The sequence below is a fragment of the Stenotrophomonas sp. GD03794 genome, from assembly GCF_029842145.1.
Classification (GTDB): domain Bacteria; phylum Pseudomonadota; class Gammaproteobacteria; order Xanthomonadales; family Xanthomonadaceae; genus Stenotrophomonas; species Stenotrophomonas riyadhensis.
The window spans coordinates 1-54,848 of record NZ_JAOCFV010000031.1; the positions used below are offsets into that span (position 1 = coordinate 1).

The 54,848-nt window shown below is 66.4% G+C and carries 50 protein-coding genes and 1 pseudogene; 30 read left to right on the top strand and 21 right to left on the bottom strand.

What is annotated here, in order from left to right; genetic code table 11:
* Positions 1–241 precede the first annotated feature (241 nt).
* Positions 242–1,153: a hydroxymethylbilane synthase gene (hemC, locus tag N5D91_RS15725; protein ID WP_153854580.1), complete on the top strand. Its 912-nt coding sequence runs from the start codon at positions 242–244 to the stop codon at positions 1,151–1,153.
* A 115-nt stretch (positions 1,154–1,268) separates the two neighbouring features.
* Here hemC and N5D91_RS15730 read toward each other — a convergent pair whose 3' ends face one another.
* Together N5D91_RS15730 and N5D91_RS15735 are read right to left on the bottom strand one after the other, a co-directional pair.
* Positions 1,269–2,045 (bottom strand): DUF481 domain-containing protein, encoded by a 777-nt coding sequence (locus N5D91_RS15730; protein ID WP_049448000.1) that lies wholly within the window; start codon positions 2,043–2,045, stop codon positions 1,269–1,271.
* 106 nt (positions 2,046–2,151) lie between these two features.
* A complete protein-coding gene (locus N5D91_RS15735; RefSeq protein ID WP_110713818.1) occupies positions 2,152–2,754 on the bottom strand; it encodes a hypothetical protein in 603 nt (200 codons plus the stop codon).
* A gap of 81 nt (positions 2,755–2,835) precedes the next feature.
* Here N5D91_RS15735 and N5D91_RS15740 point away from each other — a divergent pair, with 81 nt between their 5' ends.
* Positions 2,836–3,807: a YafY family protein gene (locus tag N5D91_RS15740; protein WP_126930096.1), complete on the top strand. Its 972-nt coding sequence runs from the start codon at positions 2,836–2,838 to the stop codon at positions 3,805–3,807.
* Between the two features lie 26 nt (positions 3,808–3,833).
* Positions 3,834–4,628, top strand: coding sequence for a MetQ/NlpA family ABC transporter substrate-binding protein (locus tag N5D91_RS15745; protein WP_032129055.1), 795 nt, complete (start codon positions 3,834–3,836; stop codon positions 4,626–4,628).
* A 12-nt stretch (positions 4,629–4,640) separates the two neighbouring features.
* On the opposite strand, the gene glpK is transcribed toward N5D91_RS15745, so the two are convergent.
* From glpK to N5D91_RS15760, 3 genes are all read right to left on the bottom strand, one after another.
* The gene (glpK, locus tag N5D91_RS15750; RefSeq protein WP_110713814.1) at positions 4,641–6,140 is read right to left on the bottom strand and encodes a glycerol kinase GlpK; all 1,500 of its coding nucleotides are present in this window, start codon (positions 6,138–6,140) and stop codon (positions 4,641–4,643) included.
* Positions 6,141–6,245: 105 nt separating this feature from the next.
* On the bottom strand, positions 6,246–7,748 hold the full coding sequence (glpD, locus tag N5D91_RS15755; RefSeq protein ID WP_180855309.1) for a glycerol-3-phosphate dehydrogenase: 1,503 nt from the start codon (positions 7,746–7,748) through the stop codon (positions 6,246–6,248).
* 186 nt (positions 7,749–7,934) lie between these two features.
* A complete protein-coding gene (locus N5D91_RS15760) occupies positions 7,935–8,570 on the bottom strand; it encodes an OmpW family outer membrane protein (protein WP_110713810.1) in 636 nt (211 codons plus the stop codon).
* A gap of 186 nt (positions 8,571–8,756) precedes the next feature.
* Here N5D91_RS15760 and N5D91_RS15765 point away from each other — a divergent pair, with 186 nt between their 5' ends.
* The 3 genes from N5D91_RS15765 (at position 8,757) to lpdA (ending at position 13,059) form a co-directional block, all read left to right on the top strand.
* On the top strand, positions 8,757–9,326 hold the full coding sequence (locus N5D91_RS15765; protein WP_180855308.1) for a DNA-deoxyinosine glycosylase: 570 nt from the start codon (positions 8,757–8,759) through the stop codon (positions 9,324–9,326).
* Positions 9,327–9,439: 113 nt separating this feature from the next.
* Positions 9,440–11,143 (top strand): dihydrolipoyllysine-residue acetyltransferase, encoded by a 1,704-nt coding sequence (aceF, locus tag N5D91_RS15770; RefSeq protein ID WP_180855306.1) that lies wholly within the window; start codon positions 9,440–9,442, stop codon positions 11,141–11,143.
* A gap of 107 nt (positions 11,144–11,250) precedes the next feature.
* Positions 11,251–13,059 carry a dihydrolipoyl dehydrogenase gene (lpdA, locus tag N5D91_RS15775; RefSeq protein ID WP_180855303.1) on the top strand — a complete coding sequence of 603 codons (1,809 nt, stop codon included), beginning with the start codon at positions 11,251–11,253 and terminating at the stop codon, positions 13,057–13,059.
* A gap of 459 nt (positions 13,060–13,518) precedes the next feature.
* Here lpdA and N5D91_RS15780 read toward each other — a convergent pair whose 3' ends face one another.
* The gene (locus N5D91_RS15780) at positions 13,519–14,337 is read right to left on the bottom strand and encodes a hypothetical protein (protein ID WP_110713804.1); all 819 of its coding nucleotides are present in this window, start codon (positions 14,335–14,337) and stop codon (positions 13,519–13,521) included.
* A 459-nt stretch (positions 14,338–14,796) separates the two neighbouring features.
* Between N5D91_RS15780 and N5D91_RS15785 the strand changes: the two genes are divergently transcribed.
* The 10 genes from N5D91_RS15785 to N5D91_RS15830 all read left to right on the top strand — a co-directional run bounded on the left by N5D91_RS15785 (position 14,797) and on the right by N5D91_RS15830 (position 24,333).
* A complete protein-coding gene (locus tag N5D91_RS15785) occupies positions 14,797–15,162 on the top strand; it encodes a hypothetical protein (RefSeq protein ID WP_006394654.1) in 366 nt (121 codons plus the stop codon).
* A 31-nt stretch (positions 15,163–15,193) separates the two neighbouring features.
* Positions 15,194–15,994, top strand: a complete 801-nt coding sequence (gene atpB, locus N5D91_RS15790; RefSeq protein WP_049466592.1) for a F0F1 ATP synthase subunit A — start codon at positions 15,194–15,196, stop codon at positions 15,992–15,994.
* A 73-nt stretch (positions 15,995–16,067) separates the two neighbouring features.
* Complete coding sequence (gene atpE / locus N5D91_RS15795) at positions 16,068–16,373, top strand: F0F1 ATP synthase subunit C (RefSeq protein WP_005411133.1); 306 nt, start codon at positions 16,068–16,070, stop codon at positions 16,371–16,373.
* A gap of 106 nt (positions 16,374–16,479) precedes the next feature.
* Positions 16,480–16,950: a F0F1 ATP synthase subunit B gene (locus N5D91_RS15800; RefSeq protein ID WP_005419512.1), complete on the top strand. Its 471-nt coding sequence runs from the start codon at positions 16,480–16,482 to the stop codon at positions 16,948–16,950.
* Positions 16,951–16,952: 2 nt separating this feature from the next.
* Positions 16,953–17,480, top strand: coding sequence for a F0F1 ATP synthase subunit delta (locus tag N5D91_RS15805; protein WP_110713802.1), 528 nt, complete (start codon positions 16,953–16,955; stop codon positions 17,478–17,480).
* Between the two features lie 44 nt (positions 17,481–17,524).
* A complete protein-coding gene (gene atpA / locus N5D91_RS15810) occupies positions 17,525–19,072 on the top strand; it encodes a F0F1 ATP synthase subunit alpha (protein WP_008266965.1) in 1,548 nt (515 codons plus the stop codon).
* A 97-nt stretch (positions 19,073–19,169) separates the two neighbouring features.
* On the top strand, positions 19,170–20,033 hold the full coding sequence (gene atpG / locus N5D91_RS15815; protein ID WP_006471334.1) for a F0F1 ATP synthase subunit gamma: 864 nt from the start codon (positions 19,170–19,172) through the stop codon (positions 20,031–20,033).
* Positions 20,034–20,071: 38 nt separating this feature from the next.
* Positions 20,072–21,478 carry a F0F1 ATP synthase subunit beta gene (gene atpD, locus N5D91_RS15820; protein ID WP_010481327.1) on the top strand — a complete coding sequence of 469 codons (1,407 nt, stop codon included), beginning with the start codon at positions 20,072–20,074 and terminating at the stop codon, positions 21,476–21,478.
* A 113-nt stretch (positions 21,479–21,591) separates the two neighbouring features.
* Positions 21,592–22,014 carry a F0F1 ATP synthase subunit epsilon gene (locus N5D91_RS15825; protein WP_005411127.1) on the top strand — a complete coding sequence of 141 codons (423 nt, stop codon included), beginning with the start codon at positions 21,592–21,594 and terminating at the stop codon, positions 22,012–22,014.
* 90 nt (positions 22,015–22,104) lie between these two features.
* The gene (locus N5D91_RS15830; protein ID WP_228756288.1) at positions 22,105–24,333 is read left to right on the top strand and encodes a hypothetical protein; all 2,229 of its coding nucleotides are present in this window, start codon (positions 22,105–22,107) and stop codon (positions 24,331–24,333) included.
* Between the two features lie 3 nt (positions 24,334–24,336).
* On the opposite strand, the gene N5D91_RS15835 is transcribed toward N5D91_RS15830, so the two are convergent.
* Positions 24,337–24,720, bottom strand: coding sequence for a GtrA family protein (locus N5D91_RS15835; RefSeq protein ID WP_110713798.1), 384 nt, complete (start codon positions 24,718–24,720; stop codon positions 24,337–24,339).
* Between the two features lie 83 nt (positions 24,721–24,803).
* Here N5D91_RS15835 and glmU point away from each other — a divergent pair, with 83 nt between their 5' ends.
* Together glmU and N5D91_RS15845 are read left to right on the top strand one after the other, a co-directional pair.
* Positions 24,804–26,171: a bifunctional UDP-N-acetylglucosamine diphosphorylase/glucosamine-1-phosphate N-acetyltransferase GlmU gene (glmU, locus tag N5D91_RS15840; protein WP_180855301.1), complete on the top strand. Its 1,368-nt coding sequence runs from the start codon at positions 24,804–24,806 to the stop codon at positions 26,169–26,171.
* Positions 26,140–26,673 (top strand): GNAT family N-acetyltransferase, encoded by a 534-nt coding sequence (locus N5D91_RS15845; RefSeq protein WP_110713795.1) that lies wholly within the window; start codon positions 26,140–26,142, stop codon positions 26,671–26,673. The genes glmU and N5D91_RS15845 overlap by 32 nt, the downstream gene beginning before the upstream one ends.
* 55 nt (positions 26,674–26,728) lie before the next feature.
* Here N5D91_RS15845 and N5D91_RS15850 read toward each other — a convergent pair.
* The 7 genes and pseudogenes from N5D91_RS15850 to N5D91_RS15880 form a co-directional block, all read right to left on the bottom strand.
* A pseudogene (locus tag N5D91_RS15850) lies at positions 26,729–28,153 on the bottom strand (HAMP domain-containing sensor histidine kinase); the annotation flags it as partial.
* The gene (locus N5D91_RS15855) at positions 28,078–29,424 is read right to left on the bottom strand and encodes a sigma-54 dependent transcriptional regulator (protein ID WP_110714381.1); all 1,347 of its coding nucleotides are present in this window, start codon (positions 29,422–29,424) and stop codon (positions 28,078–28,080) included. The pseudogene N5D91_RS15850 and the gene N5D91_RS15855, both read right to left, overlap by 76 nt.
* Before the next feature lie 123 nt (positions 29,425–29,547).
* On the bottom strand, positions 29,548–29,934 hold the full coding sequence (locus N5D91_RS15860) for a PDZ domain-containing protein (protein ID WP_180855300.1): 387 nt from the start codon (positions 29,932–29,934) through the stop codon (positions 29,548–29,550).
* 1 nt (position 29,935) lies between these two features.
* Entirely contained in the window at positions 29,936–31,153 is a 1,218-nt protein-coding gene (locus N5D91_RS15865; protein WP_164161490.1) for an FtsX-like permease family protein, read from the bottom strand.
* A 20-nt stretch (positions 31,154–31,173) separates the two neighbouring features.
* The gene (locus N5D91_RS15870) at positions 31,174–32,475 is read right to left on the bottom strand and encodes an ABC transporter permease (protein ID WP_110713787.1); all 1,302 of its coding nucleotides are present in this window, start codon (positions 32,473–32,475) and stop codon (positions 31,174–31,176) included.
* Positions 32,476–32,485: 10 nt separating this feature from the next.
* Positions 32,486–33,211 (bottom strand): ABC transporter ATP-binding protein, encoded by a 726-nt coding sequence (locus N5D91_RS15875; protein ID WP_014038558.1) that lies wholly within the window; start codon positions 33,209–33,211, stop codon positions 32,486–32,488.
* Positions 33,212–33,246: 35 nt separating this feature from the next.
* The gene (locus N5D91_RS15880) at positions 33,247–34,524 is read right to left on the bottom strand and encodes an efflux RND transporter periplasmic adaptor subunit (protein WP_110713786.1); all 1,278 of its coding nucleotides are present in this window, start codon (positions 34,522–34,524) and stop codon (positions 33,247–33,249) included.
* 203 nt (positions 34,525–34,727) lie between these two features.
* Here N5D91_RS15880 and glmS point away from each other — a divergent pair, with 203 nt between their 5' ends.
* Positions 34,728–36,566, top strand: a complete 1,839-nt coding sequence (gene glmS, locus N5D91_RS15885; RefSeq protein ID WP_110713784.1) for a glutamine--fructose-6-phosphate transaminase (isomerizing) — start codon at positions 34,728–34,730, stop codon at positions 36,564–36,566.
* 443 nt (positions 36,567–37,009) lie between these two features.
* Positions 37,010–37,441: a CBS domain-containing protein gene (locus N5D91_RS15890; protein ID WP_099551136.1), complete on the top strand. Its 432-nt coding sequence runs from the start codon at positions 37,010–37,012 to the stop codon at positions 37,439–37,441.
* A 67-nt stretch (positions 37,442–37,508) separates the two neighbouring features.
* Here the strand turns inward: N5D91_RS15890 and N5D91_RS15895 are convergent, their stop codons facing one another.
* Both N5D91_RS15895 and gloA read right to left on the bottom strand, forming a co-directional pair.
* A complete protein-coding gene (locus N5D91_RS15895) occupies positions 37,509–37,937 on the bottom strand; it encodes a VOC family protein (RefSeq protein WP_110713782.1) in 429 nt (142 codons plus the stop codon).
* Positions 37,938–38,029: 92 nt separating this feature from the next.
* Positions 38,030–38,548 (bottom strand): lactoylglutathione lyase, encoded by a 519-nt coding sequence (gene gloA / locus N5D91_RS15900; protein WP_180855298.1) that lies wholly within the window; start codon positions 38,546–38,548, stop codon positions 38,030–38,032.
* A gap of 125 nt (positions 38,549–38,673) precedes the next feature.
* Between gloA and N5D91_RS15905 the strand changes: the two genes are divergently transcribed.
* Complete coding sequence (locus tag N5D91_RS15905) at positions 38,674–39,786, top strand: PLP-dependent cysteine synthase family protein (RefSeq protein WP_153854565.1); 1,113 nt, start codon at positions 38,674–38,676, stop codon at positions 39,784–39,786.
* A gap of 71 nt (positions 39,787–39,857) precedes the next feature.
* Here the strand turns inward: N5D91_RS15905 and N5D91_RS15910 are convergent, their stop codons facing one another.
* Complete coding sequence (locus N5D91_RS15910) at positions 39,858–40,262, bottom strand: hypothetical protein (RefSeq protein ID WP_110713776.1); 405 nt, start codon at positions 40,260–40,262, stop codon at positions 39,858–39,860.
* Between the two features lie 165 nt (positions 40,263–40,427).
* On the opposite strand from N5D91_RS15910, the gene N5D91_RS15915 reads away from it, so the two are divergent.
* A complete protein-coding gene (locus N5D91_RS15915; RefSeq protein WP_110713774.1) occupies positions 40,428–42,458 on the top strand; it encodes a M3 family metallopeptidase in 2,031 nt (676 codons plus the stop codon).
* 82 nt (positions 42,459–42,540) lie between these two features.
* Here N5D91_RS15915 and N5D91_RS15920 read toward each other — a convergent pair whose 3' ends face one another.
* Together N5D91_RS15920 and N5D91_RS15925 are read right to left on the bottom strand one after the other, a co-directional pair.
* The gene (locus N5D91_RS15920) at positions 42,541–43,344 is read right to left on the bottom strand and encodes an SDR family oxidoreductase (RefSeq protein WP_180855296.1); all 804 of its coding nucleotides are present in this window, start codon (positions 43,342–43,344) and stop codon (positions 42,541–42,543) included.
* A complete protein-coding gene (locus N5D91_RS15925) occupies positions 43,341–43,907 on the bottom strand; it encodes a DUF1415 domain-containing protein (protein ID WP_032129027.1) in 567 nt (188 codons plus the stop codon). The genes N5D91_RS15920 and N5D91_RS15925 overlap by 4 nt, the downstream gene beginning before the upstream one ends.
* A 193-nt stretch (positions 43,908–44,100) precedes the next feature.
* Here N5D91_RS15925 and N5D91_RS15930 point away from each other — a divergent pair, with 193 nt between their 5' ends.
* The 3 genes from N5D91_RS15930 (at position 44,101) to N5D91_RS15940 (ending at position 47,968) form a co-directional block, all read left to right on the top strand.
* Positions 44,101–45,567, top strand: a complete 1,467-nt coding sequence (locus N5D91_RS15930; RefSeq protein WP_110713771.1) for a benzaldehyde dehydrogenase — start codon at positions 44,101–44,103, stop codon at positions 45,565–45,567.
* Between the two features lie 17 nt (positions 45,568–45,584).
* Positions 45,585–46,712, top strand: a complete 1,128-nt coding sequence (locus N5D91_RS15935; RefSeq protein WP_180855295.1) for an NAD(P)-dependent alcohol dehydrogenase — start codon at positions 45,585–45,587, stop codon at positions 46,710–46,712.
* Positions 46,713–46,873: 161 nt separating this feature from the next.
* The gene (locus N5D91_RS15940; protein ID WP_258011627.1) at positions 46,874–47,968 is read left to right on the top strand and encodes a helix-turn-helix domain-containing protein; all 1,095 of its coding nucleotides are present in this window, start codon (positions 46,874–46,876) and stop codon (positions 47,966–47,968) included.
* Between the two features lie 35 nt (positions 47,969–48,003).
* On the opposite strand, the gene N5D91_RS15945 is transcribed toward N5D91_RS15940, so the two are convergent.
* Positions 48,004–48,486: a YajQ family cyclic di-GMP-binding protein gene (locus N5D91_RS15945; protein ID WP_006471121.1), complete on the bottom strand. Its 483-nt coding sequence runs from the start codon at positions 48,484–48,486 to the stop codon at positions 48,004–48,006.
* 185 nt (positions 48,487–48,671) lie between these two features.
* On the opposite strand from N5D91_RS15945, the gene N5D91_RS15950 reads away from it, so the two are divergent.
* The 3 genes from N5D91_RS15950 to N5D91_RS15960 all read left to right on the top strand — a co-directional run bounded on the left by N5D91_RS15950 (position 48,672) and on the right by N5D91_RS15960 (position 51,472).
* Positions 48,672–49,568 carry a DMT family transporter gene (locus N5D91_RS15950; protein WP_110713766.1) on the top strand — a complete coding sequence of 299 codons (897 nt, stop codon included), beginning with the start codon at positions 48,672–48,674 and terminating at the stop codon, positions 49,566–49,568.
* 210 nt (positions 49,569–49,778) lie between these two features.
* Positions 49,779–50,786 (top strand): methionine ABC transporter ATP-binding protein, encoded by a 1,008-nt coding sequence (locus tag N5D91_RS15955; protein WP_180855291.1) that lies wholly within the window; start codon positions 49,779–49,781, stop codon positions 50,784–50,786.
* Positions 50,783–51,472 carry a methionine ABC transporter permease gene (locus tag N5D91_RS15960; RefSeq protein ID WP_014038544.1) on the top strand — a complete coding sequence of 230 codons (690 nt, stop codon included), beginning with the start codon at positions 50,783–50,785 and terminating at the stop codon, positions 51,470–51,472. Before N5D91_RS15955 ends, N5D91_RS15960 begins: the two co-directional genes overlap by 4 nt.
* 121 nt (positions 51,473–51,593) lie before the next feature.
* Here the strand turns inward: N5D91_RS15960 and N5D91_RS15965 are convergent, their stop codons facing one another.
* The gene (locus tag N5D91_RS15965; RefSeq protein WP_180855289.1) at positions 51,594–52,196 is read right to left on the bottom strand and encodes a lipocalin family protein; all 603 of its coding nucleotides are present in this window, start codon (positions 52,194–52,196) and stop codon (positions 51,594–51,596) included.
* 127 nt (positions 52,197–52,323) lie between these two features.
* Between N5D91_RS15965 and N5D91_RS15970 the strand changes: the two genes are divergently transcribed.
* Both N5D91_RS15970 and N5D91_RS15975 read left to right on the top strand, forming a co-directional pair.
* On the top strand, positions 52,324–52,650 hold the full coding sequence (locus tag N5D91_RS15970; protein WP_110713762.1) for a hypothetical protein: 327 nt from the start codon (positions 52,324–52,326) through the stop codon (positions 52,648–52,650).
* Positions 52,651–52,719: 69 nt separating this feature from the next.
* Positions 52,720–54,816 (top strand): prolyl oligopeptidase family serine peptidase, encoded by a 2,097-nt coding sequence (locus tag N5D91_RS15975; protein WP_180855288.1) that lies wholly within the window; start codon positions 52,720–52,722, stop codon positions 54,814–54,816.
* Positions 54,817–54,848 lie beyond the last annotated feature (32 nt).

The window sequence follows — 54,848 nt, forward strand, 5'->3', positions numbered from 1 at the left end:
TGCTTTTTTTTTCTTTTGATCTTCCGTGGCTGACGCGCACGGAAACTGTCAGAGGCCGGGGCGGTGGGGGCAGGCGGGGTGTCCGCGGCATGGATGCCGCGGCCAAGCCCCCAAGGACGGGTTTACGGCGCCCCCGCATGACCCCACCGCCCCGGCCAAGCGCCATAGATTCAGCCGATGCAGCAGCCACGAGGGGCTCCGCCGTTGGCCGTATCCGCGCCGAAGGCGCGATAATGACGGGATGGAAACCGTCCGCATCGCCACCCGCAAGAGCCCGCTCGCCCTCTGGCAGAGCGAACACGTCGCCGACCGCCTGCGCCAGGCCCATCCCGGCCTGCATGTGGAACTGGTGCCGATGAGCACCCGCGGCGACGAGGTGCTGGACCGCTCGCTGGCCGCCATCGGTGGCAAGGGCCTGTTCCTGAAGGAGCTGGAGTTGGCCATGCTGCGTGGCGAGGCCGACTGCGCCGTGCACTCGCTGAAGGATGTGCCGATGGAGCTGGACGCACCGTTCGCGTTGCCGGCAATGCTGACCCGCCACGATCCGGCCGATGGTTTCGTCTCCAACCTGTACGCCTCGCTGGACGCGCTGCCGATCGGTGCGCGGGTCGGTACCTCGTCGCTGCGCCGCCAGGCCCAGCTGCGCGCGCTGCGCCCGGACCTGGAACTGCTGGACCTGCGTGGCAACGTCAACACCCGCTTGGCCAAACTCGACAACGGTGGCTACGACGCCATCGTGCTGGCCGTGGCCGGCCTGGAGCGTCTGGGCCTGGGCGAGCGCATCGTCGCGCGCCTGCAACCACCGCAGTGGCTGCCGGCTCCGGCGCAGGGCGCGGTGGCGGTGGAGTGCGATGGTGGCAACGCGCGCTTGATGGCGCTGTTCGCCGGCCTGGATGACGCGGAAACCCGTGCCTGCGTGGAAGCCGAGCGGGCGATGAACCGTGCGTTGCATGGCAGCTGCCACGTGCCGGTGGCGGCGATCGCGCAGTGGCAGGGCACCGACCTGCACCTGCAGGGCCTGGTCGGTAGTGCCAGTGATGGTCGTGCGGTGCGTGCCGAGGCCGTAGGGCCGGCCAGCGACCCGGAAGCACTGGGCCAGCGCGTGGCGACGATGCTGCTGGATGCCGGTGCCGGCGAACTGCTGAACGTCTGAGCATTGCAGGTAGTGCCGGCCGCTGGCCGGCAACCTCGCGCCCCCGGTTGAATGCAGTTGCCGGCCAGCGGCCGGCACTACCGGAAGAAGAACGGGCGCCTTTGGCGCCCGTTTCTTACTTGAACTTGTAGACCACGTTCATCGTGGTCAGCGTATCGGTCTTGCGCTTGTCCTCGGCCACGTCACTGTTGTAACGCGCCTGCCAGCCGGCCTTCAGCGCCAGGTGTTCGTTCATGCTCACCGAAACGCCGAAGTCGTTCTGGCCGAAGGTGTTGTACGAACCGGATTCGACCAGCAGCGTGTTGACCAGGTCGGTGTTGTCGGTCAGCGAGTACTTCATGTCGAACAGGCCGCGGCCGATCATGCCGGTACGGGTGCGGTCGTCCTCGGTGCTGTGGGTACGACGCACACCGGGGCCGATCTGCGCGTCGAACGAGAAGCGCTCGGTGTTCCACAGGCGGGTGCCGTAACCCAGACCGAACGAACTCTGGCGGTCGTAGGTGGCGAAGTCATCGCGTTCGGTACGTACCGTCGCGGTCAGCTGGCGGTGCTCGCCCAGCTGCAGCGCGCTGCCGGCACTGCCGGTGTAGCGGTTGGCGGTGGTGTTGTTGCGGCGGGTGGTGGTGCCGTCGTCGTTGGTCTCGGTCACCTTGGAGCTGGAGCGCAGGCCGAACAGGTCCATGCTGTGCACCCAGTCGCCGTCGGTGTAACGCAGGCGGAGGCGACCGTTGAAGCTCTCGGTGCTGCTGTTGCCACGTGCCGAGGCGAAACCGAGCTCGCCGCCACTGCCGCTCCACGGCGAGGACATCGCCGCCAGCTCGGAGGCATCCTGCGCATACGCGAGAGGCGCGCACAGCAGCAGGGGGATCAGCAGGGACACGCGCAGGGACATCGGGGCTTCTCCGAAGCGATTGACAGCCGGTGATGATACTGGAAGCGTGATGGCGGTCCGAATCGATCCAATGCGCGCTTCAGCGAACGTTGCCACGATCGCCTATTCAGGGCAGATCGACGCGCAATGCCGGGTCGTTGAAGCGCGAATAGCGCAGGCGCAGCTGGAAGCTGCGGCCATTGCTGCTGCCGCTGCGCACGATCTGCCGCGGCAGGCCCTGCGCATCCACCCAGTATTCCAGGCGTTCGCCGGGCTGGGCGCCGCGCAGCCGATAGTGACGGGTTTCGACCCCATCCAGCGACTGGCTGCCCAGATCCTCGGCCTGCAGGTCGGCGGGCAGGGCGTCGGCCGGCAACGGGTTGCGCCACTGCTCGAGCAGGCCCGGCGGGGTTGGCACCTGGCGGACCGCACCGTCGGCCTGCAGGAACATGGTGTCACCGATGATGGTCTGCGGCCCAGCCGGTGTCTGCACCCGGAAACGATCGGGGGCGACGAAGTCCATGGCGCTGCGCACCGGCTGTGGCGCGCCCAGCACCTCCAGCTCGGCGTGGAAGCTGCGCAGGGCTGCGAAGCGCTGGCTGGCGCCCAGTACCGCCTGCGCCGGATCCGCGGCCGGTACCGGGGCTTCGGTACTGGCCGGTGCCGGTGTGCGATCGCAGGCGGCCAGCAGCAGGCAGGCCAGCAGGGACAGGGCAGGCAACCGGCGCATCGGGTGTTCCAGAGGGGTGGGGGCGAACACGATAGCCCAAACGTCCCACACAAGACCCGCGACTCGGACATAATCGGGGGTATGGACCGATACGAACGCATCACCGCCCTGCATCGTCTGCTCAAGTCCGCGCGCTATCCGGTGACGGTGGCGACCCTGCAGGACAAGCTCGGTTGTTCCCGCGCCACCGTCTACCGCGACCTGGCCTTCCTGCGCGATGCGCTGATGGCACCGATCGAGGGCGACGGCGAGGCGGGCTTCCGCTACCAGGCTGACGAGAGCGACCGCTTCGAGCTGCCCGGCCTGTGGCTGAGTTCGGAGGAATTGCATGCCCTGCTGGCCTCGCAGCACCTGCTGGCGCGGACCGGCGGCGGCGTGCTGTCGTCGGTGCTGGCACCGCTGCAGCAGCGCATCGAGAGCCTGCTGGCGGCCCAGGCCGGCGTCTCCAGCTGGCCGGTCGACCGCGTGCGGGTGATTCCGCACCGTGGCCGCAAGTTCGACGAAGGCAGCTTCCGCAGCGTCGCCTCCGCCGTGCTTGAGCGCCGCCAGCTGGCGTTCGAGTACCGTGCGCGTTCCACCGATGAGCCGACCCGGCGCACGGTCTCGCCGCAGCGCCTGACCCACTACCGCGACAACTGGTACCTGGATGCCTGGGACCATGACCGCGAGGCCCTGCGCAGCTTTGCCGTGGATCGCATCCACAAGGCGCGGGTGATCGACAGTACCGCCCGTGACGTGGCCGACAGCGAGCTGGACGAGCAGCTGGGCGCCAGCTACGGCATCTTCTCCGGTGCGCCGAAGGGCTGGGCGACCATCCTGTTCAGCGCCAAGGCCGCGCGCTGGGTGGCCGACGAGCACTGGCATTCCAAGCAGCAGGGCCGCTTCCTGGCCGATGGCCGCTATGAACTGAAGGTGCCGTACAGCGTCTCGCGCGAGCTGCTGATGGACGTGCTGCACTACGGCTCGGATGCCGAGATCGTCGAGCCGGTGATGCTGCGTGAGCAGGCCAAGGCGCTGCTCGAGCTCGCCCTGAGCAACTACGACAACTCCTGACACTCCCCCCGAGAACCCTTCCGCCCATGAAAAAGACCCTGTTGCTGCCCCTGCTCGCCGCTGCGCTGGCCCTGACCGCCTGCGGCAAGTCCGGCGAGCCCTCGCAGAAGCTGGTGGTGGCCGCCACGGCTGTGCCGCATGCCGAGATCCTCGAGGTGGTCAAGCCGATCCTCAAGCAGGAAGGCGTGGACCTGGACGTGCGCGTGTTCAACGACTACGTGCAGCCCAACGACCAGCTGGTGCAGAAGCAGGTGGACGCCAACTACTTCCAGACCGAGCCGTACCTGGATGCCTACAACCGCGACCGCAAGACCGACCTGGTGAAGGTGATCGGCGTGCACATCGAGCCGTTCGGTGCGTATTCGCGCAAGATCAAGTCGCTGGCCGAACTGCGCGAAGGCGCCGACGTGGTGATCCCGAACGACCCGAGCAACAACAGCCGCGCGCTGATCCTGCTGCACAAGGCCGGTGTGATCGAGCTGAAGGATCCGACCAACGCGCTGTCGACCCAGCGCGACATCACTGCCAACCCGAAGAACCTGAAGTTCCGCGAGCTGGACTCGGCGATGCTGCCGCGCGTGCTGGACCAGGTCGACCTGGCCCTGATCAACACCAACTATGCGCTGGACGCTGGCCTCAACCCGACCAAGGACGCACTGGCGATCGAAAGCAAGGATTCGCCGTACGTGAACTTCCTGGTCGCGCGCCCGGACAACAAGGACGACGCCCGCGTGCAGAAGCTGGCCAAGGCCCTGACCAGCCCGCAGGTGAAGGCCTTCATCGAGACCAAGTACAAGGGCGCGGTGCTGCCGGCGTTCTGACCGGCACTACCGTCAGTCGACGTGGAAGGCGAGGGTGGCCGCCACGGCCTGTTGCCATCCCGCATACAGCTTCTCGCGCCGCGCCACCTCCATCTGTGGCTCGAAGCGCCGGTCCAGGCCCCATTGCGCGGCGATCTGTTCGCGGCTGGTCCAGAACCCCACCGCCAGGCCGGCCAGGTAGGCCGCACCCAGTGCGGTGGTCTCGGTCAGTCGCGGCCGCAGCAGCGGCACGCCGAGGATGTCGGCCTGGAAACCGGCCAGGAAGTCGTTGCCGATCGCACCGCCATCGGCGCGCAGCTCGGTCAGCGCGATACCAGCATCGGACTGCATCGCATCAAGCACGTCGCGGGTCTGGTAGGCCATCGCCTCCAGCGCGGCACGCACGAAGTGCGCCTTGCGGGTGCCACGGGTCAGGCCGAACATCGCGCCGCGCACATCACTGCGCCAATAGGGCGCACCGAGGCCGACAAATGCTGGTACCAGGTAAGCACCGCCACTGTCAGGCACCTGCGCGGCCAGCGCCTGGCTGTCGCTGGCGCGTTCGATCATCCGCAGACCGTCGCGCAGCCATTGCACCACCGAGCCGGCGATGAAGATCGAGCCTTCCAGCGCATATTCCACGCGCCCGTCCAGGCCCCAGGCGATGGTGGTCAGCAGGCCATTGCGCGAACGCACCGCCTGCGCGCCGGTGTGCATCAGCATGAAACAGCCGGTGCCATAGGTGTTCTTGACCATGCCCGGCTGGAAGCAGGCCTGGCCGAACAGCGCCGCCTGCTGGTCACCGGCAATGCCGGCGATCGGAATCGGGTGATCGAAGAAGAACTGCGGCCGGGTATGCGCGTACACCGCGCTGGAATCGCGCACCTGCGGCAGCATCGCGCGCGGGATGTCCAGCAGCGCCAGCAGGTCGTCATCCCAGTCCAGCGTGTGGATGTTGAACAGCAGCGTGCGCGCCGCGTTGCTGTAGTCGGTCACGTGCGCCTGGCCGCCGCTGAGGTTCCAGACCAGCCAGCTGTCGATGGTGCCGAACAGCAGCTCGCCACGTTCGGCGCGCTGCTGCGCGCCCTCCACGTGGTCGAGGATCCAGCGCACCTTGGTGGCGGAGAAATAGGCGTCGATCAGCAGGCCGGTGCGCTCGCGGATCAGCGCCTCATGCCCTTCGGACTTCAGCCGCTCGCAGATGGCGTGGCTCTGCCGCGACTGCCAGACGATGGCGTTGTGGATCGGCTGGCCGGTGGCACGGTCCCAGACCACGGTGGTTTCACGCTGGTTGGTGATGCCCAGTGCCGCAATATGGCGCGGGTCGATCTGCCCGCGGCTGAGCAGTTCGGTCAGCGTTGCATAGACGCTGGTGAGAATTTCGCGCGGGTCATGCTCGACCCAGCCGGGGTGCGGGAAGATCTGCGCGAATTCGCGCTGCGCGCTGCCGACGATGTCGCCGGCACGGTCAAACAGGATCGCGCGCGAACTGGTGGTGCCCTGGTCGATGGCCAGCACGTAGCGGGGCGTCATGCAGCGTCTCCGGTAGCGATGGGGAAATCCTAATGCATCGGTCGCGTCGCGCGCGGCCGCCCTGGTAGCTGCCAACCTTGGTTGGCACACGTGGAAACACCGGGGTCAGAGCCCTTTCCGCGGGAAAGGGATCCGCCCCCGCATCCACGCCTGCAGCCGCGCCACCTGCGCAGCATCCAGCCGCAACCCCAGCTTGCTCCGCCGCCACATCACGTCCTCGGCGTCCCAGGCCCATTCGTGGTCGCGCAGGAAAGCCACTTCACGCGCATGCAGGCCGCCGCCGAAGTCCTCTCCAAGATCGTCCATGCCCCGCACACCCTGCAGAAGGGCGGCGCTGCGGCTGCCGTAGGCTTCGGCCCAACGCCGTGCGATCTCCACGGGCAACCACGGTGCCAGTGCCTGCAGACGGGAGCGCGCCTGCGCGGCGTTGCCCCAGTCGCTGCCCGGCAGCGGGTCTCCGCCTGCGGTCCAGGCCGGCCCCATCTGTGGCAGGGCAGGGCGCAGCAGGTCCAGCGCTTCCTCGGCCAGCACGCGGTAGGTGGTCAGCTTGCCGCCCAGCACATGCAGCGCCGGCGCCGGATCGGACTGCAGCTGCAGGCGGTAGTCGCGGCTCAGCTTCGCCGCACGTGGGTCCGGGTCGGCCAGTAGGGGACGTACACCGGCGAACTGCCAGACCACGTCCTGCGGAGTGATCGGTTCGCGCAGATAGCGGTTGGCGGATGCGCACAGGTAGCTCACCTCGGAAGGCAGTACGCTGCAGCGTGCCGGGTCACCGCGGTAGTCGGTGTCGGTGGTGCCGACCAGCAGGTGATCGTGGGCGAACGGGAGCAGGAACACCACGCGGCCATCGGGCTGCTGCAGCAGGCAGGCACTGTCATCGGGCCAGGAACGGCGCAGCACGATGTGGCTGCCCTGCACCAGCCGCAGCGTGGGGCCGCCGCTGCGTGCCTCCATCTGCTCCAGCAGACCGCCGGCCCATGGGCCCGCCGCATTGGCGATGGCGCGCGCGGTCACATGCCGCTGGCCATCGGAGGATTCCAGCACGGCCTGCCAACGGCCCTGCACAGGGCGCAGTTCGATGCAGCGGCTGCGCACGTGGACCTGCGCGCCGCGCTGCGCGGCGTCCAATGCGTTGAGCACTACCAGGCGCGCATCATCGACCTGCGCATCGGCGTAGCTGAAGGCCTGCCGCAGATCCGGGGAGAGCCAGAGGCCAAGCGGATCCCGCTGCAGATCCAGCGCGCGAGATGCTGGAAAAGCAGGGCTGCGCCGGCCGAGGTGGTCGTACAACCACAGTCCCACGCGCAGCATCCAGCGTGGGCGCAGGTGGGGTTCCCACGGCAGCACGAAACGCAGCGGGCGGACCAGATAGGGCGCCTGCCGGCGTACCACCTCGCGTTCGCCCAAGGCCTTGCGTACCAGGCCGAACTCGCCCTGTTCCAGGTAGCGCAGGCCGCCATGGATCAGTTTGCTGCTGGCACTGGAGGTGTGCGCGGCCAGGTCGTGCTGTTCGCACAGCAGCACGCGCAGGCCGCGGCCGCTGGCGTCACGGGCGATGCCGGTGCCATTGATGCCGCCACCGATCACCAGCAGGTCGACGTCGTCCATCGTGCCTCCGCCTCCTGTGTGTGTAGAGTCGACTGTCAGTCGACTGCTTTTTCGATAGCCGAGCATGGGCTCGGCTCTACAAGAGCAGTCGACTGACAGTCGACTCTACAGACAGCAGGTGACGGAAACGACGACGGGCCCCGAAGGGCCCGTCGCGTTGCATCAGTGAAGCAGGTGCAGCCTGGATCAGAAGCGGGCGCCGATGCCGAAGCCGACGGTCCACGGGTCCATCTTGGCTTCGCCGATCTTCTCGCCGCCAACCTTCACGTCCGGGCGGGCGCGCATGTAGCGGGCGTCAGCACGGGCGAACCAGGTGGAGTTGATGTTCATGTCGACGCCGACGGTGCCGATCACGCCCTTGGCATCCTTGAAGCGGATGTCGGTGTCAGCGCCGTTGCCCAGCTTCTCGTTGCTGAAGCTCGACTGGTAGTAGCCCACGCCCACGAACGGACGGAACACGTTGTCAGCCTGGCCGAAGTGGTACTGGCCGCTCAGCGCGACCGGCTGCTGCTCGACCGAGCCCAGGCGGGCGTTGTTCGGGCCCTTGAACTTGTTGTCGAACTTGTCGGCGGCGCCCCACAGTTCAACGGCCCAGTTGTCGTTGATGTAGTAGCTGAAACTGACGGTCGGCGCCGGGCCGCCATCGGTCTTCTTCACGCCGGTGATCGGGTCGTTCTTCGGCTGCAGCAGCGAGATGCCGCCAACAACGGCAAAATGCTTGCCCGAAGCGGTGTCGGTGCTGCTGCTGTCCTGGGCGAAAGCGGCCGGTGCGAAGGCGGCGGAGGTCAGCAGGGCGAGACTCAGGATACGGATGGAGCGCATGGGGGTATCTCCTAATGTTTCTTGTTTTGGGCCCCCGGTTGCGGGGCGAGCACACCGTAGTCGCCCCAACATGAATCGAATCCGACGCACGTTAAAAAATAGTTTTCCTTGTTCAGCGATCAGCTCGAAAAGCCTGTATTCATGGGGTTTTCGGCCATCAGTGGCATTCATTCAGTTGGAGAAGATGTGAGCGCGGCGACGATGTGCATCGGCCTGCAAGCGCAGGTGAACGTGGATTGCAGGGTGCTGCTGCTGGGCTCGATGCCGGGCGTGGCGTCGCTGCAGGAGCAGCGCTACTACGCCCATCCGCGCAACCGCTTCTGGCCGCTGATGGCGGATATCTGCGGTTTCGATGCGGATCTGGCCTATGCACAGCGGCTGCAGGCGTTGAACGCCGCAGGTATCGGTCTGTGGGATGTGATCGGTCAGTGCGAGCGGCGTGGCAGCCTGGATGCGGACATCGTGCGTGGCACGGAAGTGACCAATGCGCTGCCCGAACTGATCGCCACCCTCCCTGAGCTGGAGCTGATCGGCTGCAATGGTGCTGCGTCACTGCAGGCGTTCCAGCGCTGGGTGCTGCCACGGCTGGAGGCCCCGTCCAGGCTGCTGGCACTGCCGTCCACCAGCCCGGCCAATGCGGCGTGGTCGCTGCCGCGCCTGCGCCAGGCCTGGCAGCCGGTGGCCGACGCACTGGCGACATCAAGCGGACATCGTCCGGACAATACGCTACCGACTGGTCACGGCCGCAACCCATGAGCAACAGCGTGTCCCGGCTGCGTGCGTACTGAAAACACCTGTAACGGTTGGCGCTGGACCCCGCTGGCCGCACAATAGACGTTTCCCTACACCAGATTGCCGGAGTTATCCCCATGGCCGAAATCAAGGAAGCACTTGTCCCCGATATCGGTGACTACAGCGATATCCCGGTAATCGAGGTGCTTGTCGCCGTCGGCGACACGGTCAAGAAGGACCAGGGCCTGGTGACGCTGGAAAGCGACAAGGCGACCATGGAAGTGCCGTCCTCGGTGGCGGGCGTGGTCAAGGAACTGAAGGTCAAGGTTGGCGACAGCCTGTCCGAAGGCAAGGTCGTGGCCCTGATCGAAGTGGCCGAAGGTGAAGCCGAAGCCGCCAAGCCGGCGGCTGCCGCCCCGGCACCGGCCAAGGCCGCTGCCCCGGCTGCCGCCACCCAGAGCGCGCCGGCCCCGGCCGCAGCTGCGCCGGCCGCTCCGGCTGCCAGCGGTGGTGCGGTTGAAGCGCTGGTGCCTGATATCGGCGACTATTCCGACATTCCGGTCATCGAAGTGCTGGTCGCCGTCGGCGACACGGTCAAGAAGGATCAGGGCCTGGTCACGCTGGAAAGCGACAAGGCCACCATGGAAGTGCCGTCTTCAGTGGCCGGTGTGGTCAAGGAGATCAAGGTCAAGGTCGGCGACAATCTGTCGCAGGGCAACGTGGTCGCCATCATCGAGGCCGAGGGCGCTGCTGCACCGGCACCGGCCAAGGCCGCTGCTCCGGCTCCGGCGGCTGCGCCGTCGGCTCCTCAGGTTGCCGCACCGGTTGCGGCACCTGCTCCGGCAGCCGCCGCACCGTCGGCCGGCGCTCCCTCCAGCCCGCCGGTGCAGTTCAATGCCGATGGCGTGCTGCCGGCCAAGGTGCCGTATGCCACCCCGGCGGTGCGTGTGTTCGCCCGCGAACTGGGCGTGGACCTGCTGCAGATCAACGGCACCGAGAAGGGTGGCCGCATCACCAAGGGTGACGTGCAGAAGTTCGTCAAGGCCGCACTCAGCGGTGGTGTGCCGGCTGCCGGCGGTGCTGCTGTCGCTGCCGGTGGTGGCCTGAACCTGCTGCCGTGGCCGAAGGTCGATTTCAGCAAGTTCGGCGAGACCGAAGTCCAGCCGCTGTCGCGCATCAAGAAGATCTCGGGTGCGAACCTGGCCCGCAACTGGGCCATGATCCCGCACGTCACCCAGTTCGAACAGGCCGACATCACCGACCTGGAAGGCCTGCGCGTGGCGCTGAACAAGGAGAACGAGAAGGCCGGCATCAAGCTGACCATGCTCGCCTTCCTGATCAAGGCCAGCGCCGCGGCGCTGAAGAAGTTCCCGGAATTCAACGCCTCGCTCGATGCCAGCGGTGAAAACCTGACCCTGAAGAAGTACTTCCACATCGGCTTTGCCGCCGACACGCCGAACGGCCTGGTCGTGCCGGTCATCCGCGACGTGGACAAGAAGGGCGTGGTGCAGATCGCGCAGGAAACCGGCGAACTGGCCAAGAAGGCGCGCGACGGCAAGCTCGGCCCGGCCGACATGAGCGGCGGCTGCTTCTCGATCAGCTCGCTGGGCGGCATCGGCGGCACCGCGTTCACCCCGATCGTCAATGCACCGGAAGTGGCCATCCTCGGCGTCTCCAAGTCGTCCATCCAGCCGGTCTGGAACGGCAAGGAGTTCGCACCGAAGCTGATGCTGCCGCTGTCGCTGAGCTACGACCACCGTGTCATCGATGGCGCCCTGGCCGCACGCTTCACCACGTACCTGTCGCAGGTACTGGCCGACATGCGCCGCGTGCTGCTGTAAGGCACCGCTTCGCCCCCACCGTGTGGCCGCCGCCCCTGGCGCGGCCGCGTGAACAGATGCAGTGACAGCCCGCCGGCACCGCCGCGCGGGCACGAGGAAAACCCACCATGGCCACGATTGAAGTCAAGGTTCCCGACATCGGCGATTACAGCGATGTGCCGGTGATCGAAGTGTTGGTCGCCGTCGGCGACACGGTGAAGAAGGATCAGGGTCTGGTGACCCTGGAGTCGGACAAGGCCACCCTGGAAGTGCCGTCCTCGGCAGCCGGTGTGGTCAAGGAAATCAAGGTCAAGCTGGGCGACACCCTGTCCGAAGGCGCTGTGGTCGTGGTGCTGGACGCCGAAGGCGCCGCCGAAGCCCCGGCCAAGGCCGCCGCGCCGGCCCCGGCAGCGGCCGCTCCGGCCAGCAAGCCGCCGGTGACCCCGTCGCACCGCGCCCCGGCCGAACCGGCTGCGCCGAAGCCGGCGCTGTCCAGCGGCAAGCAGGCCGACATCGAATGCGAAATGGTCGTGCTGGGCTCGGGCCCGGGCGGCTACACCGCCGCCTTCCGCGCCGCCGACGTCGGCCTGGATACGGTGCTGGTCGAGCGTTACGCCAGCCTCGGTGGCGTCTGCCTCAACGTGGGCTGCATTCCGTCCAAGGCGCTGCTGCACGCCGCAGCGGTGATCGACGAAGTGGCCCATGCCGGTGATTTCGGCGTCGAGTTCGGCAAGCCGACCATCACCCTGGACAAGCTGCGCGAGTACAAGGAAAAGGTCGTCAACCAGCTGACCAAGGGCCTGGCCGGCATGGCCAAGCAGCGCAAGGTCCGCAGCGTGCAGGGCGTCGGCAAATTCGTTTCGGCCAACGAGCTGGAAATCACCGCCGCTGATGGCAGCACCCAGCTGCTGCGCTTCCAGAAGTGCATCATCGCCGCCGGTTCGCAGGCGGTGAAGCTGCCGAACTTCCCGTGGGACGACAAGCGCGTGATGGACTCCACCGACGCGCTGGAGCTGGCCGAAGTGCCGGGCTCGCTGCTGGTCGTCGGCGGCGGCATCATCGGCCTGGAAATGGCCACCGTGTACAGCGCGCTGGGCAGCAAGGTCACCGTGGTCGAGTTCATGGACCAGCTGATGCCGGGCGCCGACAAGGACCTGGTCAAGCCGCTGGCCGACCGACTGAAGAAGCAGGGCATCGAAGTCCACCTGAAGACCAAGGCCTCCGGCGTCACCGCCGATGCCAAGGGCATCACCGTCACCTTCGAAGCGGCCGAGGAAGGCCAGGCGCCTGCGCTGGCGCAGGGCACCTTCGACCGCGTGCTGGTGGCCGTGGGTCGTTCGCCGAACGGCAAGAAGATCGATGCCGAGAAGGCCGGCGTGCAGGTCACCGACCGTGGCTTCATCCCGGTCGATCGCCAGATGCGCACCAACGTGCCGCACATCTTTGCCATCGGCGACATCGTCGGTAACCCGATGCTGGCCCACAAGGCCACGCATGAGGGCAAGCTTGCCGCCGAAGTGGCTGCTGGCCACAAGAAGGAGTGGGTGGCCCGCGTGATTCCGTCGGTGGCCTATACCAACCCGGAAATCGCCTGGGTCGGTGTGACCGAGACCGAAGCCAAGGCCAAGGGCCTGAAGGTCGGCGTGGCCAAGTTCCCGTGGGCCGCCAGTGGACGCGCGATCGGCATCGGCCGCACCGAGGGCTTCACCAAGTTGATCTTCGACGAAGAAACCCACCGCATCATCGGTGGTGCGATCGTCGGCGTGCACGCCGGTGACCTGCTGGCCGAGATCGGCCTGGCGATCGAGATGGGTGCGGAGGCGGAAGACATCGGCCACACCATCCATGCCCACCCGACGCTGAGCGAGTCGGTGGCGATGGCCTCGGAAATCTACGACGGCACGATCACCGATCTGTACATGCCGAAGAAGAAGTAGGGCGCCCGCGCCGTTCCGAACGAAAAGCCCCGGCCTCTGCCGGGGTTTTTTGTTGGCTGTGGGGACGCCTTCGGCAGCACATCGCGAGTGTCCGGGCCGCTGCGCGGGTGGCAGGCGTTTGGACAAATGTCCCCCGCCGTCCGCCTGCGGCGGTCGCCTCCTCCTTTACTTTGTCCAAACGCCTGCCACCCGCGCAGCGGCTCGGCTTGCGGACAGTCGAGAGCCACCGCCCAGGCCGTCTGGACGCCTGACACGCGGAGGGAGCGGGGGCTGGGTGCGAAGTAAAGGAGGAGGTGACGGCCGCAGGCCGGCGCCGGGGGACATTCGCACCCAGCCCCCGCTCCCTCAAGCGCTCGACCAATCCGCTTCTGCTTTTCTGACAGGAACCCACAAAAAAGCGCGGCCCCGATGTTCCGGAGGCCGCGCCAGGAGAGCGAGTGCCGTGGAAGGGGCGGGGGATCAGAACACGAAGCTGACGCCGGCCACCGGACCCTTGAATTCCTGCTTCAGGCCGACAGTGCCGTCGCTGCCCTTCTTGTCCACGTCCAGCTTGAACCAGTCGTAGCCGGCGAACACACCGAAGTTCTTCGTGAAGCGGTAATCGACGATGGCGTTGGCGCGGCTCAGGTCGCCCTTGTAGTCATCGAAGCTGCCCCAGCGCGTGTTGAGATACTGGCCCTGCAGCGTGATCATCCAGCGCTCGGACGGCGTGAAGGTCATGCGCGCACCCACCACCGGCGCGATGCCGTCAGCCTTCTCGTTGAGGAACTGGCCGTCGTACACGGTGCCCAGGTCGGCGTAGCCCTTGGTGCTGACCTTGGCGTACTCGCCACCGATCTGCAGGCCGAGGTCGAAGGTGTCGGTATCGACGACCGAGTAGTCGTAGACCAGGCTGGCCACCTGGTACTTCAGTTCACCCTTCACGAAGCTGCCGGCCGGCACGTTCTCACCGCCGAAGGAAATGCCCTGGTCGAGGGTCTCGCGGCGGTCCTTGTCGTACTTGAAGTAGTTGAACAGCAGGCGCTGGCGATTGCTGATGCGGAACATGCCATCGATGCGCGGTTCCCATTCCTTGCCCCCCAGCTTGAAGTCCTGGTTCAGGGAGACATCCTGGCCAGCCACGTTGGTCTTGCCGCGGATCGTGTTGTCCGAGTCGATGTTCATCGCACCCAGGCGGATGGCGAAGCGGTCATCGCCTTCGGCGGCATGGGCGGCAGTGGCGAACGAAGCACCGGCGGCGAGCAGGGAGAGGGCGAGCAGGGTGGGTACGGAGCGCATCGAAGAGTCCTTGCAGTGGTTCATCAGAATGAAAACCACTGTGCCGGACAGGCCCGTCCACCATCCGTGAACGTATGGTCCACGAGGTGTGCACGGTTCAGCGCTGTCGCGACGATGCAAAAAGATGGCCCCGGAGCCGGGCTTCGGGGCCATCGTGGGACCTGCGGGGCGGAGCGTCGACGAGGTTGCTGCAGGCAGGTCGAAAGATCGGACCAGCGCATTCGGCGAAAGTTCCGCAGCCTGCGACCAAAGTTCAATACTGCGCTGCAACATCATACGGACGTCATTGTCCCCAGGGTGGCACGCAAAAATGTAACCGTTACCGCAACTTGCGGCCTCCCGGGATGAACAGGGAGCGGTTGTCTCGCAAATTGTCCCATTGCTATAATTTGGCGGCTCGATGAGGCCCCCCTGCTTTAGCCGCCTCAGCCCTCCACTTGCAACCACGCGGGACGTCCTGTGCTGAACTCCGTTGATGCGGGTCGGCGACTGATGCTGCGCGCCGCGGTCTACCCGCTGGCCGCAGTGGCTGTCCTGGCCCTGGCCTTCCTGCTGGTAGGTCCGAAATATGCCCTCGGCGCGCTGGCGTCCGGTGTGGCCATTTCGGCCGGTGGCTGGGTGGCGGCACGGATGGCACTGGGCGGTGGGGCACTGGCCGCAGGATCGGCGATGGCTCGCCTGATCATTGCGATCGTGGCCAAGTGGGTGGTGGTTTTCGGCGTCCTGCTGGTGGGGTTCCTGGTCTTCAAGCTGCCTGCATTGGCGCTGTTGGCCGGTATCGCCGTCGGCTTGATGTTCCAGGTCCTGGCCATGGCCAGGCGTTGACAGAATTCAATTAACTGAAGGTTCCGGACACATGGCGGGCGAGGCTCTAACCCCTACCAGCTACATCCAGCATCACCTGCACAACCTGACCGCGCCGGTCGGCAAGGGTGAGGGTATGTTCTGGCATATCCACGTCGATACCTTCCTCACCGCGGTCCTGATGGGCCTGGTGATCGTGGTCGCGTTCTGGCTGGGGACCCGCAAGGCCACCGCCGGCGTGCCGGGCAAGTGGCAGGCCTTCGTCGAGATCTGCCTGGAGTTCGTCGACCGCCAGGCCAAGGATACCTACCACGGCAAGAGCAAGCTGGTCACGCCGATCGCCATCACGATCTTCTTCTGGATCCTGATGATGAACCTGATCAAGATGATCCCGGCCGATTTCATCGCCAAGCCGCTGGAATGGGCGGGCATCCACTACTGGAAGCCGGTGCCGACCGCCGACGTCAACGCCACCCTGGGCATGGCCATCAGCGTGTTCTTCCTGATGCTGTTCTTCGCGCTGAAGTCCAAGGGCCTGCTTGGCTTCATCAAGGAATTCCTGACGGCGCCGTTCGGCAAGTGGATGATGCCGTTCAACCTGATCCTCAACATCGTCGAGTGGCTGAGCAAGCCGATCTCGCTGGCGATGCGACTGTTCGGCAACATGTTCGGCGGCGAAATCGTGTTCCTGCTGATCTGGGTGCTGGGTGGTGCCGGTTTCTTCGGTGCCATTGCCGGTGGTGCGTTCGGCCTCGGCTGGATGCTGTTCCACCTGCTGGTGATCCCGCTGCAGGCCTTCATCTTCATGATGCTGTCGATCGTGTACCTGAGCCTGTCGGAAGACGCTCACTGAGTTTCAAGCTTCAACGCGTTTCAACCTTCATCCGTTTCATCACCCTTAGCAACTTAAGTTCCTGGAGATAACCATGTACTTCGCCGTCCTGACCAACTTCGCGCAGATTCAGAGCTCCACCGCCCTTGCCGTCGGCATCATGATCGGCCTGGCCGCGCTGGGCGCCGGTCTGGGTCTGGCCATCATGGCTGGTAAGTTCCTGGAGTCGGCCGCCCGCCAGCCGGAACTGATCCCGGTCCTGCAGGTCCGCATGTTCATCACCGCCGGCCTGATCGACGCCGCGTTCATCATCTCGGTCGCCGTTGGCCTGCTGCTGGCCTTCGCCAACCCGCTGTCGGCTGCCTTTGCTGGCGCCGTCACCAAGGCTCTGGCCGGCTGATACAGCGGTTTGAGACGACCGGGTGCTGATGCACCCGGTTTCGGATGAAGGCCGGATGCGCCGCTACGGCGGCGCGTCCACCCCGAAACCAGCGATCGAGCTAACCATGAATATCAATTTCACCCTTCTTGCGCAGGCGCTGGCCTTCGCTGGTCTGATCTGGATCATCGCGACCAAGATCTGGCCGCCGCTGATGAACGCGATCGAAGAGCGCCAGCAGAAGATTGCTGAAGGCCTCGCTGCTGCCGACCGCAGCCAGAAAGATCTGGCCCAGGCGCAGGAGAAGGTCAACGAAGCGCTGAAGGAAGCCCGCACCAAGGCCAACGAGATCATCGATCAGGCCCACGCGCGTGCCAACCAGATCGTTGATGCTGCCCGTAACGAAGCGATCACCGAAGCCACCCGTCAGAAGGAACTGGCCCAGGCTGAAATCGACGCCGCCGCCAACCGTGCCCGTGAAGATCTGCGCAAGCAGGTGTCCGCGCTGGCCGTGACCGGTGCCGAAAAGCTGCTCAAGCGCGAAATCGACGCCAACGCCCACAAGGCGCTGCTCGACGAGCTGGCCTCGGAGATCTAAGGATGAGCCAGGCCCTCACGCTTGCCCGCCCGTACGCCCGCGCCGCGTTCGCGACCGCGCGCGACGAAGGCGCGTTCGCGCCGTGGTCGGACGCCCTGGCGTTCTCCGCCCACGTCGCCGCCGACCCGCGCGTGGCGGCCCTGCTCGCCAACCCGGAGCTGGGTCGTGACGACGCCGTCGCCCTGCTGGCGCCGGTGTCCCACGGCGAGACCTACTCGCGCTTCCTGGCCATCCTGGCCGACTCGCATCGTCTGCCGCTGCTGCCGGAAATCTCCGGCATGTTCGACGCCCTGCGCGCCGAAGCCGAGCACGTGGTCAAGGCCACGGTGACCTCGGCGGCCGAACTGTCGGCCGGCGAGCTGGATGCGATCAAGGTCGCGCTGCGCAAGCGCTTCAACCGCGAGGTCGACGTGACCACCGCGGTGGATGCCTCGCTGATCGGCGGCGCCGTGATCGACGCCGGCGACGTGGTCATCGATGGTTCGCTGAAGGGCAAGCTGGCCCGTCTGCAGACCGCGCTCGCTAACTGAATTCATTTAACGTCCGGCCCCGCTGCCGGCACTAGGACTTGACGATGGCAACCACGCTCAACCCCTCCGAAATCAGCGAACTGATCAAGAACCGCATCGAGAAGGTCAAGCTGGCCGCGGAATCGCGCAACGAAGGCACCGTGACCAGCGTGTCCGACGGCATCGTGCGCATCTTCGGTCTGGCCGACGTGATGCAGGGCGAAATGATCGAACTGCCGAACAACACCTTCGCCCTGGCCCTGAACCTGGAGCGCGACTCGGTCGGCGCCGTGGTCCTGGGTGACTACGAGCACCTGCGCGAAGGCGACGTCGCCAAGACCACCGGCCGCATCCTGGAAGTGCCGGTCGGTCCGGAACTGCTGGGCCGCGTCGTGAACGCGCTGGGCGAGCCGATCGACGGCAAGGGCCCGCTGGGCACCGACCTGACCGCTCCGGTGGAGCGCGTTGCTCCGGGCGTGATCTGGCGCAAGTCGGTCGACCAGCCGGTGCAGACCGGTTACAAGTCGGTCGACGCCATGATCCCGATCGGCCGTGGCCAGCGCGAGCTGATCATCGGTGACCGCCAGACCGGCAAGACCGCGATGGCGATCGACGCGGTGATCAACCAGAAGGGCACCGGCATCAAGTGCGTGTATGTTGCGATCGGCCAGAAGGCTTCGACCATCGCCAACATCGTGCGCAAGCTGGAAGAGAACGGCGCGCTGGCCCACACCATCGTGGTGGCCGCGACCGCTTCCGAATCGGCTGCCATGCAGTACATCAGCGCCTACTCGGGCTGCACCATGGGTGAGTACTTCATGGACCGCGGCGAAGACGCGCTGATCGTGTACGACGATCTGTCCAAGCAGGCCGTTGCCTACCGCCAGATCTCGCTGCTGCTGAAGCGCCCGCCGGGCCGTGAAGCCTACCCGGGTGACGTGTTCTACCTGCACTCGCGCCTGCTGGAACGCGCTGCCCGCGTGTCCGAGGAATACGTCGAGAAGTTCACCGAAGGCAAGGTCACCGGCAAGACCGGTTCGCTGACCGCGCTGCCGATCATCGAAACCCAGGCCGGCGACGTGTCCGCCTTCGTTCCGACCAACGTGATCTCGATCACCGACGGCCAGATCTTCCTGGAAACCGACCTGTTCAACGCCGGCATCCGCCCGGCCGTGAACGCCGGTATCTCGGTCTCGCGCGTCGGTGGCTCGGCCCAGACCAAGATCATCAAGAAGCTGTCGGGCGGCATCCGTATCTCGCTGGCCCAGTACCGTGAGCTGGCTGCGTTCGCGCAGTTCGCCTCGGACCTGGACGAAGCGACCCGCAAGCAGCTGGAGCGCGGCCAGCGCGTCACCGAGCTGATGAAGCAGAAGCAGTACGCGCCGATGTCGATCGCCAACCAGGCGCTGTCGATCTACGCCGTCAACGAGGGTTACCTCGACGACGTGCCGGTCAACAAGCTGCTGGCGTTCGAAGAAGGCCTGCACGCCCACTTCGCCAACACCCAGGGCGAGCTGGTCAGCAAGGTCAACGCCACCGGCGGTTGGGACAACGACATCGAAGGTGCCTTCAAGAAGGGCATCGCCGAGTTCAAGACCACCGGCAGCTGGTAATCGCGGTCCTGTAGAGCGGAGCCGCTGGCTCCGCTGGACCAGATGACAAACGGTTGAACAACGCGGGGCAACAGCCCCGCGCCACGGGAAACAAGAGATGGCAAGCGGACGCGAAATCAAAACCAAGATCAAGAGCGTGCAGAACACCCGCAAGGTGACGCGCGCCCTGGAGATGGTCTCGGCCTCCAAGATCCGCAAGGCGCAGGATCGGATGAAGACCTCGCGTCCGTACGCGCAGGCGATGAAGCAGGTGATCGGTCATCTGGCCCAGGCCAGCACCGACTACCAGCATCCGTTCCTGGTCGAGCGCGAGCAGGTCAAGCGGGTCGGCTTCATCGTGATCTCCTCTGATCGCGGCCTGGCCGGCGGCCTGAACAACAACCTGTTCCGCAAGATGCTGGGCGAAGCCAAGGCATGGCAGGACAAGGGTGCGGAAGTGGACCTGGTGACCATCGGCCAGAAGGCATCGACCTTCTTCCGCCGCGTGAAGGTCAACATGGTCGGCAGCGTGACCCACATCGGCGACGTGCCGAAGCTGGAGTCGCTGATCGGTGTGATCAAGGTCATGCTCGACGCCTTCACCGAAGGCAAGGTCGACCGCGTGTACCTGGTCTACAACCGCTTCGTGAACACCATGACGCAGAAGGCCAGCTTCGATCAGCTGCTGCCGCTGCCGCCGGCTGAGAAGCAGGTCGCTCACCACGACTGGGACTACCTGTACGAACCCGATGCCGCGACCGTGCTCGAGCACGTGATGACGCGTTACATCGAGTCGCTGGTGTACCAGGCCCTGCTGGAAAACGTCGCCTCCGAGCATGCGGCACGCATGGTTGCGATGAAGGCGGCGAGCGACAACGCCAACAAGCTGATCGGCACCCTGCAGCTCGTCTACAACAAGGCGCGCCAGGCAGCGATCACCCAGGAAATCTCCGAAATCGTCGGCGGCGCGGCAGCAGTCTGACCGCGTTCGTTCAAAGCACACATTTAGAGGATGCAGCAATGAGTCAGGGCAAGATCGTTCAGATCATCGGCGCGGTCGTCGACGTCGAATTCCCGCGTGAGTCGGTGCCGAAGGTGTACGACGCACTGAAGGTCGACAACACCGAAATCACTCTCGAAGTCCAGCAGCAGCTGGGCGACGGCGTGGTGCGTACCATCGCCCTCGGTTCCACCGATGGCCTGAAGCGCAACCTGGTCGCCACCAACACCAACCGCGGCATCTCCGTGCCGGTCGGTGCTGGCACCCTGGGCCGCATCATGGACGTGCTCGGCCGTCCGATCGACGAAGCCGGCCCGGTGGCCGCCAGCGACAGCTGGGAAATCCACCGTGCGGCCCCGTCGTACGAAGACCAGTCCCCGGCCACCGAGCTGCTGGAAACCGGCATCAAGGTCATCGACCTGATGTGCCCGTTCGCCAAGGGCGGCAAGGTCGGCCTGTTCGGCGGCGCCGGCGTCGGCAAGACCGTCAACATGATGGAACTGATCAACAACATCGCCAAGGCGCACAGCGGTCTGTCCGTGTTCGCCGGCGTGGGTGAGCGTACCCGTGAGGGCAACGACTTCTACCACGAAATGAAGGACTCCAACGTCCTCGACAAGGTGGCGATGGTGTACGGCCAGATGAACGAGCCGCCGGGCAACCGTCTGCGCGTCGCCCTGACCGGCCTGACCATGGCCGAGTACTTCCGCGACGAGAAGGACGAAAACGGCAAGGGTAAGGACGTCCTGCTGTTCGTTGACAACATCTACCGCTACACCCTGGCCGGTACCGAAGTGTCGGCACTGCTGGGCCGTATGCCGTCCGCCGTGGGTTACCAGCCGACCCTGGCCGAGGAAATGGGCGTCCTGCAGGAACGCATCACCTCGACCAAGAACGGTTCGATCACCTCGATCCAGGCCGTCTACGTTCCCGCGGACGACCTGACCGACCCGTCGCCGGCGACCACCTTCGCCCACCTGGACTCGACCGTTACCCTGTCGCGTTCGATCGCCTCGCTGGGTATCTACCCGGCCGTCGATCCGCTGGACTCCACCAGCCGCCAGATGGATCCGCTGGTCATCGGCCACGAGCACTACGACACCGCCCAGCGCGTCCAGCAGACCCTGCAGAAGTACAAGGAACTGAAGGACATCATCGCGATCCTGGGCATGGACGAGCTGTCCGAAGAGGACAAGCAGGCCGTGTCGCGCGCCCGTAAGATCGAGCGCTTCTTCAGCCAGCCGTTCCACGTGGCCGAAGTGTTCACCGGTTCGCCGGGCAAGTACGTGCCGCTGAAGGACACCATCCGTGGCTTCAAGGCCATCGTCGATGGCGAGTACGACCACCTGCCGGAGCAGGCGTTCTACATGGTCGGCGGCATCGAAGAAGCGGTCGAGAAGGCCAAGAAGATGGCCGAGAAGGCCTGATCCGGGACGGGCGGGAGCGATCCTGCCCGACCTGACGCCGGCGCCGGGCAACCGCCCGCGCCGGTGGACTCCCACGGTGGCATTGCGCCGCCGCGAACAGCGAAGAGATTTGCATGAGCACGATCCGTTGCGACATCGTCAGCGCCGAGCAGGAAATCTTCCGTGGCGAAGCGACCCTGGTCGTGGCCACCGGTGAGCTGGGCGAACTGGGCATCGCGCCCAAGCACGCGCCGCTGATCACCCGCTTGAAGCCGGGCAAGGTGGTGGTGACCACGCCGAACGGCGAGCAGCTGGATTTCGCCATTTCCGGCGGCATCCTGGAAGTGCAGCCGCAGGTGGTGACCGTGCTGGCCGACACCGCGATCCGCGCGCAGGACATCGACGAAGCCTCGGTCCGCAAGGCCAAGGAAGAAGCCGAGCGCATCCTGGCCAACCGCGGCGAAGCGATGGAAGTGGCCGAAGCCCAGCAGAAGCTGGCTGAAGCCGTCGTCCAGCTGCAGGCGCTGGAGCGCCTGCGCAAGACCCTCAAGCACTGAAACGTGCTCGGAGGCCATCGGCAGCAATGCCGGTAGTGATGGAAGATCGCCGGCTCAGTGCCGGCGATTTTCGTTCAGGAGAAGGGAGGCATGCACGGAATGCAGTACGCATCGACGACGAGCATCCACGCGGTGGATTCAACCCGTTCGCCCTGGACTCGGCCTGAGACCCTGTGGCTGGCAAGCTGGTTGTTGCTGTGCCTGCCGTGGCTGATCGGTACCAAGGTCATCCCCTACGACGCCGTGCAGCAGTTCTTCCCGGCGGTCAGTTTCAGTGCCGAGCAGCTTCGGCACCTGCAGGCGCCCTGGTGGAACCCTTATCTGTTCGGCGGCTATCCGCAGGTCGCCGACCCGCAGATGATGACCCTGCAGCCGACCATGGTCCTGCCAATGATGCTGGCACCTGCCTCGCTGCATCTGTTCACCGTGGTGGTGTTGCTGCATGTGCTGATCGGCGGCCTCGGCGCGTTGCGCCTGGCGCGTTCGTTCGGTCTTTCAGCTCCTGCACAATGGCTCTTCGCAATGGTGCTGATGTTCGGTGGAGTGGCCGCCTCCCGCCTGCAGCACACCCCGATGATTGTCAGCTACAGCCTGCTTCCCTGGCTGTGGCTGGGCTTGTCGAGGGTCCGGCGCCAAGGCCGCGCGCGCGACGTGCTGCTGGCGGGAACGGCAGGTGGCCTGTGTGCGCTGCAGCTGACCCAGGTGACCTACTTCATCATCCTGGCCTCTGCGTTGTACGCAATGGGCGCCGTACTGTTGGCGCCCGGCAACCGCCTCCGCCTTGCATCACAGCTGGCAGCGGTGGCATTGATCGCCGCCGTGGCGTGTGCCCCCCAATGGCTTTCCACGCTGGCATGGCTGGGGGACACCAATCGCGACGGCATGACCCTGGAGACGGCACTGCGCGGCGCGATGCACTGGCAGGGGCTGGCGACACTGCTCTCTGGAAACCTGTTCTCGCAGGGACGTGGGGTCAGCTGGTCCTTCGGCGATATCAGCACCGATTACCTCTACTTCGGCTCGGTGCCACTGGCGCTGTGGCTGGCGTGGGGGGGGGGCGTGATGCGCAGGCAACCGGGCGCAACCCGGCTGGCGCTGGCAGTACTGCTTTTCACCACGCTGGTCGCACTGGGAGGAGCTACCCCCCTGTTCGCCTGGCTCTTCAGCTGGTTGCCGGGCCTTGACCTGTTCAGACGGCCCTCCGATGCACTGTTCCTTGGCGTGCCGGCAGCTGCCTGGCTGGGCGCGCAGTCGCTGCAGTCCGCGCTGCAGGATCGCACCCTGTGCCCGCATCGGGTGTCCTTGGGGCTGGCCGTCGTCCTGATGTTCGTTGCCTCATGGTTGGCCATGAGCCACGGGCACCTGGAAGCCTTTGCGTGGCTGGTGGCCAGCGGCGGCATCGGTATCGCCGCGGTGCAGCTGCTGCGCCGGCATCCGGCTCCGGTGCGCTGGCTGATCGCACTGGTCATGTTCGACATGCTGCTGTTCAACGTGGGAGCGCGCTTCAACACGTCCGGCGCCCGTCCGCCGGTAATGACCGCGGACCGCAATGGCGCCACGCAGCGCGCGTATGCCCTGCTTGCCGCCGAGCGGGGGGCTGGCCTCCCGGAACGCGCCATCATCTTCGGCATCGGCGTACTGACCAATGGCGCAGCGGTGCATGCGATTCCGCTAGCCAATGGATACAACCCACTGTTGTCCAGTGACTACCAGCAGATGGTGGGCATGCCGACGGAGCCCGTGGCTGCCTTCCAGCAGAAGGCGACGACCCCTTGGGCTGCGGACATGGACGCACCCGTGTACGACCTGCTGGGGGTCCGCTGGTTGCTGTCACCGGAGCCGTTTGCAGGGTCCGATGACCAAGGCAGCGACGTGCAGCTGGCGCTACGCGGAAGTGTGCTGCCGCGTACGCTCAACCCGCAACGGGTGCGGCGGCACAGTGAACGCCTGCCACCGGCCGCTGAGTTCAACCAGACCGACTTCAGCCAGGTGGTCTGGCTGCCTGGCGGGCAGCACGCGGAGTGCCCAGAGCACGAAGCAGGCCGACTGCGGTTGCTGTCGCAGGCCTACAAGCCGGGCAGTATCGTGCTTGAGGTGGAGGCTGAGCAGCCGGCATGGCTGGTGATCAATGAGGTGACCGCTCGCGGCTGGCAGGCCCGGCTGAATGGCGGCGTGTCTCTGCCGCTGCTGCGAGCCAATGGGCTGTTCCATGCGGTGTGTGTACCTGCGGGGCGGCACAGCGTGGAGCTCGGGTACAGCCCGCTGCAGCTGTGGCGGGACGGCCTGTGGCAGCGCTTCGCGGCGGATGCGGTCCACTGAGCGTCAGCGGAAGACCACATGTCGCAGCAGCAGGAAGGAGATCAGGGCGATCCCACCTTCGATCAGCGGCTTGGCCAGCCAGGCCCAATCCAATCCAAGATGGCGGCTGGTCAAAGCCACCAGCACCGTGCTGGCAGCGGTAAGTGCAGCCCACACCCCGAAGAAACGTGTGAATCGACGCCAGCCGAGGCGTGCACCATCCGCATGGGCGAAGGTGTATCGGCCGTTGAGCCAGAAGCCCAGCAGCATCCCGGCCAGGCGTCCGGCGACGTTGGCCGGCGCCACCGGCATGCCCAGCGCGGTGGCGGCGACGAACACCAGCCAGTCGAGCAGCAGCTGCACGAGCCCGATGATGAGATAGGTGCTTCCCTGGCGGACGAGGCCCATCGGCATGGTGAAGGAGGAAGGATGCCCATGTTAACGGCCCACGCTCTAGAATCACCGGCAACGAACCACGGACTGCCGTTCCCATGACCCAAGCCCTGCACGTCATCATCCTCGCCGCCGGCGCGGGCAAGCGCATGAAGTCGGTGCTGCCGAAGGTGCTGCAGCCGATCGCCGGCCAACCGATGCTGGCGCACGTGATCGACGCGGCCCGCGAGCTGCAGCCGGCGGCCATTCATGTGGTCCATGGCCATGGTGGTGAAGCGGTGCGGCAGTACTTCGCCGACCAGCCCGATCTGCAATGGGCCGAACAGGCGCAGCAGCTGGGTACTGGCCACGCAGTGGCGCAGGCGATGCCGCAGGTGCCGGATGCCGCGCAGGTGCTGGTGCTGTACGGCGACGTGCCGCTGATCCGCGCGCAGACCCTGCGCGACCTGCTGGCGCAGCCGGGGCGGCTGGCCGTTCTGGTCGCCGATGTTGACGATCCGACCGGTTACGGCCGCGTGCTGCGCGATGCCGAAGGCAAGGTGGGTTCGATCGTCGAGCAGAAGGATGCCAATGACGATCAGCTGCGCGTGCGCACGATCAACACCGGCATCATTGCCGCCGATTCGACCGCGTTGCGGCGCTGGTTGTCGCAGCTGTCCAACAGCAATGCACAGGGCGAGTACTACCTGACCGACGTGTTCGCCTTTGCCGCGCACGAGTACACCCCGGCCGAGATGGCGCTGGTGGCCGACGCGCAGGAAGCGGAGGGGGCAAACGATCCCTGGCAGCTTTCGCAGCTGGAGCGTGCCTGGCAGCGCCGCGCGGTGCGAGCGCTGTGCGCGCAGGGCGCGCGCGTACGCGATCCGGCACGTCTCGATATCCGTGGCACTGTCACCGTGGGCAGTGACGTGCTGATCGATGTCGATGTCGTTCTCGAAGGCAATATCGTGCTGGGCGATGGCGTGACCATCGGTCCATTCAACCGCCTGAAGGACGTTGCTCTCGGTCCGGGCACCGAAGTACGTGCGCACTGTGATCTGGAAGGCGTGGTCACCGAAGGCGCAGCACTGGTCGGTCCGTTCGCGCGCCTGCGGCCGGGTACCGTGCTGGCCGATGGCGTGCACGTGGGCAACTTCGTCGAGACCAAGAAGGTGACCCTCGGCGTTGGCAGCAAGGCCAACCACCTCACCTACCTGGGTGATGCGGTGATCGGCAGCAGGGTGAACATCGGTGCCGGCACCATCACCTGCAATTACGACGGCGTGAACAAGTCGACCACCACCATCGGCGACAACGCGTTCATCGGTTCCAACAGTTCGCTGGTGGCGCCGCTGACGATCGGCGAGGGCGCGACCATCGCCGCCGGCTCGGTCATCACCCGCACCGCCCCGGACGGCAAGCTGACACTGGCACGTGCACGACAGGAAACCATCGATGGCTGGAAGCGCCCGGTCAAGAAGTCCTGAGCCCCGCATCCCGCACGCCGACGAACTCGGTGTGCTGCCGGCGATCGAGCAGCGTGCCGGCGAGCTGTTGAAGGGCCACGAGGCGTATCCGGTGTTTGCCGGGCACGGCCTGGACCTGCCGGCATTGCAGGACGGCCTCCTGCGTGAGCGGCTGTGGGTAGTCGATGCCGCCGAGGGCGGTATTGCGGGTTACCTGCTGGCGGGCGAGCTGTGCGGTGAGTTCCATGTCCTGCAGATGGACGTGGACCCGGCACATGCGCGTCGCGGCCATGGCCGAGCGTTGCTGCGGCATGCCTTGGCGCAGGCCAGGGCCGCCGGCTTCGCTGCAGCGGTGCTGACCACGTTGAGCGATGTGCCGTGGAACGCAGCCTTCTATGCCAGCGAAGGCTTCGATGTAGTGCCTGAGGCTGAGTGGAACGACGGTCTGCGCGCAGTCATGGCCGAAGAGGCTGCGCTCGGGTTTCCGATGCAGCTGCGGGTGGCGATGCGGCGGGTCTGGTAGGCGCGGACCCTGGTCGGCACATCCACGTATGGCGTGGATCTACCCGATCGGCCACTCAACCCACCGGCAGCAGGATCGATACGCACAACCCTCCATCACCGCGGTTCTGCAGCGACACCCGCCCACCGTGCGCTTCCACGATCTCGCGGGTCAGCGCCAGCCCCAACCCGGTGCCATTGCGCTTGGTCGAATAGAAGGGCATCAGTGCGTTCTGCAGCACCTGCTCGTTCATGCCCTTGCCGCGATCCAGTACGTCCAGGCGCAGCCACTGCGGCAGCCGCGTGAGTTGCACCTGTACGTCATCGTTGGGCGGATCAGCTTCGGCGCAGGCTTCATGCGCGTTCTTCAGAAGATTCAACAGTGCCTGCCCGAACTGCGCGATGTCGATGCGGCTGCTCAGTTCCTCGTCCGGCTCGCGTTCCATGGTGAAGGGGATCTGCTGGCGCAGGCTGGACAGGAACGGCGCCCAGTGCACGGTCTGCAACTGTGGCTGCGGCAGCTTGGCGAAGCGTGCATAGCCACGGATGAAGCCTTCCAGGTGGCGCGCGCGGTCCTCGATGGTGGTGAAGATCTCCGGCAGCCGGTCAAAGCGCTCGCGCTGCACCAGCACACCGCCTGAATGGGCCAGCGAGGCAATCGGTGCCAGCGAGTTGTTGAGCTCGTGGCTGATCACCCGGATCACCTTCTTCCACGTCTGCACTTCCTGGCGGCGCAGTTCGGCGGTGAGCAGGCGTACCAGCAGCAGATCGTGCGGACGGCCGTTGAGCTGGAACGCGCGGCGCGACAGGTGGTAGACCTGCTCGTCATCCTCATCACCGTCTTCGCCTTCCGCATGCACGGCGAACAGGCTGTCGCCGCCACGGGCGATGGCATCGCGCAGCTCCACGGGCACCTGTTCCAGCACCTCTTCCAGGCGCTGGCCCTCCAGCTTCCAGCCACCATGCAGCAGCTTGCGCGCGGCCAGGTTGGAGAACACCACGCGCGCGATGCCGTCGCCGCCGGAGGCAATCAGCAGCATCGCCACCGGTGTGTTCTGCACCATGGTGTCCAGCAGCAGTTCGCGCTGCACCAGGCCCTGCCGCTGCTCGCGCAGCACGTCCCCCAACTCGCGGTGCGCCTGCACCAGATCGCCCAGTTCGTCGTTGCCTGGCCAGTACACACCGAAGTTGTACTCGCCGTCGCGGTAGCTGCTGGTGGTGCCGGACAGTGCGCGCATCAGCGAGCGCACCGGTGCGGTGGCACGGCGCAGGGTCCACCACATCAGCGCCAGCAGGATCATGGTCGACACCGTGGTCACCACCCAGCCATGGTTCATCCAGTACGCCAGCAGCCACGGCAATGCCGCGGCCAGCGCCAGCACGGGCAGCAGGCGCAGGAACAGGCGGAAGGTGAACGAACGCCGTTTCATTCGCGTGGGATGCCGTGCCGGTCCATGCGCCGGTACAGCGCCTGGCGGCTCAGGCCGAGTTCGGCGGCGGCCTGGGCGATGACACCGTGGTTGCGTGCCAGCACGTCCTCAATGCGCGCGCGGTCGGGATCATGGCCGGCACTCGGTGCCGGGCGCGGCGCCGGGGCGGCGCGTGGCAGATTGAGATCGGCCACTTCGATGCGGTTGCCGGTCGCCAGCAGTTCGGCACGCTGGATCACGTTGCGCAGTTCGCGGACGTTGCCCGGCCACGGGTGCCGTTGCAGGGCGGCGCTGGCAGCACTGGACAATGGCTTGCCGGCCGCCAGGAAGCGCTCGGCCAGTGGCACGATGTCGCCCGCGCGCTCGGCCAACGGGGGCAGCACCAGTTCCACCGTATTGAGGCGGTAATAGAGGTCTTCGCGGAAGGTGCCGTCGCGGATCATGGCCGGCAGGTCGGCGTTGGTGGCGCTGACCACGCGCACCTTGACCTGGCGCTCCCGGTTGGAGCCCAGGCGCTCGAAGCGGCCGGTTTCCAGCACACGCAGCAGCTTCATCTGCCCGCCCAGCGACAGGTTGCCGATCTCATCCAGGAACAGGGTGCCTCCGTCGGCGGCTTCGAACTTGCCTTCGCGTGCCTTGTTGGCACCGGTGTAGGCGCCGGCCTCGGCACCGAACAGTTCGGCCTCGATCAGCTCCGACGGCAGTGCACCGCAGTTGACCGTGATGAACGGGCCCTTGGCCACCAGCGAATTGGCCTGGATGATCTGCGCGATCTTTTCCTTGCCGGCACCATTGGGGCCGGTGATCAGTACCGGCAGTTCCGAGCGCGCGACCTGGCAGGCCAGGGCGATGACGCGCTCGCTGGCCGGATCGGCGAAGACCGCGCCGCACAGGTCGTACTTCTCTTCCAGCGCGTTGCGCTGGCGCAGTTCACGGCTGCGGCGCCGATCCAGTTCGCGGCGCGCCTCGGACAGTTCCAGCAGGTTGTTGACCGTGGTCATCAGCTTGCGGTCGTCCCAGGGCTTGGCCAGGTAGTCGGCGGCACCGGCCTTGACCAGGTCCACCGCGCTGCTCAGGTGGGTCCATGCGGTGAGCAGGATCACCGGCAGGTCCGGGTGGCGTGCGCGGATCTGTGCGAACAGGTCTTCGCCTTCTTCGCCGGAAGTCGTGTCCTCGCTGAAATTCATGTCCTGGATCACCAGGTCGACCGGCTGCGATTCGAGCAGGGCCAGCCCTTCGGCCGGGCTCTGCGCCTGCAGGGTATCGATGTCATGCAGGGAGAACAGCACGTCCAGTGCGGTGCCCACACTGGCGTTGTCGTCGATGATCAGGATCGAAGGCATCAAGCAGTTCTGCGGAAAGGGATGGGCGGCGCCGATGGAGCCGTTCGTGTCCACGCACCGGGAGAGCCCGGCGCCACCCATCAAGCATAGCCAAACCTGTGGCCGCAGGGGGGCGGGCCGGTCTCAGCGCCGCGGTGGGGGAGACGGTGGTGCCGGTGGCGGTGGAGCGACCAGCGCCAGTCGCCAGGCGGCAGCATCCACCGAGACCGTGAACTCGCGTCTGTCGCGGCGCAGCAGAAGATACGCAGTCGAAGCGTTGGAGTGACGCAGGGCGTCGGCCAGGTGCTCGATCCGCCGTACGGCGGTGTCGTCCACCCGCAGGATGCGATCGCCGCTGCGCACGCCGAAGCGGGCTTCCGGACTGGCCGCGTCCACGCGCACCTGGCCCTCGGTCGAGCGCAGCGCCAGCCGTGCATCGTTCTGGCGCCATTCCAGTGTCTGCGAGCTGCCACCGCCGGCCAAAGCCGGCAGTGGCAGGAGCATCATCAACAGCAACCAGCGCGCACGCATCTCACGCGCCCCGCGTGGCGACCGCGGGCGGTACCGCTGCTGCGCGCCGGGCCGGCCCGAACACCGCGATCTGGCCCAGCACCCACAGCAGCAGCGCACCCAGTGGCAGGTAGAACAAGGGCATGCGCGGCAGCTCGTACATGTTCATCAGTGCGAGGTTGATGGCATAGGCCGCGAGCATGCCGAGCACGATGCCCAGCGTTGCCAGCAGGAAGTTCTCGGTCTGGAAGTAGCGCAGGATCTGCCCACGCGTCGCGCCGAGCGCGCGGCGGATGCCGATCTGCTTGCTGCGCTGCTGCACCCAGAAGCTGGCCAGGCCGATGATGCCCAGGGCGGTGACCACCAGCAACGAGACGCTGACCGTGATCAGCAGGCCGACCATTGCGCGGTCGTTCTTGAAGAAATCCTTGCGCTGGTCTTCGTAGCTCAGTTTGTCGCGCATCAGCCGGTTGGGATCGTTGCGCTCCAAGGCGGCAGCGGCGGCATTGAGCACTTCCTCGCGGCGCGCCGGATCGGTGCGCAGCACGTAGGTGCCACCGTCATCGAAGGTGCGCCGCAACGGCAGCAGCATCGAGTTGGTCCAGTTGTCACTCCAGCCGTTGGGCGTGCTGAGCGTGTCGACGATGCCGACCACGTTCAGGGGCTGCTTGCCCATGTAGTAGGTCTTGTTCAAGGCGCTGCCGTTGGGTTCCATCTTGGCAGCGGTACTCTGGGTGAGGATCACCGGGATCGCCTGTTCCTTGGCGCCGCCCTTGGTGGCTTCCTTGATGTCCTTGTATTCGCTGGGCAGGAAATCACGGCCGGCGATCAGGTTGATGCCCAGGGTGCCCAAGCCACCCTCGGACAGGGTGTACATCGAGGCATTCGTGGTCGGGCGCTCCTGGTCGAGCACGCGCGAGATGCTGCTGCTGGAGGAGCCATTGCGGAATGGAACCTGGTTGATGATGGTGGCGCTGGTGACGCCGGGAATGGCGCGCAGCGAGGCCAGGTCTTCGCGGGTACGGGCCATGGCGTTGGTCTGCTCGCCGATGCCGCTGACACGCAGCATCACCAGTTCGTTCTCGGCGATGCCGCTGGGCATGCTGATCTTCTCGATGCGCTGGCTGACCAGGAACAACGCGTTGCAGACGATGGCACAGGTCAGTGCGACTTCCAGCACGATCAGGGCGGCGGCGGTCTTGTGCCGGCGCAGGGTGCTGAGGATGGGGCGGATGTCCATGGGAGTCCTCGTTCTCGTGCTTACTGCGACTTGAGCTGGATGGCCGGAGTGACCTGCATCGCGCGCCAGGCGGGCAGGAAACCCGCGGCAAGACTGGCGAGCAGGGTCAGGCCCAGTGCGAGCAGCAGCATGCTGCCGTCCAGGTGGGCCAGCTTCGCGTAGTCGACAGGTTGCTGGCGCACCGCATACAGGCCAAGCAGGGCCAGGCCGATACCGAGCACGCCACCGACCACGCCGACCGCACCGGCTTCCACCAGGCATTGCAGGAAGATCTGCCCACGGCTGGCACCCAGTGCGCGGCGCACGCCGATTTCGCCGCTGCGGCGCAGGAACTTGGCCAGCAGCAGGCCGACCGTGTTGACCAGGCAGACGCCGAGGAAGCCCAGTGCCAGCCACAGCTGCAGGCGCACATCGCTGGGTACTGCGCCGTTGAAGTCGAGCCACTCCATCACGTTGCGCAGGCGCACGTTCGGCGGACGCTGGAAGCGACCGGCTTCGCGCTGCTGGTTGGAGTAATTCTCCAGGTAGCGGCGATAGTCGCCGGCCTTGGCCGGATCCATCTCTACCCAGTACTGCAGCCACGCGCACGGCGCATTGAGTGAATGGCTGTTGTCGTCCGGGTTCTCGCCGAAGCAGTTCATGTTGCCGTTGTTGCCGAGCTTCAGGTCGAACGAAGTGGTGATCGGCAGCAGCAGGTCTTCATCCTTGCCGTAGCTGCCGGTGGTCAGGTCGTAGAAGTGCGGTTCCGGGCTCCACTCCTTCATCACACCGACGATGCGGTAGGACTGGCCTTCCATGCGGATGTCACGGCCCACGCTGTTGGCGCCCTGGAACAGCTTGTCGTTGAGCGCCTTGGAGATGACCACGACCCGGGCGCGGGCGGTGTCGTCCTCACGCGTCCACGGACGCCCGTACTGCATCGGCACTTCGAACATCGGGAAGAAGTCAGCCGAGGTCCATCGGGTATCGATGGTGAACGGCTTGAGCGTGGCGCTGGTCGGTTCGATGGTGCCGCCGCCGCCGCTCATCAGTGCCTGGCGCTCGCCCTTGGCTTCGCGCAGCAGCGCTTCACCGTCGAACCGCGTCAGCTGGGTCTCCGGCTCTTCGCCCGGCACATAGCCACCGCGTCCGCCGGGGTCGAGCTGGACGTAGAACAGACGGTCGCTCTTGCCGGGAATCGGATCGCCGGAGAGCACGTGGAACACGGTCAGCGTGGTCATCGAGGCACCGATGCCGAGCGCGATGGCGACCACCATCAGCGCGGTCAGTATCTTGTTGCGGCGGAAGCTGCGCGCCGCCAATCGGGCGTAGTAGGCGAACATGGTCGGGCCCTCACTCGTTGACGGCGACGATGTGGCGCGGCGGGGTGGCCAGCACCGGCTCGCGGACCAGGTCGGTCACCTGGCCATCGACGATGTGCACGTTGCGCTGCGCGCGCGCGGCCAGCTCCGGATCGTGGGTAACCATCACGATGGTGGTGCCGGCGGCATTGATCTCCTCCAGCAGTTCCATCACGCCGCGGGCCATCTGCGTGTCCAGGTTGCCGGTCGGTTCGTCGGCCAGCAGCAGGCGCGGGCTGCCGGCCAGGGCACGCGCGATCGCCGCACGCTGCTGCTGGCCACCGGAAAGTTCATTCGGATAGTGCTTCATGCGCGAGCCCAGGCCGACCTGGGTCAGCGCCTTTTCGATGCGTTCGCGGCGCTCGTTGGCGCTCATCTTCCGGTAGCGCAGCGGCACGTCGACGTTGTCGAACAGGTTCAGGTCGGGAATCAGATTGAAGCCCTGGAAGATGAAACCGATCTTCTGGTTGCGCAGGCGGCTGCGGGCGTCATCGCCCAGCGTGCTCACGTCCTGGCCGTCCAGCATGTAGGTGCCGCTGGTGAAGGTTTCCAGCAGGCCGGCGATGTTGAGGAAGGTGGTCTTGCCGGAGCCGGACGGGCCGGTGACGGCGACGAACTCGCCTTCCTTGACCTGCAGTTCCAGCGAGCGCAGTGCGTGGGTTTCCACCTGTTCGGTGCGGAAGACCTTGGCGACCGAACGCATTTCGAGCATGTACATGGGGTGTCCTCTCTCCAGGATTCAGGTATCAGGTATCAGTTGACGGAGACGCGTTCGGCGTCCTTGAACAGGTCGCTGCCAGAGACCACGATGCGGTCGCCTGGCTGCACACCCGACTTGATTTCCACTTCGCCCAGGCTGCTGACGCCCAGTTCCACCGGACGCCGCACCGCGGTGCGGCCGTCCATTACGTAGGCGATGCCGTTGCCCTGTTCGACGAACGGGCCGCGCTCGACCTTCAGCACGTCCTTGCGGGTATCGAGCAGCACGCGCACCGACATCCGCTGGCTCTGGCGCAGACCTTCCGGTTGCGCGCTGGCAAAGCGCACGCGGGCGTTGACTTCGCCGTTGACCACTTCCGGCGACACCGCGCTGATCTCGCCCGGGAACGGTTTGCCATTGCCGCCGGTCAACTGTGCCGGCATGCCGATCGCCAGGTCGCGGGCGAAGCTTTCCGGCACCTTGATCTCGACCTCGAACTTGGACAGGTCGACCACGCCCAGTACCGGTGCGTTGGCCGCCAGGTTGGTGGACTGGATGGCCTGCACCTGGCCGACCTGGCCGTCGAACGGTGCACGCAGGGTCAGTGCATCGACCTGGCGCTGCACCTCGGCCACCACGGCCTTCTGGCGGTCGGCCAGCAGGCGCTTGTTGCGGGCGTCCAGGTCCGCGCCCTGGCTCTGCAGGCGGGCATCGGTGGTGGCGTTGGCCAGGGTGATGTCGGCCTTCTTCAGCGAGTCCTTGGCCTTGGCAAGATCGATCTGCGGGACTGCGCCGCCGTCGTAGCCACGCTGGTAGCGCTGCAGGTCGCGGTCGGCGGCCTGCCGCTCGATGGTGGCCTGGTCGGTTTCCTTGCGCGACTTGGCGCGGGCCAGGGTGGCGTCCAGCGCGGCGCGGCTGGCCTCGGCTTCCAGGCCGGCCAGGGTGGCCTGCTCCTGGGCCAGCTTGCTGCGCAGTTCCGGGCTGTCGATGACCGCCAGTTCCTGGCCCTTCTTGACCACGTCACCGGCAACCACCTTCAGGTCCACGGTACCCGCCGAGATGGCGTACAGGATCGGGCTGTTGGCGGCGATCACCCGGCCGTCGGCGGCGATGTCACGGACCAGGTCGCCGCGCTTCACTTCGGCAATTCGCACGCGGCTGCTGTCGTAGGAGCGACTGGCATTGGACCAGGCGTGCACGGCCCAGCCGATGCCGGCGAGCAGCGCGATGGCGCCCAACGCCGGCCAGCGGTAGCGCTGCCAGCTGGCGCGGGTGGTGCTGGCCGGGGCGGAGGAAACGATCTGGTCCTGTGCGGAAGTGTCGCGGATCATCGGGTGCGTGCCTGACGGTGGTAGCCAATACCAAGCACGTAGCGTGCCAACTTTATTTCATTTCAGATCAATGGGTTGGAGAGAGGTTTGAAGTGTCCGGGTGTCCGCGGACACCTTTCCGGACACTTTCATTAAGCGGACAGGAGGGGGAAGCCGGACATGCGGGCTAGAATGCGCCGATCGTCTTCAAGGAAACGCGTGACATGTGTGGAATCGTGGGTGCAATCGCCGATCGCGACGTAGTGCCGGTGCTGATCGAGGGCCTGAAGCGGCTTGAGTACCGTGGTTACGACTCCTCGGGTATTGCGGTGATCGACCATGCCGAGCGCCCCGAAGTACGTCGCGTCCGTCGTACCGGCCGCGTGTCGGAAATGGCCACGGCAGCCGAAGCCGAAGGCTTCAATGCAGTGCTGGGCATCGGCCACACCCGCTGGGCCACCCATGGGGGTGTCACCGAGGCCAACGCGCATCCGCACATCAGCCAGGGCGTGGCGCTGGTGCACAACGGCATCATCGAGAACCACGAAGAGCAGCGCGAGAAGCTGCGCGCGATGGGCTACACGTTCGAGTCGCAGACCGATACCGAAGTCATCGCGCACCTGATCCACCATCACCTGAAGGGCGGCGACGACCTGCTGGTGGCGTTGCAGCACACGGTGAAGGAGCTGACCGGTGCCTATGCGCTGGCCGTGGTCAGCCGCGCCGAGCCGGAGCGCTTCGTCTGCGCGCGCATGGGCTGCCCGCTGCTGATCGGCCTGGGCGAGGGCGAAAACTTCGTCGCCTCCGACGTCTCGGCGGTGATCTCGGCCACCCGCAAGGTGATCTTCCTGGAAGAGGGCGACACCGCCGAGATCCGCCGCGATGGCGTGCGCATCTTCGATGAGCACGACCAGCCGATCGAGCGCGACGTGCACCTGTCCGATGTATCGCTGGCATCGCTGGAGCTGGGCCCGTACCGCCACTTCATGCAGAAGGAAATCCACGAGCAGCCGCGCGCGCTGGGCGATACCATCGAGGCGGCGATCGACGCCGGTGGCTTCCCGGCCGAGCTGTTCGGCAAGAACGCCGAAGCGGTGCTGTCCGGCATCGAAGGCGTGCAGATCATCGCCTGTGGTACCAGCTATTACTCCGGCCTGACCGCACGCTACTGGATCGAAGCCATCGCCGGCCTGCCGTGCAGCGTGGAGATCGCCAGCGAGTACCGCTACCGCGCCGCCTATGCGAACCCGAAGCACCTGATCGTCACCATCTCCCAGTCCGGCGAAACGCTGGATACGATGGAAGCGCTGAAGTACGCCAAGTCGCTCGGCCACAAGCACACGCTGTCGATCTGCAACGTGCCGGAAAGTGCGATTCCGCGCGCCAGCGAACTGGTCTGCTACACCCGCGCCGGTGCCGAGATCGGCGTGGCCTCGACCAAGGCCTTCACCACCCAACTGGCCGCACTGTTCCAGCTGACCGTGGTGCTGGGCAAGCTGCATGGCCGCATCGACGCGGCGCAGGAAGCGGACTACCTGGAGCAGCTGCGCTTCCTGCCGGGCAGCGTGCAGCATGCACTGAACATGGAGCCGCAGATCGCCGCCTGGGCGGAACGTTTCGCGCGCAAGAGCAGCGCACTGTTCCTCGGCCGTGGCCTGCATTACCCGATCGCGCTGGAAGGCTCGCTCAAGCTCAAGGAAATCTCCTACATCCACGCTGAGGCCTATCCGGCGGGCGAACTGAAGCACGGCCCGCTGGCGCTGGTGGACGAGGACATGCCGGTGGTGGTGATCGCGCCCAACGACAGCCTGCTGGAGAAGGTGAAGTCGAACATGCAGGAAGTGCGCGCGCGTGGCGGCGAGCTGTTCGTGTTCGCTGACCAGGACAGCAACTTCAACGAGTCCGAAGGCGTGCACGTGATCCGCACGCCGCGCCATGCCGGCGTGCTCAGCCCGATCGTGCACACCATCCCGGTGCAGTTGCTGGCGTATCACACCGCACTGGCGCGTGGCACCGACGTGGACAAGCCGCGCAACCTGGCCAAGAGCGTGACGGTGGAGTAACCCCGCCGGATCCATTGGATGCTGCATGCGAAGGGGCCCCACGAGGGCCCCTTTCGTTTGCGTCGCTGGCAATGCCAAGTGGGACAGCCGCCGGGTGTTCTGTCCGCCGTCGGCAGCAGGCAACCAATCTTTAATGCGCCACATGGCCTGTATTCAGCGGCGGTTTCAGCCGCGGTGCCATTCTCTGGATCGTCAGTTGGTTCCCACGACGAACTGTCCTATCGATGCCGGTAGTGACCGATGGTCGCAGTCGTAGAATCGATTTGACCGAGGTTAGGGTTGAGCGGTTGAACCCCCTCGTTCGCGTTGCAGCACATCGTTTGCCGCTTCATTCCACGCGGCAGTCGGGTGCGCCAGACGTGCGCTGAAAGGTCTGTTCCCGGGGAGGGGGCGTATCGGAAGAGCACACTTTTTGACTTAGTGACCTGCACCAGGAAACAAGAATGAACGTCCGCGAACTCCTGCAATCCAAGAAAGAAGCTGTCATCACCATCGACGCCGAAGACACCATCGGTGCCGCCGCCCACAAGATGAGCGCGAACAAGATCGCTGCGCTGGTGGTGATGAAGGACGATGCCCCGGTCGGCATCATTTCCGAGAAGGACATCGTGCGCACCCTGGCCGACGACGGCCCGCAGGCCGGCCGCCGGGTGATCTCCAGCCTGCCGTCCACCGGTCTGGAAGGCATCGCGCCGGAAGCCACCCTGAAGCAGGCCATGTCGTTGATGACGTATTCGCGGCGCCGTCATCTGATGGTCACCGACGGCACCCGCCTGGTCGGCATCCTCAGCCTGGGCGACATCGTGAAGAACCTGCTGGGCGAGCTGGAGCTGGAAAAGGCCGTGCTGCAGGACATCTACATGGCCGCCCACTGAGGGCTGCAGCGCTGGAAGCAGAGAAGCCGGGCATTGCCCGGCTTCTTCGTTCACGGCACCGGTGAAATCAGAAAGTGACCTTCACCGAATCGGCGCTGTAGTTCGCCGGGCCGTGGTAGACCACTTCGATGTTGTTGCCGTCCGGGTCGAGCACGAAGGCGCCGTAGTAGCCCGGGTGGTAAGGGCGTTCGCCCGGCGCGCCGTTGTCGGTGCCGCCGGCGGCGATCGCGGCGGTATGGAAGGCATCGACGGTGGCGCTGTCGCGGGCCTGGAAGGCCAGATGGTGGCGCCCGGTCAGCTGGCCGGCGGCGGCCTCGCTGCTGGCGCTGGAAATGAACAGCTCATCGGCCCAGAAGAAGTCCGGCCCTTCGCCGCCCAGCGGCACGCCGATGGTGTCGAACACCGCCTGGTAGAAGCGGCGGCTGGCGGCCAGGTCACGCACCACCAGCTGCAGATGGTCGATCAAGCGGCCGCGGTGCAGTTCCATCGTTTCCATACGAACCTCGCAAAAAAGGGGACGGAGGGGATTAAGTCGCTTCCAGCCAATAGTGCCAGAAACGACTTAATCCCCTCCGTCCCCTTTTTGGGTCAGACGTTGGAGATGATCTCGACCCAGTAGCCGTCCGGGTCCTTGATGAAGGCCAGGTTCTTCATGCGGCCGTCGGTCAGGCGCTTCTGGAAGGTCACGCCCAGGTCTTCAAATCGCTGGCAGGCGGTCTCGATGTCCGGCACCGACACGCAGATGTGGCCGAAGCCGCGCGGGTCGCTGTTGCCATCGTGGTAGACCGCGCTGTCCTGGGTCTCGGTGCCGTGGTTGTGGGTCAGTTCCAGCACGCCCGGCAGGCCGGCCATCCACACGCGGCGCTGGGCATCGTCTTCCGGCACCACCGCGCCGGCCTGCACGTAAGCCAGGAAGTACAGGCTGAACTGGGCCTCCGGGAAGTCGCGCTTGTCGATCAGCTGGTAGCCGAGCACGCGGGTGTAGAAGTCCAGCGAGGCGGTGATGTCCTTCACCCGCAGCATGGTGTGGTTGAACACGAAGCCGCTGGTTTCGGCCGGGGCCTGGGCGGCGACGCCGGGGACATCGCGCAGGGCGGGAATGATCATGGGGGAGGTCCTTCAGACGGGGCCGTTGCCGGCCGGATGGCTTCATTCTACCGGCCCGCACCTGACGGCACCGCGACGTACAATGGCCGGATCGCACCGTTCCGTCCTGATAACGATTGCCCGCCATGTCGCAGCGTGAATGGGTGGCCGCCGCCATCCGCAAGATCGAAGCCGATTTCAACCGTTCCGCCGATACCCACCTGATCCCGCTGGCGCTGCCCGGGTTCGAGGGCATCGATGTGTACCTGAAGGACGAGTCGAGCCATCCCACCGGCAGTCTCAAGCACCGGCTGGCGCGCTCGCTGTTCCTGTATGCGTTGACCAACGGTTGGTTGCGCGAAGGCCGGCCGGTGATCGAGGCCTCCAGCGGCTCGACCGCCGTCTCCGAAGCCTATTTCGCGCGCCTGCTGGGCCTGCCGTTCATTGCGGTGATCCCGGCGACCACTTCGCCGGAAAAGATCGCCGCGATCGAGTTCCACGGGGGCCGCTGTCACCTGGTCGAGCGTGCCTGCGAACTCAACGGTGAATCGGAGAAGCTGGCCCGCGAAACCGGCGGCCACTTCATGGACCAGTTCACCTATGCCGAGCGCGCTACCGACTGGCGCGCCAACAACAACATCGCCGAATCCATCTTCAAGCAGATGGCCGAGGAGCCCAGCCCGGTTCCGGAGTGGATCGTGTGCAGCCCTGGTACCGGCGGTACCGCAGCGACGCTGGGCCGCTATGTCAGCTACCGCCGGCATGACACCCGCATCCTGTGCGCGGACCCGGAAGTGTCGGTGTTCTTCGATGGCTACCAGGCTGCCGTGGCCGGCGAGCAGGACTGGCGGGGCCTGACCTGCAGCGGTGGTTCGCGCGTGGAAGGCATCGGCCGGCCGCGGGTGGAGCCGAGCTTCATCCCGACCAGCGTCGATGCAATGGTGAAGGTGCCCGATGCACTGAGCCTGGCCGCGATGCGCCATGTCAGCCGCCAGCTCGGTCGACGCGTGGGTGGCTCCACCGGCACCAACTTCATCGGTGTGCTGCAGGCCGCGCAGTGGATGCGTGAGGCGGGCCACCAGGGCAGCATTGTCAGCATCCTGTGCGACAGCGGCGAGCGCTATGCGCAGAGTTATTACGACCCGGCGTGGTACGTGCGCCAGGGCATCGATGTCGACGGTGCCGATGCACAGCTGGCAGCGGCGGTGGCTGGGCAGGGACTGCCCGAACTGCCGTGGTGCAGCCTGGAAGCGCTGTAGCGTCCTCGTAGAGCCGAGCCGTGATCGACACTCCGGGAAAGAGCCGTCGAGCATGGCTCGACGCTACAGATTCAATACCCCGCCGCAGTGAACGCATCCAGCACCGCATCGCGCAGTGCATCGGGCAATGCCTCGATGTCCATCGCGCGGTCATCCAGATGCAGGCTCGGGTCCAGGCTGCTGGCACGGCCCTGGGCCAGCGCCTGCAGCCACAGCAGCACGCAGATCACGAACTCGCGCTCATGGCCCAGCCGCAGTTGGCTGGCGCCGCGCTCGATCACCTCGAACGGGTACCACTCCTGGGCGTCGTTGAAGGTGCCGCCCTGCTGTAGCACCGCCTGCAGTTGCTGCAGATGGCGCGGGGCGTCATCGCCGGCATCGCACAGCGCGGCGATCCAGGTCAGTTCGGCCGGGCTGGCGGACAACGCCAACGACCGCGCCGGTGGGGCGGATGCAACTGCAGCCAGACCTTCCATGTGGGGCCTCGTTCAGTACCTACCGCTGCGGACTCCCCCGCAGCCAGAGCTTCGATGCGTGACCGTAAGGCCGATGTGAATGCCGCGCCCCCTTGTCAGCCACGCCTGCCAGCGCCATATCTACTGGGCTGCCCGCCCGCCGGGCCCGTTCCCTGGAGATCTGCCGTGACCGTTGCCAACCCCCTGCTCGATTTTTCCGGCCTGCCGCGCTTCGAGGCCATCCGCCCCGAGCACGTGGCACCGGCGTTGGACGTGCTGCTGGCCGAGGCCGAAGCCGCCGTCAGCGCGGCCGAGCAGGTGCAGCCGGTGCGCTGGGAGACCTTCGTGGCCCCGCTGGATGACGCCACCGAGCGCCTGTGGCGCGCCTGGGGCCTGGTCGGCCACCTGCAGGGCGTGGTCAACACCCCGGAACTGCGTGAGGCCTACAACAGCAACCTGCCACGGGTGACCCGCTTCGCCAGTGCGCTGGGCCAGAACCTGGCGCTGTACCGCCAGTACCAGGCACTGGCCGCCAGCGCGGAGGCCGCGGGCTTCGACGAGGCCCAGCGCAAGGTGCTGGACAACACGCTGCGTGACTTCCGCCTTGGCGGTGCCGAGCTGGCGCCCGAGGCACAGCAGCGCTTCGCGGCGATCAAGGAGGAGCTGTCGGCACTGTCGGCGAAGTTCTCGCAGAACGTGCTCGACGCTACCGACGCGTGGTCGCTGATCATCGAGGACGAAGCGCGACTGAACGGCCTGCCGGAGGACGTGAAGGCTGCCGCGCACGCTGCGGCGGAAAAGGAGGGCAAGTCCGGCTGGAAGCTGACCCTGCAGATGCCGTGCTACCTGCCGGTGCAGACCTGGGCCGAAGACCGCGACCTGCGCGAGATCCTGTACCGCGCCAGCGCGCAGCGTGCATCGGAATTCGGCGATGACGCACTGGACAACAGCGGCAACATCGACCGCATCCTCGCCCTTCGCGCGGAGCTGGCCGCACTGCTCGGCTTCGGTTCGTATGGTGACTATTCGGTGGCCACCAAGATGGCGCAGGACCCGGCCGAGGTGCTCGGCTTCCTGCGCGACCTGGCCTCGCGCGCCAAGCCGTTTGCGGCCAAGGACCGCGCCGAGCTGGAGCAGTTTGCACGCGAACAGCTCGGCATCGACAGCCTGCAGGCCTGGGACCTGGCGTTCGCCGCCGATCGCCTGAAGCAGGCGCGCTACAGCTATTCAGAGCAGGAAGTGAAGCAATATTTCACCGAACCGAAGGTGCTGGGCGGCCTGTTCTCGGTGATCGAACAGCTGTACGGCCTGCGCGTGCAGGAGGACAGTGCGCCGGTGTGGCATGAAGACGTGCGCTTCTTCCGCCTGGTCGATGCGCAGGGCGCGCTGGTGGGCCAGTTCTACCTGGACCTGTACGCACGCGAAGGCAAGCGTGGCGGTGCGTGGATGGACGATTGCCGCAACCGTCGCGTGCGTGCCGATGGCAGCGTGCAGACCCCGTTGGTCTACCTGGTGTGCAACTTTGGCCGTGGTGCCAACGGCAAGCCGGCGACCTTCAGCCACAACGAAGTGACCACGTTGTTCCATGAGATGGGCCACGGCCTGCACCAGCTGCTGACCCGCATCGGCGAACTGGGTGTGGCCGGCATCAACGGCGTGGAATGGGACGCGGTGGAGCTGCCCAGCCAGTTCATGGAGAACTTCTGCTGGGAATGGGACCACCTGCAGGGCATGACCGCGCATGTTGAAACGGGTGAGCCACTGCCGCGCGCGCTGTACGAGCGCATGCTGGCCGCGCGCAATTTCCACAGCGGCATGGCCACGGTGCGCCAGCTGGAGTTCGGCCTGTTCGACATGCTGCTGCACAGCCAGTTCGAACCGGCGCAGGACAGCGTGCTGGCACTGCTCGACCGCGTGCGTGCGGAAGTGGCAGTGAACCACCCGCCGGTCTGGAACCGCTTCCCGCACCAGTTCAGCCATATCTTCGCCGGCGGTTACGCCGCGGGTTACTACAGCTACAAGTGGGCCGAGGTGCTCAGCGCCGATGCCTACGCCGCATTCGAGGAAGCGCCGCAGGCACTGGCTGAAACCGGTGCACGCTTCCGCGATGAGATCCTGTCGCGTGGTGGCAGCCGCCCGGCGGCGGAGAACTTCAAGGCCTTCCGCGGCCGCGCGCCGCAGATCGACGCGCTGCTGCGCCACTCGGGCATGGCGTAAGGTGTTTGGTAGGTGCCAACCTTGGTTGGCGAGAAGCCCAGGCCAACCAAGGCTGGCCTCTACCAGGCGTCGCGCCTTGGGGTCATTCAGCGTAGATCATCTTCCGGGTCATGCCGCCGTCGACGATGAAGTCCTGGCCGGTGGTGAAACCGGACAGTGACGACAGCAGGTACACCGCCAGTGCACCGATATCTTCGGGGTGACCGACCCGGCCGACCGGGTGTTGCGCCTGGTCGATGGCCGAGTACTCCGGCTCAAGGCGCCGTGAGGGTGCCTGCCACGCAGTGGTGCCGATCCAGCCGGGACTGATGCTGTTCACCCGCACCGCCGGGCCGGCGCTGATCGCCAGTGCATGGGTGAAGGCCACCAGCCCACCCTTGGCCGCGGCATAGGCTTCGCTGTGTGCTTCGGATTGCCAGGCGCGGGTGGAGGCGATGTTGATGATCGCACCGGCGGCGCTGGTAGTCAGCGCGGGCAACGCGTGCTTGCTGCACAGGAAGGCGCCGTGCAGCGAGGACAGCCGGCGCTGCCACTCGTCCCAGTCCATGTCCTGCAGCAGCGTACCGTGCGGGCCGGCGATCCCTGCGTTGTTGACCAGCCCGTCGATGCGGCCGAAACGCTGCTGGGCCACGGCGATGAAGTCGCGCACGCTGGCTTCGTCGGTGATGTCCAGGCGCTGGAACGCGGCATCCTCGCCACGCTGCCATTCCGCCAGACACGCCTCGCCGGCCTCCTCATCCAGGTCGCCGATCAGCACGCGTCCGCCGGCACCGAGCACGGCCTGGGCGATGCCGCGACCGATGCCGTTGGCGCCGCCGGTGACCAGCACCGCCTTGCCCGACAGCGGCGCGGCCGGCCATGTGGCAATCGGCGGCACCGTGCTCACGTCAGGTCTTCGCCACGCAGGCGGCGATGCCAGCCGTCCACGCCGATGCGGTCCAGGGTCTGGATGTTGCGCTCGACGATCACGTCCGGGTCCGGATAGACATCCACCGCGCGCGCCACGCTGTCTTCGCGCAGCAGGTGCAGGGTGGGGAAGGGCGCGCGGTTGGTGTAGTTGCTGGCGTCGTCCGCGGCCACGCCGTCGAACTGATAGTCCGGGTGGAAGCTGGCCACCTGCAGGATGCCCTGCAGGTCCAGCGCTTCGATCGCCGCGTCGGCGTTATCGAGGAAATCGTTGTAGTCGAGGAAGTCGGTCAGCACCTGCGGGTGCACGATCAGGGTGGTGTCGATCTGCTCGGCGGGTGTGTCACGCAGCAGCACCAGTTCCTCGGCCAGCTGCTCAACCAGCGCTTCCGGCGTGGTCGCATCACTGAGCACGATGCGGACCTGGTCCTTCACGTACACCGCCTTGGCGAACGGGCACAGGTTCAGGCCGATGACGATGCGCTCCAGCCACAGGCGGGTGGCGGCGATCGGGTCATCGGTGGGCAGGTGGGAATCGGTCATGGCGGGCACGTCGGCTGGCGGGGCCGCCATTGTAGGCAGTGTGCCGGTGCTGCGCTGTCCACTGTGCAGGAACTGGACAGAGGCGAAGCTGGAAATCCCCGAAGATTCAAACTGTTGCGCGCTACCGATGGATGGCCGATTGCCAGCCCGGGGCGACGGGCGTGGAATGGATGCACGACACAGGAGGACACCCATGACTGCATCTTCCCCGTGGCTGCCGGACGCCCTCTGGGCCGGCGCCTTCTTTGATGGCCACTGGCAGGCTGCCCCGCAACGGCACCCGGTGATTGAACCGGCCACCGGCCAGGAGCTGGGCGAGATCGGCCTGGCCGACCCGGCGCAGATCGCGCGTTCGGCGGCCGCCGCGGCACAGGCGCAGCAGGCGTGGGCGGCGGCGCCCTACGAACAGCGCGCCGAGGTGCTGCGCAAGGCTGCGCGGCTGGCCGAGGAGAACATCGACACCCTCATCGACTGGTTGGTCCGCGAAAGCGGCTCGACCCGCCTCAAGGCCGGCTTCGAGGCCAAGGTGACGATCAAGGCGCTGCATGAAGCCGCCGCACTGCCGTCGCGCAGCGTGGGCGAGATCCTGCCCTCCGAACCGGGCCGGCTGAACCTGGCACGGCGCAGGCCGCTGGGCGTGGTCGGGGTCATCTCGCCGTTCAACTTCCCGCTCTACCTGGCGATGCGCGCGGTGGCCCCGGCGATCGCGCTGGGCAACGCTGTGGTCCTCAAGCCGGACCCGCGTACGGCAGTGTGTGGTGGCGCGGTGATCGCACGCCTGTTCGAGCAGGCGGGCCTTCCGGCAGGCGTGCTGCACATGCTGCCCGGCGATGGCGCGGCCGGGGCTACACTGACCAGTGACCCGCACGTGGCGATGATCCAGTTCACCGGTTCCACCGCCGCCGGGCGCAAGGTCGGCGAAGCGGCGGGCAAGCACCTGAAAAAGGTTTCGCTGGAGTTGGGTGGCAAGAATTCGTTGATCATCCTGGACGATGCGGACCTGGACCTGGCGGTGGCCAACACCGCGTGGGGCGTCTACCTGCACCAGGGCCAGATCTGCATGGCGACCGGGCGCGTGCTGGTGCACCGGAAGATCCACGACACGTTCCTGCAGAAACTGGTGGCCAAGGCCAACGCGCTGAAGGTAGGCGACCCGGCACGTGAGGACGTGGCGATCGGCCCGCTGATCAATGCCGGCCAGCGCGACCATGCCGCACGCGTGGTCGAGCAGGCGGTGCAGGCCGGTGCCACGCTGGAAGCGGGCGGAACGCACCGGGAGCTGTTCTTCGCACCCACCGTGCTCGGCAACGTTGCGGCCGACAATCCGGCCTTCAGCGAGGAGATCTTCGCGCCGGTGGCGGTGGTGGTGCCGTTCGACGATGACGACGAAGCCGTGCGCCTGGCCAACGACAGCGAGTACGGGCTGTCGATGGCGATCGTGTCCAGCAACGTCGGCCGCGCGCTGAAGATCGGCGAGCGCCTGCGTACCGGTCTGCTGCACATCAACGACCAGACCGTGAATGACGAGGTGATCAACCCCTTCGGCGGCGTCGGCGCGTCCGGCAACGGCACCAGCATCGGTGGCCCGGCCAATGGCGAGGAGTTCACCCAGTGGCAGTGGTTGACCGTCAAGGGCGAAGCGCCCGCATACCCGATCTGATCGAAGGAGCCATCACGATGAACGACAACAACGCAACGCGTGAGATCACCGCCGCCGTGGTACGCGGCAAGGAGCAGCCCTTCGTCATCGAGCAGGCGACGCTGCGCGGTCCGCAGGACGACGAGGTGCTGGTGAAGGTGGTGGCCACCGGCCTGTGCCACACCGACCTGATCGTGCGCGATCAGTACTATCCGGTGCCGCTGCCGGCGGTGCTGGGCCATGAGGGGGCGGGCATCGTCGAAGCGGTTGGCCCGAACGTGCGCGACCTCAAGGCGGGGGATCACGTGGTGCTGACCTACGGCGCCTGTGGTCACTGCAATCCCTGCCGGGGTGGACACGGTGCCTACTGCAGGGATTTCTTCGCCCTGAACTTCGGTGGCGATGATGGCCACGGCCATACCGCGATCACCGATGCGCAGGGCCAGCCGCTGCACGATCATTTCTTTGCCCAGTCCTCGTTTGCCACCTACGCGCTGGCCCGCGAGATCAATGCGATCAAGGTGCCTGATGACGCACCACTGGAACTGCTGGGCCCGCTTGGGTGCGGCATCCAGACCGGTGCCGGTGCGGTGCTCAACTCGCTGCAGGTGCGGTCGGGCAGCAGCTTTGCAAGCTATGGTGCCGGTGCGGTGGGCCTGAGCGCGGTGATGGCGGCCAAGGTGGCCGGGGCCACCACCATCATTGCCATCGACGTGGTGCCTTCGCGCCTGGAGCTTGCTCTGGAGCTGGGGGCCACCCACGTGGTCAACAGCCGGGAGACCGATGTGGTCGAGGCGGTGCGTGCGATCACGGGTGGGGGTGCTGACTTCGCGCTGGAATCGACCGGTCGTCCGGACGTGCTGTCCGCTGGCGTCGAGGCGCTGGGTGGGCTGGGCATGATGGGCGTGGTGGGCGCGCCGAAACTGGGCACGACGGCCAGCTTCGATGTGAACAACCTGCTGCTCGGCGGTCGCAGCATCCGCGGCATCGTCGAGGGCGACAGTGTGCCGCAGGTGTTCATTCCGCAGCTGGTGACCCTGTTCCAGCAGGGACGCTTCCCGTTCGACAAGCTGGTGAAGTTCTATCCGCTGGAACAGATCAACCAGGCCGCAGAAGACAGTACCCGTGGCATTACCCTGAAGCCGGTGCTGCGCATCTCGGCGTAGTTTCCCCTGTTGGTAGTGCCGGTCGCTGGCCGGCATGGGGCAGATCCGTTTCCAGAAGATAATGGCTCTGCCCCTTTGTTTGAACGCGTCTTGAAACGGAAACGCTCCGTTGCCGAGACGTAACATGGCGTTGCCGCTGGCGGGTGTACGCTGCTTCCATGATGGCCACGACAGTCGGGCAGCAACAACTGGTGGCGGCACGTGCCGCTTTCGCCGACGGCGATGTGCGCTCATTGGGCGTGTTGCCGCTGCCGCTGCAGCAGTCATGGCTGCGTTCGCGCGCGGCGGGCCTGCAGCCGGGGCAGGAGCCGGACTATCGGCCGCTGCTGGGCGATGGCCGCCATCTTTCCCATCCCGATGATCGGCGCCTGGCGCGTTGCGTGCAGCCGGAGCTGGAACAGCTCTGGGCGGCCTTCGGTGGGCGTGGCTGGACGATGTTCTGCGCAAACCGCGATGGCATGGTGATCGCGCAGCAGGCCCACGGGCTGGAAGATGCTCCCTTGCTGCGGCCGATCCAGGTCGGGCGACAGCTGGGCGAGACCGAGATCGGCACCACCGCGCCAGCGGTCAGCCTGGCCGACGATGTGCCGGCACTGGTGCGCGGCAACGAACACTACCTGCAGCGGTTCGCGCCGGTGTTCTGCCTGAGCGAGCCACTGCACGATCTCGACGGTCGGGTCTGCGGAGTGATCGACATCACCGGTCTTGGCGAGCGCGATCCCGCCCTGCTGCAGGGCTATTTCCGGCAGGCTGCGCTGGCCAGCGAAAACCGCTTGTTCCACAGCCTTACCGACGTGCACCTGCTGGCCGTGCAACATGATCCGCGCTGGCTGGCGTCACCGCTGCAGGGGCTGCTGGCGGTGCAGGAGGATGGCCAGCTGCGTGCAGCCAACCGCGTTGCACGGCGCCTGCTGGGCCTGCCACGGCGCGGGCCGTTGCCGCTGCTGGGTCTGGAAGCGCTGTTTGCCGGTGCCAGTGCGGCGCAACGGCGTCGGCTGCTGCAACCGGGCGCAGCGCATCGGGTCCGGCTGGGCGAGGGCAGTGCGGTCTACCTGCAGCGTCTGCAGGGGCCGCGAGGCGCGGCGCACCGGTCTACTGTGCGGAGCACCCCGGCAGATCCAGGCGCGCCGCTGCTGCGTGACCAGCAGCGTGAGGCCGCGCGCCGCGCGGCCCAGGCCGCTGACGGCAACCTCAGCCTGGCCGCACGCCAGTTGGGAATCTCGCGCACCACGCTGTACAAGCTGCTGCGCGATTGACCGCGTAGTCCACCGGGCAGGGCCCGGCGGGGGCATCAGTCGCGGAAGTTGTTGAACTGCAGCGGCAGCTCGAACTTGCCGGCCTTGAGCACGGCGATGGCGTCCTGCAGGTCATCGCGCTTCTTGCCCTGCACGCGCAGCTTGTCGCCGTTGATCTGGCTTTCCACCTTCAGCTTGGCGTCCTTCAGTGCCGCCGCGATCTTCTTGGCGATCTTCTGCTCGATGCCCTGCTTGACGGTGATCTTCTGCCGGGCCTGGGCCAGGTTGGTCTCGATGTCGCCGAACTCCAGGCTGAGCACGTCGATGCCGCGTGCGGCCAGGCGTGCGCGCAGGATGTCGTTCATCTGCTTGAGCTGGAACTCGGTTGGCGCCGTCTGGTTGATCACATCGCCATCGCGCTCGAACTTGGCGTCCACGCCCTTGAAGTCGAAGCGGGTGGCCAGTTCGCGGTTAGCCTGGTCGATGGCGTTGGTCAGCTCGTGGGTGTCGACTTCGGACACGACGTCGAAGGAAGGCATGGGCGATGCTCCGCAGGATTCAGTGGTGGCCATTCTATCGCGCCGGCCCGCATGCCTGCTTTCTGTAGAGTCGAGCCATGCTCGACTGCTCTTCACAAGGCAGTCGAGCATGGCTCGACTCTACAGAAGGGCGGCAGTCGAGCAAGCTCGACTCTACAAGCCGGTGTGGTCGGCGATAATGGGCCATGAACGTGCAACGCTCCCCTTCGCGTGCGGTGGCCTGGATGGTCGCTGCGGTCGCCTGTTTCTCGCTGATGGACGCTGGCATGAAGCAGCTGTCGGCCAGCTATCCGACCCTGGAAGTGACCTTCCTGCGCGGCGCGGCCTCGTTGCCGTTCGTGCTGGTCTGGGTGCTGGCCAGCGCCGGCCCGCGCTCGCTGATCCCGCGTCGCTGGGGGCTGCACCTGCTGCGTGGCGCGCTGGGCATGGCGATGATCGGCTGCTTCGTGTTCGCCCTGCGCGACCTGCCGCTGTCCACCGCCTACACCATCTATTTCGTCGCCCCGCTGCTGATCGCCGCATTGTCGGTGCCGCTGCTGGGCGAGCGGGTCGGGCCACGGCGCTGGGTGGCCATCGGCATCGGCCTGGTCGGCGTGCTGGTGGTGCTGCGGCCGGGTGTGGACGGTTTCATCTCGGTGCCCGGCCTGATGGTGCTGGCCGCCGCCACCGCCTATGCCGTGGCGGCGATCACGGTCAGCCTGCTCACCCGCACCGATACCTCGCAGTCGATGGTGGTCTGGTTCCTTGTGATCATGGCCATCGGCGCCGGCCTGCTGGCCCTTCCCGGCTGGGTGCCGCTGCAGCTGGCGCATGCGCCGCTGATCGCCGGCATGGGCCTGGCCGGCGCGCTCGGCCAGATCGCCCTGACCAAGGCGTTCCAGCTGGGCGAGGCCTCGATGATCGCGCCGCTGGAGTACAGCGGCCTGGTCTGGGTGATCGGCTGGGATCTGGCCTTCTGGGGCCAGCTGCCAGACAGCTATACCTGGGTGGGTGCGGCGATCATCGTCGCCTCGGGGCTGTACCTGCTGCACCGTGAGCGGGTGAACCGGCAGGAGCCGCCGAAGCCGCTGGACCATCCCTGAGTCGGTTTGGCCGGGGAATGGGGTCAGAGCCCCTGCGGGGATCCGACCTTGGGGTCGGATCCCCGCAGGGGCTCTGACCCCAGCCAACGCGTCGGTGCGGGCGACTTAGAACCAAAAGGAATAACATTCTGGCCCATGGCGCGGGCGCGCGACCGCCTGCGCTGGTAGGCTGCACGCCCCCTTCCGTCACCCAGCCGGTGAGCCACGCCCGTGATCGAGTTCCAGCGCCTGCACAAATCCTATGCCGTTGCCGGCCGCGAAGTCAGCGCGCTGCGGCCGCTGGACCTGACCATCGAGGCCGGTGAGGTATTCGGCATCATCGGCCACTCCGGCGCCGGCAAGTCGACCCTGATCCGCATGATCAACCGTCTGGAAGAACCCAGCGGTGGCCGGCTGCTGATCGGTGGCGAGGATGTCACCGCACTGGACGCGGATGGCCTGCGCGCGTTGCGCCGGCGAATCGGCATGATCTTCCAGCACTTCAACCTGCTGTCGTCGCGCACGGTGGCCGGCAATGTCGCCTTCCCGCTGGAGCTGGCCGGCACGCCGAAGGCGGAGATCGACGCGCGCGTGGCCGAATTGCTGCAGACCGTGGGCCTGGAGGCGCATGCGCAGAAGTACCCCGCACAGCTTTCCGGTGGCCAGAAGCAGCGCGTCGGCATCGCCCGTGCGCTGGCGACACGCCCGCAGATCCTGTTGTGCGACGAGGCCACCAGTGCGCTGGACCCGCAGACCACCGCCTCGGTGTTGTCGCTGTTGTCGAAGATCAATCGCGAGCTCGGCCTGACGATCGTGCTGATCACCCACGAGATGGACGTGATCCGCCGCGTCTGCGACCGCGTCGCCGTCCTCGATGCCGGCCAGATGGTCGAGACCGGGCCGGTCACCCGGGTGTTCCTGCACCCGCAGCACCCGACCACGCGCCGTTTCGTCAGCGAATCGGAGCACGTGGATGAAGGCGCGCTGCACCGTGATTTCGATGCCGTCGGTGGCCGCATCGTGCGCCTGACCTTCCTCGGCGGAGACACCTACGAACCCCTGCTCGGCAGCGTCGCGCGGGAGACCGGTGTCGATTACAACATCCTGTCCGGCCGTATCGACCGGATCAAGGACACCCCGTATGGCCAGCTGGTTGTCGCCCTGGTGGGCGGTGACCAATCCGCCGCGCAGGCCGCGTTCGTGGCCGCCGGCGTGCACGTTGAGGAACTGCGTCGATGATCATCGCCACTGCCGGCGGTTTCTTCCGCCACCTGGATGCGGGCAAGTGGGCCGACATCGGCCAGGCCACCATCGACACCCTGCTGATGCTGCTCGGTTCGCTGCCGCTGACCCTGGCCATCGGCCTGCCGCTGGGCGTGCTGCTGTACCTGTTCGGCGCACCGCAGATGAAGCGCCGTCCGTTCGCCTATGGCGTGCTGGCGCTGGTGGTGAACCTGCTGCGCTCGGTGCCTTTCATCATCCTGATGATCGTGCTGATTCCGGTCACCCTGTTCCTGATGGGGACGTCGCTGGGCGTGCGTGGTGCGATCGTGCCACTGGTGATCGGCGCAGCGCCGTTCTACGCGCGCCTGGTCGAGACCGCGCTGCGCGAAGTGGACCGTGGCGTGATCGAGGCCACCCAGGCGATGGGCGCCACCACCTGGCAGCTGGTCACCCGCGTGCTGCTGCCGGAAGCGCGTCCTGGCCTGATCGCCGGTGCGACGGTCACCACCGTGGCCCTGATCGGCTTCACCGCGATGGGCGGCGCGATTGGTTCCGGCGGCCTTGGTGACCTGGCGTTCCGCGATGGCTACCAGCGTTCGCACACCGACGTGGCCCTGGTTACCGTGGTCCTGCTGTTGGTCCTGGTGCAGCTGCTGCAGATGCTCGGCGACCGCCTGGTCGCGCATTACAGCCGCAAATGACGAGGCGCCGGGGCGCTGCCCCGGCGTCGCCCGGTGCATCGCGGCAGCCGGCCAGCGGCCGGCTCTACCCCATTGCCTGGAAATGGTAGTGCCGGCCGCTGGCCGGCAATCCCACCTGCAATCAACGCACGTTCGGTACTTCGTAGCCCAGCTTGCCGACCTGCTCCGGGTGCTGCGGCACGCGCTTGAGCTTGTCGGTGTTCACGCCGTACTCGTCGCGCAGTCGCTCTGCGAGCTCCTTGTACAGGGCTTTGTCCATGTCCGGCGTACGAGAGAAGATCCAGGCCATTTCACGGCCGGGATAGCCGATCAGCGCCCACGAATAGTCCGGGGCCACTTCCAGTACCCGCGAATGGGTGGGCACCACGCGGTAGAACCAGGTGCGCCAGCCGTGGTTGCCGCTGTCCGGGTCGACGCTGGCACGCGCGCGGACTTCCTGCAGCGGTTCGCCGAAGCCATCGCGGTAGCGGTAGGTGATGCCGACCTTGTGCGCGTCGCGGAGCTCATACTCGTTGACGCTGGCGACATGCCCGCGTTCGATGAAGTTCGGCACGCGGCCGATCACATACCAGGTGCCCATGAAGCGCTTCAGGTCGATCGGCGCCCCCGGGTCGGCCGCGTCGGTGGCGCTGGCGCGGGGCGACGGCGGCTCACTGGCGGCCACGGCGGGGCCCGCCAGGGACAGGGCCAGCAGCACGGCGCAGAGCGGGCGGATCGAAGTCATGCGGGAGCGGGCTCCAGTGGGCTTGCACGCGCATGGTCGACTGTGTGCACGCGATCCGTCAATGGTGTCGCAACCTGTGAGAAGGGCCTTGCCCATGCTGTGTTGCATTGTCCATCGGAGAAGCCCCATGAACGCACGTTCCGTCCGCCGCCCTGCAACTGAACGCGTCATTCTCGAGCGTGCCGACCCCCGCCTGCTGCGCAGCGTGCAGCAGCTGGCCCTGGCCGGCGTGGCACTGGTACTGGTCTGGCCGGCCGCGCGCGGCAGCAGTGCCTGGCTGGGTTGGCTGCCGATGTGGCTGGTGGGCATGCCGCTGGTGGCCTGGTGGGCGTTGCTGCGCTTCCCGTTGCCGCGCCTGTCGTGGCTGCGGCTGGCGCGTCGTACCGGTGGACAGGCGCGTCGCCGTAGCGGCGGGGCGGTGCGAGGCCGTCGCGGCTCGACCGCCGCGGCCTGACCTTCGACACGGGGGCGGCCGCGGCGATCCATGCTAGCGTTCCACGGCTTATGACTGCCTGGAGCTGCAATGTCTCGACTTGCTTCCGCCTGCCTGCTGGCCGGCATGATGACCGCTGCCTCGGTGGGGACCGCCGTGGCCGCTGAAGACACCGATCGCTACGCCTGGCTCGAAGACGTCACCGGCGACAAGCCGCTGACCTGGGTCAAGGAACAGAACGCCAAGTCCGAGGCGCGCCTGGCGCAGACCCCGGCCTTCAAGCAGATGGAGACCAGCATCCGCGAGGTGCTCGACTCCGATGCCAAGATCCCCGGCGTGCAGAAGATCGGCGACTACTACTACAACTTCTGGAAGGACCAGCAGCACGAGCGCGGCCTGTGGCGGCGCACCACCTTGGCCGAATACCGCAAGGCCTCGCCGCAGTGGGAGACCGTGCTCGACCTGGATGCGCTGAACAAGGCCGAGGGTGAGAACTGGGTCTGGCACGGTGCCGACTGCCTGCGCCCGGACTACAGCCGCTGCCTGATCGCGCTGTCGCGTGGCGGCGCCGACGCCGACGTCACCCGCGAATTCGACCTGGCCAACAAGACCTGGATCAAGGACGGCTTCTTCCGTCTGGAGTCGAAGGGTGGCCTCAACTGGGTCGACCGCGACACGGTGTTCGTCTACACCGACTTCGGTGCCGGCACGATGACCACGTCGGGCTATCCGCGCGTGGCCAAACTGTGGAAGCGCGGCACGCCGATGGCCTCGGCCACCGTGGTGTATGAAGGCAAGCCGGAAGACATGTACATCGCGGCGATGCACGATGACACCCCGGGCTTCGAGCGCAACCTGGTCAGCCGCACGCTGGCGTTCTACAACAACGAGCTCTACCTGCGTGGCGACGACGGCACGCTGACCAAGATCGACGCGCCGAACTCGGCCGAGAAGGGCCTGCACAAGCAGTGGCTGACCCTGGAACTGCGCGATCCGTGGACCGTGGGCGGCAAGACCTACGCGTCCGGTTCGCTGCTGGCGACGAAGCTGGACGACTTCCTGGCCGGCAAGCGCGACTTCGAGGTGCTGTTCACCCCGACCGCGACCACCTCGCTGGCCAGCGCCACCTGGACCAAGAGCCACCTGGTGCTGAACGTGCTGGATGACGTCAAGAACCGCCTGTCGGTGCTGACCCCGGGCGCCAATGGCTGGCAGACCAGCCGCTTCGTCGGCGCGCCGGCCTTCGGCACGCTGGGCGTGGCTGCGGTGGACAGCAACGACAGCGACGCGGTGTGGCTGACCGCCACCGACTACCTCACCCCGACCACCCTGGCCCTGGCCGAGATCGGGCAGGCGCCGGAAACGCTGAAGACCATGCCGGCCTTCTTCGATGCCAAGGGCAAGGTGATCGAGCAGCACTTCGCCACCAGCAAGGACGGCACCCGCGTGCCGTACTTCGTGGTGCATGACAAGGCGATGAAGCTGGACGGCTCCAACCCGACCCTACTGTACGGCTATGGTGGCTTCGAGATCTCGCTGACCCCGAGCTATTCCGGTGGCATGGGCCGCGCCTGGCTGGAGAAGGGCGGCGTGTACGTGGTTGCCAACATCCGTGGCGGCGGCGAGTACGGCCCGCGTTGGCACCAGGCAGCGCTGAAGCAGAACCGCCACAAGGCCTACGAAGACATGGCCGCCGTGGCGCGGGATCTGGTCAAGCGCAAGATCACCACCGCCAAGCACCTGGGCGTGCAGGGCGGCAGCAACGGTGGCCTGCTGACCGGCAACATGTTGACCCAGTATCCGGAACTGTTCGGTGCAGTGGTCGTGCAGGTGCCTCTGCTGGACATGAAGCGCTACAGCCACCTGCTGGCCGGCGCGTCGTGGATGGCCGAATACGGCAACCCGGACACCAGCGACTGGGAGTTCATCAAGACCTTCTCGCCGTACCACCTGTTCGACGCGAAGAAGAAGTACCCGCCGGTGCTGTTCACCACCTCCACCCGCGATGACCGCGTGCACCCGGGCCATGCCCGCAAGATGGCGGCGAAGATGATCGACGCCGGCAAGGACGTGACCTACTACGAGAACATCGAAGGTGGCCACGGCGGCGCAGCCAACAATGCGCAGGCCGCGCACATGTCGGCGCTGGCCTACAGCTTCCTGTGGGAGCGGTTGGGCGGTAAGTAAGCAGAACGGAAAACGCCGCCCCAGGGCGGCGT

Excerpts from the sequence above, each read along its gene's own strand:
- hemC (WP_153854580.1), top strand. The coding sequence starts at position 242 with ATGGAAACCGTCCGCATCGCCACCCGCAAGAGCCCGCTCGCCCTCTGG.
- N5D91_RS15730 (WP_049448000.1), bottom strand. The coding sequence starts at position 2,045 with ATGTCCCTGCGCGTGTCCCTGCTGATCCCCCTGCTGCTGTGCGCGCCT.
- N5D91_RS15735 (WP_110713818.1), bottom strand. The coding sequence starts at position 2,754 with ATGCGCCGGTTGCCTGCCCTGTCCCTGCTGGCCTGCCTGCTGCTGGCC.
- N5D91_RS15740 (WP_126930096.1), top strand. The coding sequence starts at position 2,836 with ATGGACCGATACGAACGCATCACCGCCCTGCATCGTCTGCTCAAGTCC.
- N5D91_RS15745 (WP_032129055.1), top strand. The coding sequence starts at position 3,834 with ATGAAAAAGACCCTGTTGCTGCCCCTGCTCGCCGCTGCGCTGGCCCTG.
- glpK (WP_110713814.1), bottom strand. The coding sequence starts at position 6,140 with ATGACGCCCCGCTACGTGCTGGCCATCGACCAGGGCACCACCAGTTCG.
- glpD (WP_180855309.1), bottom strand. The coding sequence starts at position 7,748 with ATGGACGACGTCGACCTGCTGGTGATCGGTGGCGGCATCAATGGCACC.
- N5D91_RS15760 (WP_110713810.1), bottom strand. The coding sequence starts at position 8,570 with ATGCGCTCCATCCGTATCCTGAGTCTCGCCCTGCTGACCTCCGCCGCC.
- aceF (WP_180855306.1), top strand. The coding sequence starts at position 9,440 with ATGGCCGAAATCAAGGAAGCACTTGTCCCCGATATCGGTGACTACAGC.
- lpdA (WP_180855303.1), top strand. The coding sequence starts at position 11,251 with ATGGCCACGATTGAAGTCAAGGTTCCCGACATCGGCGATTACAGCGAT.
- N5D91_RS15780 (WP_110713804.1), bottom strand. The coding sequence starts at position 14,337 with ATGCGCTCCGTACCCACCCTGCTCGCCCTCTCCCTGCTCGCCGCCGGT.
- atpB (WP_049466592.1), top strand. The coding sequence starts at position 15,194 with ATGGCGGGCGAGGCTCTAACCCCTACCAGCTACATCCAGCATCACCTG.
- atpE (WP_005411133.1), top strand. The coding sequence starts at position 16,068 with ATGTACTTCGCCGTCCTGACCAACTTCGCGCAGATTCAGAGCTCCACC.
- N5D91_RS15800 (WP_005419512.1), top strand. The coding sequence starts at position 16,480 with ATGAATATCAATTTCACCCTTCTTGCGCAGGCGCTGGCCTTCGCTGGT.
- N5D91_RS15805 (WP_110713802.1), top strand. The coding sequence starts at position 16,953 with ATGAGCCAGGCCCTCACGCTTGCCCGCCCGTACGCCCGCGCCGCGTTC.
- atpA (WP_008266965.1), top strand. The coding sequence starts at position 17,525 with ATGGCAACCACGCTCAACCCCTCCGAAATCAGCGAACTGATCAAGAAC.
- atpG (WP_006471334.1), top strand. The coding sequence starts at position 19,170 with ATGGCAAGCGGACGCGAAATCAAAACCAAGATCAAGAGCGTGCAGAAC.
- atpD (WP_010481327.1), top strand. The coding sequence starts at position 20,072 with ATGAGTCAGGGCAAGATCGTTCAGATCATCGGCGCGGTCGTCGACGTC.
- N5D91_RS15825 (WP_005411127.1), top strand. The coding sequence starts at position 21,592 with ATGAGCACGATCCGTTGCGACATCGTCAGCGCCGAGCAGGAAATCTTC.
- N5D91_RS15830 (WP_228756288.1), top strand. The coding sequence starts at position 22,105 with ATGCACGGAATGCAGTACGCATCGACGACGAGCATCCACGCGGTGGAT.
- N5D91_RS15835 (WP_110713798.1), bottom strand. The coding sequence starts at position 24,720 with ATGGGCCTCGTCCGCCAGGGAAGCACCTATCTCATCATCGGGCTCGTG.
- glmU (WP_180855301.1), top strand. The coding sequence starts at position 24,804 with ATGACCCAAGCCCTGCACGTCATCATCCTCGCCGCCGGCGCGGGCAAG.
- N5D91_RS15845 (WP_110713795.1), top strand. The coding sequence starts at position 26,140 with ATGGCTGGAAGCGCCCGGTCAAGAAGTCCTGAGCCCCGCATCCCGCAC.
- N5D91_RS15855 (WP_110714381.1), bottom strand. The coding sequence starts at position 29,424 with ATGCCTTCGATCCTGATCATCGACGACAACGCCAGTGTGGGCACCGCA.
- N5D91_RS15860 (WP_180855300.1), bottom strand. The coding sequence starts at position 29,934 with ATGCGTGCGCGCTGGTTGCTGTTGATGATGCTCCTGCCACTGCCGGCT.
- N5D91_RS15865 (WP_164161490.1), bottom strand. The coding sequence starts at position 31,153 with ATGGACATCCGCCCCATCCTCAGCACCCTGCGCCGGCACAAGACCGCC.
- N5D91_RS15870 (WP_110713787.1), bottom strand. The coding sequence starts at position 32,475 with ATGTTCGCCTACTACGCCCGATTGGCGGCGCGCAGCTTCCGCCGCAAC.
- N5D91_RS15875 (WP_014038558.1), bottom strand. The coding sequence starts at position 33,211 with ATGTACATGCTCGAAATGCGTTCGGTCGCCAAGGTCTTCCGCACCGAA.
- N5D91_RS15880 (WP_110713786.1), bottom strand. The coding sequence starts at position 34,524 with ATGATCCGCGACACTTCCGCACAGGACCAGATCGTTTCCTCCGCCCCG.
- glmS (WP_110713784.1), top strand. The coding sequence starts at position 34,728 with ATGTGTGGAATCGTGGGTGCAATCGCCGATCGCGACGTAGTGCCGGTG.
- N5D91_RS15890 (WP_099551136.1), top strand. The coding sequence starts at position 37,010 with ATGAACGTCCGCGAACTCCTGCAATCCAAGAAAGAAGCTGTCATCACC.
- N5D91_RS15895 (WP_110713782.1), bottom strand. The coding sequence starts at position 37,937 with ATGGAAACGATGGAACTGCACCGCGGCCGCTTGATCGACCATCTGCAG.
- gloA (WP_180855298.1), bottom strand. The coding sequence starts at position 38,548 with ATGATCATTCCCGCCCTGCGCGATGTCCCCGGCGTCGCCGCCCAGGCC.
- N5D91_RS15905 (WP_153854565.1), top strand. The coding sequence starts at position 38,674 with ATGTCGCAGCGTGAATGGGTGGCCGCCGCCATCCGCAAGATCGAAGCC.
- N5D91_RS15910 (WP_110713776.1), bottom strand. The coding sequence starts at position 40,262 with ATGGAAGGTCTGGCTGCAGTTGCATCCGCCCCACCGGCGCGGTCGTTG.
- N5D91_RS15925 (WP_032129027.1), bottom strand. The coding sequence starts at position 43,907 with ATGACCGATTCCCACCTGCCCACCGATGACCCGATCGCCGCCACCCGC.
- N5D91_RS15930 (WP_110713771.1), top strand. The coding sequence starts at position 44,101 with ATGACTGCATCTTCCCCGTGGCTGCCGGACGCCCTCTGGGCCGGCGCC.
- N5D91_RS15935 (WP_180855295.1), top strand. The coding sequence starts at position 45,585 with ATGAACGACAACAACGCAACGCGTGAGATCACCGCCGCCGTGGTACGC.
- N5D91_RS15940 (WP_258011627.1), top strand. The coding sequence starts at position 46,874 with ATGGCCACGACAGTCGGGCAGCAACAACTGGTGGCGGCACGTGCCGCT.
- N5D91_RS15945 (WP_006471121.1), bottom strand. The coding sequence starts at position 48,486 with ATGCCTTCCTTCGACGTCGTGTCCGAAGTCGACACCCACGAGCTGACC.
- N5D91_RS15950 (WP_110713766.1), top strand. The coding sequence starts at position 48,672 with ATGAACGTGCAACGCTCCCCTTCGCGTGCGGTGGCCTGGATGGTCGCT.
- N5D91_RS15960 (WP_014038544.1), top strand. The coding sequence starts at position 50,783 with ATGATCATCGCCACTGCCGGCGGTTTCTTCCGCCACCTGGATGCGGGC.
- N5D91_RS15965 (WP_180855289.1), bottom strand. The coding sequence starts at position 52,196 with ATGACTTCGATCCGCCCGCTCTGCGCCGTGCTGCTGGCCCTGTCCCTG.
- N5D91_RS15970 (WP_110713762.1), top strand. The coding sequence starts at position 52,324 with ATGAACGCACGTTCCGTCCGCCGCCCTGCAACTGAACGCGTCATTCTC.
- N5D91_RS15975 (WP_180855288.1), top strand. The coding sequence starts at position 52,720 with ATGTCTCGACTTGCTTCCGCCTGCCTGCTGGCCGGCATGATGACCGCT.